55 protein-coding genes are annotated in these 55,528 nt (G+C 61.8%); 28 read left to right on the top strand and 27 right to left on the bottom strand.

Annotation, left to right across the window (positions count from 1 at the left end):
- Nucleotides 1-57: 57 nt before the first annotated feature.
- The 7 genes from AC1DYR_RS05340 to AC1DYR_RS05310 form a co-directional block, all read right to left on the bottom strand.
- Complete coding sequence (locus AC1DYR_RS05340; RefSeq protein WP_477704180.1) at nt 58-831, bottom strand: ferredoxin--NADP reductase; 774 nt, start codon at nt 829-831, stop codon at nt 58-60.
- A 428-nt stretch (nt 832-1,259) separates the two neighbouring features.
- Nucleotides 1,260-1,469: a hypothetical protein gene (locus AC1DYR_RS05335; protein WP_477704179.1), complete on the bottom strand. Its 210-nt coding sequence runs from the start codon at nt 1,467-1,469 to the stop codon at nt 1,260-1,262.
- Nucleotides 1,466-2,638 (bottom strand): PepSY-associated TM helix domain-containing protein, encoded by a 1,173-nt coding sequence (locus AC1DYR_RS05330; protein WP_477704773.1) that lies wholly within the window; start codon nt 2,636-2,638, stop codon nt 1,466-1,468. The genes AC1DYR_RS05335 and AC1DYR_RS05330 overlap by 4 nt, the downstream gene beginning before the upstream one ends.
- 57 nt (nt 2,639-2,695) lie before the next feature.
- Nucleotides 2,696-4,750, bottom strand: coding sequence for a TonB-dependent siderophore receptor (locus AC1DYR_RS05325; protein ID WP_477704772.1), 2,055 nt, complete (start codon nt 4,748-4,750; stop codon nt 2,696-2,698).
- Between the two features lie 343 nt (nt 4,751-5,093).
- Nucleotides 5,094-6,665: an alkyl hydroperoxide reductase subunit F gene (gene ahpF, locus AC1DYR_RS05320; protein WP_477704178.1), complete on the bottom strand. Its 1,572-nt coding sequence runs from the start codon at nt 6,663-6,665 to the stop codon at nt 5,094-5,096.
- A gap of 111 nt (nt 6,666-6,776) precedes the next feature.
- Nucleotides 6,777-7,340, bottom strand: a complete 564-nt coding sequence (gene ahpC / locus AC1DYR_RS05315) for an alkyl hydroperoxide reductase subunit C (protein ID WP_007874200.1) — start codon at nt 7,338-7,340, stop codon at nt 6,777-6,779.
- A gap of 138 nt (nt 7,341-7,478) precedes the next feature.
- Entirely contained in the window at nt 7,479-8,270 is a 792-nt protein-coding gene (locus AC1DYR_RS05310; RefSeq protein ID WP_477704177.1) for a TOBE domain-containing protein, read from the bottom strand.
- Nucleotides 8,271-8,382: 112 nt separating this feature from the next.
- Here AC1DYR_RS05310 and modA point away from each other — a divergent pair, with 112 nt between their 5' ends.
- From modA to modC, 3 genes are read left to right on the top strand one after another with little or no spacing between them, the layout of a single operon-like run.
- Entirely contained in the window at nt 8,383-9,138 is a 756-nt protein-coding gene (gene modA, locus AC1DYR_RS05305; RefSeq protein ID WP_477704176.1) for a molybdate ABC transporter substrate-binding protein, read from the top strand.
- A gap of 13 nt (nt 9,139-9,151) precedes the next feature.
- Nucleotides 9,152-9,844, top strand: coding sequence for a molybdate ABC transporter permease subunit (gene modB / locus AC1DYR_RS05300; RefSeq protein ID WP_477704175.1), 693 nt, complete (start codon nt 9,152-9,154; stop codon nt 9,842-9,844).
- Complete coding sequence (modC, locus tag AC1DYR_RS05295; RefSeq protein WP_477704174.1) at nt 9,841-10,938, top strand: molybdenum ABC transporter ATP-binding protein; 1,098 nt, start codon at nt 9,841-9,843, stop codon at nt 10,936-10,938. Before modB ends, modC begins: the two co-directional genes overlap by 4 nt.
- A 295-nt stretch (nt 10,939-11,233) precedes the next feature.
- Here the strand turns inward: modC and ppsR are convergent, their stop codons facing one another.
- Nucleotides 11,234-12,055: a posphoenolpyruvate synthetase regulatory kinase/phosphorylase PpsR gene (gene ppsR / locus AC1DYR_RS05290; RefSeq protein WP_477704173.1), complete on the bottom strand. Its 822-nt coding sequence runs from the start codon at nt 12,053-12,055 to the stop codon at nt 11,234-11,236.
- A 218-nt stretch (nt 12,056-12,273) separates the two neighbouring features.
- On the opposite strand from ppsR, the gene ppsA reads away from it, so the two are divergent.
- From ppsA to AC1DYR_RS05230, 12 genes are all read left to right on the top strand, one after another.
- Nucleotides 12,274-14,673, top strand: coding sequence for a phosphoenolpyruvate synthase (gene ppsA, locus AC1DYR_RS05285; RefSeq protein ID WP_477704172.1), 2,400 nt, complete (start codon nt 12,274-12,276; stop codon nt 14,671-14,673).
- 209 nt (nt 14,674-14,882) lie between these two features.
- Nucleotides 14,883-15,179 (top strand): hypothetical protein, encoded by a 297-nt coding sequence (locus AC1DYR_RS05280; RefSeq protein WP_477704171.1) that lies wholly within the window; start codon nt 14,883-14,885, stop codon nt 15,177-15,179.
- Nucleotides 15,170-15,775 carry a tetratricopeptide repeat protein gene (locus AC1DYR_RS05275; RefSeq protein ID WP_477704170.1) on the top strand — a complete coding sequence of 202 codons (606 nt, stop codon included), beginning with the start codon at nt 15,170-15,172 and terminating at the stop codon, nt 15,773-15,775. The genes AC1DYR_RS05280 and AC1DYR_RS05275 overlap by 10 nt, the downstream gene beginning before the upstream one ends.
- Entirely contained in the window at nt 15,762-16,019 is a 258-nt protein-coding gene (locus tag AC1DYR_RS05270; RefSeq protein WP_477704169.1) for a DUF4212 domain-containing protein, read from the top strand. Before AC1DYR_RS05275 ends, AC1DYR_RS05270 begins: the two co-directional genes overlap by 14 nt.
- Complete coding sequence (locus AC1DYR_RS05265) at nt 16,020-18,131, top strand: sodium:solute symporter family protein (RefSeq protein ID WP_477704168.1); 2,112 nt, start codon at nt 16,020-16,022, stop codon at nt 18,129-18,131.
- A 251-nt stretch (nt 18,132-18,382) separates the two neighbouring features.
- A complete protein-coding gene (gene rpsF / locus AC1DYR_RS05260; RefSeq protein ID WP_007871089.1) occupies nt 18,383-18,748 on the top strand; it encodes a 30S ribosomal protein S6 in 366 nt (121 codons plus the stop codon).
- A 60-nt stretch (nt 18,749-18,808) separates the two neighbouring features.
- A complete protein-coding gene (priB, locus tag AC1DYR_RS05255) occupies nt 18,809-19,117 on the top strand; it encodes a primosomal replication protein N (protein ID WP_477704167.1) in 309 nt (102 codons plus the stop codon).
- 10 nt (nt 19,118-19,127) lie between these two features.
- Complete coding sequence (gene rpsR, locus AC1DYR_RS05250; RefSeq protein WP_077592883.1) at nt 19,128-19,412, top strand: 30S ribosomal protein S18; 285 nt, start codon at nt 19,128-19,130, stop codon at nt 19,410-19,412.
- 11 nt (nt 19,413-19,423) lie between these two features.
- Nucleotides 19,424-19,876, top strand: coding sequence for a 50S ribosomal protein L9 (gene rplI, locus AC1DYR_RS05245; RefSeq protein ID WP_457278783.1), 453 nt, complete (start codon nt 19,424-19,426; stop codon nt 19,874-19,876).
- A gap of 181 nt (nt 19,877-20,057) precedes the next feature.
- Complete coding sequence (dnaB, locus tag AC1DYR_RS05240) at nt 20,058-21,470, top strand: replicative DNA helicase (RefSeq protein WP_457278782.1); 1,413 nt, start codon at nt 20,058-20,060, stop codon at nt 21,468-21,470.
- A gap of 232 nt (nt 21,471-21,702) precedes the next feature.
- Complete coding sequence (locus tag AC1DYR_RS05235; RefSeq protein ID WP_477704166.1) at nt 21,703-23,577, top strand: SLC13 family permease; 1,875 nt, start codon at nt 21,703-21,705, stop codon at nt 23,575-23,577.
- Complete coding sequence (locus AC1DYR_RS05230) at nt 23,574-24,599, top strand: ABC transporter substrate-binding protein (protein WP_477704165.1); 1,026 nt, start codon at nt 23,574-23,576, stop codon at nt 24,597-24,599. The genes AC1DYR_RS05235 and AC1DYR_RS05230 overlap by 4 nt, the downstream gene beginning before the upstream one ends.
- An 18-nt stretch (nt 24,600-24,617) precedes the next feature.
- Here AC1DYR_RS05230 and AC1DYR_RS05225 read toward each other — a convergent pair whose 3' ends face one another.
- The 3 genes from AC1DYR_RS05225 to AC1DYR_RS05215 form a co-directional block, all read right to left on the bottom strand.
- Nucleotides 24,618-24,821 carry a hypothetical protein gene (locus AC1DYR_RS05225; RefSeq protein WP_477704164.1) on the bottom strand — a complete coding sequence of 68 codons (204 nt, stop codon included), beginning with the start codon at nt 24,819-24,821 and terminating at the stop codon, nt 24,618-24,620.
- Between the two features lie 88 nt (nt 24,822-24,909).
- Entirely contained in the window at nt 24,910-25,128 is a 219-nt protein-coding gene (locus AC1DYR_RS05220) for a hypothetical protein (RefSeq protein WP_477704163.1), read from the bottom strand.
- A gap of 121 nt (nt 25,129-25,249) precedes the next feature.
- Entirely contained in the window at nt 25,250-25,846 is a 597-nt protein-coding gene (locus AC1DYR_RS05215) for a 3'-5' exonuclease (RefSeq protein WP_477704162.1), read from the bottom strand.
- Between the two features lie 123 nt (nt 25,847-25,969).
- On the opposite strand from AC1DYR_RS05215, the gene AC1DYR_RS05210 reads away from it, so the two are divergent.
- The gene (locus tag AC1DYR_RS05210; protein WP_477649545.1) at nt 25,970-26,227 is read left to right on the top strand and encodes a hypothetical protein; all 258 of its coding nucleotides are present in this window, start codon (nt 25,970-25,972) and stop codon (nt 26,225-26,227) included.
- A gap of 22 nt (nt 26,228-26,249) precedes the next feature.
- Here the strand turns inward: AC1DYR_RS05210 and AC1DYR_RS05205 are convergent, their stop codons facing one another.
- Both AC1DYR_RS05205 and AC1DYR_RS05200 read right to left on the bottom strand, forming a co-directional pair.
- The gene (locus AC1DYR_RS05205; RefSeq protein ID WP_477686891.1) at nt 26,250-26,975 is read right to left on the bottom strand and encodes a site-2 protease family protein; all 726 of its coding nucleotides are present in this window, start codon (nt 26,973-26,975) and stop codon (nt 26,250-26,252) included.
- A gap of 13 nt (nt 26,976-26,988) precedes the next feature.
- Nucleotides 26,989-27,981, bottom strand: coding sequence for a DUF2167 domain-containing protein (locus tag AC1DYR_RS05200; RefSeq protein ID WP_477704161.1), 993 nt, complete (start codon nt 27,979-27,981; stop codon nt 26,989-26,991).
- Nucleotides 27,982-28,180: 199 nt separating this feature from the next.
- Here AC1DYR_RS05200 and AC1DYR_RS05195 point away from each other — a divergent pair, with 199 nt between their 5' ends.
- The gene (locus AC1DYR_RS05195) at nt 28,181-28,768 is read left to right on the top strand and encodes a hemerythrin domain-containing protein (RefSeq protein ID WP_477704160.1); all 588 of its coding nucleotides are present in this window, start codon (nt 28,181-28,183) and stop codon (nt 28,766-28,768) included.
- 149 nt (nt 28,769-28,917) lie between these two features.
- On the opposite strand, the gene AC1DYR_RS05190 is transcribed toward AC1DYR_RS05195, so the two are convergent.
- Nucleotides 28,918-32,022 (bottom strand): FAD-binding and (Fe-S)-binding domain-containing protein, encoded by a 3,105-nt coding sequence (locus AC1DYR_RS05190; protein ID WP_477704159.1) that lies wholly within the window; start codon nt 32,020-32,022, stop codon nt 28,918-28,920.
- A gap of 70 nt (nt 32,023-32,092) precedes the next feature.
- Nucleotides 32,093-32,788 carry a GntR family transcriptional regulator gene (locus AC1DYR_RS05185; RefSeq protein WP_477649549.1) on the bottom strand — a complete coding sequence of 232 codons (696 nt, stop codon included), beginning with the start codon at nt 32,786-32,788 and terminating at the stop codon, nt 32,093-32,095.
- Nucleotides 32,789-32,903: 115 nt separating this feature from the next.
- On the opposite strand from AC1DYR_RS05185, the gene AC1DYR_RS05180 reads away from it, so the two are divergent.
- From AC1DYR_RS05180 to AC1DYR_RS05170, 3 genes are all read left to right on the top strand, one after another.
- Nucleotides 32,904-34,124, top strand: a complete 1,221-nt coding sequence (locus AC1DYR_RS05180) for a pyridoxal-phosphate-dependent aminotransferase family protein (protein ID WP_477649550.1) — start codon at nt 32,904-32,906, stop codon at nt 34,122-34,124.
- An 81-nt stretch (nt 34,125-34,205) separates the two neighbouring features.
- On the top strand, nt 34,206-35,183 hold the full coding sequence (locus tag AC1DYR_RS05175; protein ID WP_477704158.1) for a Bug family tripartite tricarboxylate transporter substrate binding protein: 978 nt from the start codon (nt 34,206-34,208) through the stop codon (nt 35,181-35,183).
- 89 nt (nt 35,184-35,272) lie between these two features.
- Entirely contained in the window at nt 35,273-36,397 is a 1,125-nt protein-coding gene (locus AC1DYR_RS05170) for an ABC transporter substrate-binding protein (RefSeq protein WP_477704157.1), read from the top strand.
- A 28-nt stretch (nt 36,398-36,425) separates the two neighbouring features.
- Here the strand turns inward: AC1DYR_RS05170 and nth are convergent, their stop codons facing one another.
- The gene (gene nth / locus AC1DYR_RS05165; protein ID WP_477704156.1) at nt 36,426-37,070 is read right to left on the bottom strand and encodes an endonuclease III; all 645 of its coding nucleotides are present in this window, start codon (nt 37,068-37,070) and stop codon (nt 36,426-36,428) included.
- A 101-nt stretch (nt 37,071-37,171) separates the two neighbouring features.
- Nucleotides 37,172-38,218 (bottom strand): BLUF domain-containing protein, encoded by a 1,047-nt coding sequence (locus AC1DYR_RS05160; protein WP_477704155.1) that lies wholly within the window; start codon nt 38,216-38,218, stop codon nt 37,172-37,174.
- A gap of 242 nt (nt 38,219-38,460) precedes the next feature.
- On the opposite strand from AC1DYR_RS05160, the gene AC1DYR_RS05155 reads away from it, so the two are divergent.
- The gene (locus tag AC1DYR_RS05155; protein ID WP_477704154.1) at nt 38,461-40,125 is read left to right on the top strand and encodes an alkaline phosphatase family protein; all 1,665 of its coding nucleotides are present in this window, start codon (nt 38,461-38,463) and stop codon (nt 40,123-40,125) included.
- Between the two features lie 22 nt (nt 40,126-40,147).
- Here AC1DYR_RS05155 and AC1DYR_RS05150 read toward each other — a convergent pair whose 3' ends face one another.
- On the bottom strand, nt 40,148-40,363 hold the full coding sequence (locus AC1DYR_RS05150) for a hypothetical protein (protein WP_477704153.1): 216 nt from the start codon (nt 40,361-40,363) through the stop codon (nt 40,148-40,150).
- 238 nt (nt 40,364-40,601) lie between these two features.
- Here AC1DYR_RS05150 and AC1DYR_RS05145 point away from each other — a divergent pair, with 238 nt between their 5' ends.
- The gene (locus AC1DYR_RS05145; protein WP_477704152.1) at nt 40,602-41,729 is read left to right on the top strand and encodes an ABC transporter substrate-binding protein; all 1,128 of its coding nucleotides are present in this window, start codon (nt 40,602-40,604) and stop codon (nt 41,727-41,729) included.
- A 321-nt stretch (nt 41,730-42,050) separates the two neighbouring features.
- On the opposite strand, the gene AC1DYR_RS05140 is transcribed toward AC1DYR_RS05145, so the two are convergent.
- The 6 genes from AC1DYR_RS05140 to AC1DYR_RS05115 all read right to left on the bottom strand — a co-directional run bounded on the left by AC1DYR_RS05140 (nt 42,051) and on the right by AC1DYR_RS05115 (nt 46,389).
- Nucleotides 42,051-43,028: an AraC family transcriptional regulator gene (locus AC1DYR_RS05140; RefSeq protein ID WP_477704151.1), complete on the bottom strand. Its 978-nt coding sequence runs from the start codon at nt 43,026-43,028 to the stop codon at nt 42,051-42,053.
- Nucleotides 43,025-44,344, bottom strand: a complete 1,320-nt coding sequence (locus AC1DYR_RS05135) for a type II toxin-antitoxin system HipA family toxin (RefSeq protein ID WP_477704150.1) — start codon at nt 44,342-44,344, stop codon at nt 43,025-43,027. Before AC1DYR_RS05135 ends, AC1DYR_RS05140 begins: the two co-directional genes overlap by 4 nt.
- Nucleotides 44,345-44,396: 52 nt before the next feature.
- Nucleotides 44,397-44,687 carry a helix-turn-helix domain-containing protein gene (locus AC1DYR_RS05130; protein WP_477704149.1) on the bottom strand — a complete coding sequence of 97 codons (291 nt, stop codon included), beginning with the start codon at nt 44,685-44,687 and terminating at the stop codon, nt 44,397-44,399.
- Nucleotides 44,688-44,830: 143 nt separating this feature from the next.
- Complete coding sequence (locus AC1DYR_RS05125; protein ID WP_477704148.1) at nt 44,831-45,241, bottom strand: PaaI family thioesterase; 411 nt, start codon at nt 45,239-45,241, stop codon at nt 44,831-44,833.
- Entirely contained in the window at nt 45,231-45,758 is a 528-nt protein-coding gene (locus AC1DYR_RS05120; protein ID WP_477704147.1) for an SRPBCC family protein, read from the bottom strand. Before AC1DYR_RS05120 ends, AC1DYR_RS05125 begins: the two co-directional genes overlap by 11 nt.
- Before the next feature lie 31 nt (nt 45,759-45,789).
- Complete coding sequence (locus AC1DYR_RS05115; protein ID WP_477704146.1) at nt 45,790-46,389, bottom strand: TetR/AcrR family transcriptional regulator; 600 nt, start codon at nt 46,387-46,389, stop codon at nt 45,790-45,792.
- A 132-nt stretch (nt 46,390-46,521) separates the two neighbouring features.
- Between AC1DYR_RS05115 and AC1DYR_RS05110 the strand changes: the two genes are divergently transcribed.
- The 4 genes from AC1DYR_RS05110 to AC1DYR_RS05095 all read left to right on the top strand — a co-directional run bounded on the left by AC1DYR_RS05110 (nt 46,522) and on the right by AC1DYR_RS05095 (nt 50,291).
- Nucleotides 46,522-47,712 (top strand): aminotransferase-like domain-containing protein, encoded by a 1,191-nt coding sequence (locus AC1DYR_RS05110; RefSeq protein WP_477704771.1) that lies wholly within the window; start codon nt 46,522-46,524, stop codon nt 47,710-47,712.
- Nucleotides 47,709-49,046, top strand: coding sequence for a S41 family peptidase (locus tag AC1DYR_RS05105; RefSeq protein ID WP_477704145.1), 1,338 nt, complete (start codon nt 47,709-47,711; stop codon nt 49,044-49,046). The genes AC1DYR_RS05110 and AC1DYR_RS05105 overlap by 4 nt, the downstream gene beginning before the upstream one ends.
- 104 nt (nt 49,047-49,150) lie before the next feature.
- Complete coding sequence (locus tag AC1DYR_RS05100) at nt 49,151-49,738, top strand: hypothetical protein (RefSeq protein ID WP_477704144.1); 588 nt, start codon at nt 49,151-49,153, stop codon at nt 49,736-49,738.
- 64 nt (nt 49,739-49,802) lie between these two features.
- Entirely contained in the window at nt 49,803-50,291 is a 489-nt protein-coding gene (locus AC1DYR_RS05095; protein ID WP_477704143.1) for a hypothetical protein, read from the top strand.
- Nucleotides 50,292-50,511: 220 nt separating this feature from the next.
- Here the strand turns inward: AC1DYR_RS05095 and AC1DYR_RS05090 are convergent, their stop codons facing one another.
- The 3 genes from AC1DYR_RS05090 to AC1DYR_RS05080 are packed head-to-tail and all read right to left on the bottom strand — an operon-like array spanning nt 50,512 to nt 51,958.
- Nucleotides 50,512-50,958, bottom strand: a complete 447-nt coding sequence (locus AC1DYR_RS05090; protein WP_477704142.1) for an SRPBCC family protein — start codon at nt 50,956-50,958, stop codon at nt 50,512-50,514.
- A gap of 53 nt (nt 50,959-51,011) precedes the next feature.
- Nucleotides 51,012-51,599 carry a GNAT family N-acetyltransferase gene (locus AC1DYR_RS05085; RefSeq protein WP_477704141.1) on the bottom strand — a complete coding sequence of 196 codons (588 nt, stop codon included), beginning with the start codon at nt 51,597-51,599 and terminating at the stop codon, nt 51,012-51,014.
- Nucleotides 51,596-51,958 (bottom strand): VOC family protein, encoded by a 363-nt coding sequence (locus AC1DYR_RS05080; protein ID WP_477704140.1) that lies wholly within the window; start codon nt 51,956-51,958, stop codon nt 51,596-51,598. The genes AC1DYR_RS05085 and AC1DYR_RS05080 overlap by 4 nt, the downstream gene beginning before the upstream one ends.
- A 232-nt stretch (nt 51,959-52,190) precedes the next feature.
- On the opposite strand from AC1DYR_RS05080, the gene AC1DYR_RS05075 reads away from it, so the two are divergent.
- Nucleotides 52,191-53,501, top strand: a complete 1,311-nt coding sequence (locus AC1DYR_RS05075) for an MFS transporter (protein ID WP_477704139.1) — start codon at nt 52,191-52,193, stop codon at nt 53,499-53,501.
- Nucleotides 53,502-53,667: 166 nt separating this feature from the next.
- Nucleotides 53,668-55,434, top strand: coding sequence for a serine/threonine protein kinase (locus AC1DYR_RS05070; protein WP_477704138.1), 1,767 nt, complete (start codon nt 53,668-53,670; stop codon nt 55,432-55,434).
- Nucleotides 55,435-55,528: the final 94 nt, after the last annotated feature.

Genomic DNA, 55,528 nt, shown 5'->3' with positions numbered 1-55,528 from the left:
GTCTGGTTGCGTTTGATTGTGAGAAACGTTCGCATTGCAAACGTTTCCCGTTGTCAGTCAGCGCTCGGCAAATGCGCGTTCCACCACGAAGTGGCCGGCTCGCTGCATGTTGCCTTCCTCAAAGCCGCGCTCTTCCAGCATGGCCTTGATGTCGCGCAGCATGTCGGGGCTGCCGCACAGCATCAGGCGGTCGTTCCCGGTAGAGATCGCGGGCAAGCCCAGGTCGTTGTACAGCTTGCCCGACTGCATGAGCTCGGTGATGCGGCCTTCGTTGCGAAAGCGCTCGCGCGTCACGGTGGGGTAATACATCAGGCGTCCGCGCACCAGCTCGCCGAGGAACTCATGCTCGTGCAGCTCGTGCTCGATCAGCTCGCGGTAGGCGAGCTCGGCGCTGGTACGGCAACCGTGCACCACCACCACGCGCTCAAACCGCTCGTAAGTGTCTGGGTCCTTGATCAGAGAGAGAAAGGGCGCCAGACCGGTACCGGTGGCCAGCAGCCACAGCGTGCCGCCGGGCAGCAGGTTTTGCAGCAACAGCGTGCCGGTGGGCTTGCGGCCGACCAGGATGTCGTCGCCCGGCTTGAGGTGTTGCAGCCGCGAAGTCAGTGGGCCGTCGGGCACCTTGATGCTGAAAAACTCCAACTGGTCTTCATGGTTGGCGCTGGCCACACTGTAGGCGCGCAGCAATGGTTTACCGTCCACAGGCAGGCCGATCATGGTGAACTGGCCGTTGACAAAGCGAAAGCCCGAATCGCGCGTGGCGGTGAAGCTAAAAAGCGTGTCGGTCCAGTGGTGGACGGAAATAATGCGTTCTGTGTTGAAGGCGCTCATGAGAGAAAAAAAGAAGAGGGGAAAGAAATGGGGGGACGAGAAAGGGCTTGGGTGATGCAAGGGGCTCACCGCGCATCCCTTCAGGTCGTGCCCTCTGATCGTGCGTGAGCAAGCCTGAATTTTATAGCCTGAGCGGGCCTGCCGCCGCTGATGGCTATAGACGCCACATCGGCGCCAAGGTCAGGCACATCACCATCGCACTTCGCGCGGCGACAGAACTTAAGCGCCTGGCAGCCGCACCTGGGCAAGTGTGGCCCGTGAAGGTTTTATTGGAGTTGCTATTAAATCAGGAGCTGCTTGCGCTCGTTTCATAAGGGTTTCAGGCACTTTTCCCACGAGGTTTTGGTGTTTTTGTGCATCGCTTCAAAGTGCCGCCAGGTTAACTTTACCTATCGCACCAGAACAAAAAAAAGCAGTCACCCGCCCGTTCAGCGTTTGTGCGGCCCGCCGGGCACCCACGAGAACCAGGCCATCACAGCCACGGGTACGCCCAACCCCAGCCAGCACCACCAGTCGCCCCAGCCATCAGACACCAGCGCAGTCAGCAGGCCGGTGGTGCTGAGCGTGCCCAGCACGAGGGGCCAGCGCCACAGGCGCCAGAAAGCGGAGTCCTTCGCGGAATCGGCTTTTGCGCTCACGCGGCACCGCCGGTCGTTTCATGGCGCGCGGCATGCGGCGCTGGTATTTGCCCTGCTGTTTTTTCCGGCTTCGCCGCTTTGGCCGGATTACGCCGTCCAAGCCACAGGTAAAGGCCACTGCCCAGCACGATGATGGTCGCGATGTCCAGCAGGGCCCAGAGGATTTGCATCGGCATGCCGCCGTAGTCGCCGAAGTGCAGCGGCTGCGACACCAGCAGCGCTGTGAGGTACCAGGGCAGCGGCGGGCTGGCCGTGAGCGCATTGGTGCCGGCGTCCACCAGCACCGGCTTGAGCAGGCGCGAGTTGAAGGGCTCGTTGCCGCGCAGGAACACCGTGTAGTGGTGCGGGCTTGAAAACGACGTACCCGGAAAAGCGATAAAAGCCATCTTCATTTCAGGCGCCAGTGCGGTCGCTGATGAAGCTGCCTGCTGCACCGAGGCCAGGCGTGCCGGCGGTTTTTGCCCCTGGTAAGGCGCCAGCAGCGAACTCAGCTGGTCGTACTGCCAGTACTTGATCAACAGGTCGGCCCAGGTGTTGATCATGCCCGTGGCGCCCACGGTGAAGGCCCACACCAGCGTCACGATGCCCAGCAGGTTGTGCAAGTCCAGCCAGCGGGCGCGTGGGCGGGTTTGCCGCACTGTGCCGAAGTCCAGCTTGCGCATGAAGGGCGCATACAGCACCACACCCGAGACAATCGCTACCAGCAGCAAGAGCCCCATAAAGCCCAGAAAGAGTTTGCCCGCGTGCCCGGCAAAGAGGTCAACGTGCAGCTTGAACATCACATACATAAAGCCTTCGTCGAACCTGGGCTGGGCCAGCACAGCTGCGGTGCGTGCATCGACGGCGACCGTCTTGTTACCCACCTCGGACAGCGGCGTGTCGCCCAGCGTGACGTACCAGAAGCGGTCGTCGTCGATCTCGTGCGAGGCGAACATCGGCACCTTGCCCGGGTGCAGTGCCTGCGCGACTTCCATGACCTTGTCCAGGCTGGCGCGCGGCGTCTCTTTCGGTAAATCGGGCGCCTCAACTTCGGTGCCCAGCAGGTGGCCGATCTCATGGTGAAAAATCAGCGGCAGCCCGGTGAGGCACAGCAGCAGCATGAAGACCGTGCAAACCAGGCTGCTCCATTTGTGCACCCAGGTCCAGGCCTTGATGCGCCGGCTGTCCATCGCCGTCTTCTTGCCCGTGGGGCTGATCGTGGTCATCCTGGCTCTCCTTCTTGTCGTCTAGAAGCGGTAGGTGGCGCTGGCCACCACCGTGCGCCGCGCGCCATACCAGCAGTCGCCGCGGGCCAGGCAGGTGCTGAAGTAGGTCTTGTCGGTCGCGTTGTTGATGTTGACGGCGTAGCGCCAGTTCGCGGTGTCGTAGGCGAACATCAAATCCAGCAGCGCGGCTGCGGGGATTTCCGGGCCGTTGCCGCCGCCTTGCTGGTCCCGGAAAGCGCCCATCCAGCGCACACCGGCGCCCGCCGAAAAGCCGTTCACGCCGGCGATGGAGAAGCGGTACCTGGCCCAGGCGCTGGCCTGGTGCTTGGGCAGGCCTTCGAGCTGCTTGTCCAGCTCGGTGTAGTTGTAGTGCGCGACCAGCTCCAGATTGGACGTGACGGAGCCCTTGACTTCCAGCTCCAGCCCCTTGGTGCGCGTGGCGCCCACCTGGGTGTAGACATTGGGCAGCGGCGAGGCAATCTGGTTTTTCTCGCGCAGGTCATAGAGCGCGGCACTATAAGCCAGTGCGCGGCCCGCCGGCTCGTATTTCAGGCCCAGCTCCCACTGCTCACCGCGCAGCGGCGTGAAGAGTTGTCCCTTGATGGCGGCCTGCGGCGTGAAGGACTCGCTGTAGCTCACATAGGGCGACCAACCCGAGGGGTGGGCATACATCAGGCCCAGGCGCTTTGTGGTGGCCGAGGTCTCTTCATCAGAGCGGCCTTCGGCGCCCGACACGGACTTGTCGTGGCGCAGGCCCGCCGTCACGATCCAGTTGTCCAGCTTCATCTGGTCCTGCAGATACAGGCCTGACTGCCGCTGTGTGGTGCCCGGCAAGGCTGCGCGTGCGGGGATGAGCAGGTTGCCGTAGACGGGCGCGTAAGCGTCGATATCGCTGACCGTGGCGCCCGCCCAGGTGTTTTCGCTGTGGCGCGCAAAGTCCGCGCCCACCAGCAGCGTGTGCTTGAGCGTGCCGGTGCTGAAGTGGCCCTCGGCGTGGTTGTCCAGGGCGGTGATGCGGTTGCGCGTGAGCGAGCTGTCGTTGATGCGGCCCAGGCGCCGCTTGGCCACCGGGTCGGACCCCCAACTGCCCGGGCTGGTGAAGAAGTCGCCGTAGTGGTAGCGGTTGTCGTTCACGTTGCTCGAAGTGCGGAAGTTCTGGCGCACCGTCCAGGTGTCGTTGAACTTGTGCTCAAAGAGCCAACCGATGGACTTGCGTTCGGAGTCGTAGTAGTCGCCCGGCTCGCCGATAAAGCGGCTGGTGGGCAACTGGCCGTTCGGGTTGGGCAGCAGCGTCCCCTCCCATGGGAAGAACTGCGACGTCGAGCCGCTCTTGTCTTTTTGCCACAGCGCCTGCAGCGTGAGGGAAGTAGCCGCATTGGGCCGCCAGGTGAGCGACGGCGCGATCAGGCTGCGGTCGTCGGGTACGAAGTCAACCTGCGTGTTGGAGCTGCGTTTGAGTGCGACCAGCCGGTACAGCCATTCACCATCTTCCGTCAGCGGGCCGGTCAGGTCGAGCTGGAGCTGCTTGCGGCCGTTGCTGCCATATTGCACGCCCACTTCGCGCTGGGTTTCGGTTTGCGGCCTTTTGCTGACCATGTTGATGACGCCGGCCGCCGTGCCCGCGCCGAACAGCATGCCCGAGGGGCCGCGCAGTACCTCCAGGCGCTCCAGCGTGTAAGGGTCTGCGCGTGTGCGGCTGGTGTAGTAGCCGTAGGCTTCACGCAGGCCGTCCAGGTAGTTGTCCGGGTTGGCGCCGCGCACACGCACCGAGTCGGTTCGTGAATCCAGTCCATAGGCATCGGAGCGCACGCCGGCGGCGTAGCCCAGGGCGTCCTGCAGGTTGTTGGCGCCCTGGTCGGTAATCTGCTGGCTGGTGATGACGGTCACGGCCTGCGGCGTTTCGGACAGCAGCGTGTCGGTCTTGGTCGCGGTAGAAGCCCTTTTGGCGCGGTAGCCGATCACCGGGCCGGTGGCGGTTTCTTTCTCCTGGTCGGAGCGTACCTGCACTTCCCGAAGGGTTGTCTCGGCCGCTGTCTGGGCATATGCGCCTTGGAGCGCGGCGATCAGCGAAAGGATGGCGAACGGTACAACGTGGCGCGCGGCGTACGGAAGATGCGTGGTGAGCAAGTCAAAACTCCTGGGGAGGATCGCCAGGGAACTGGCGTGCGCACAGCAGCCCCTATCGCCACGGTAGGTGACGAAAATTCAGGGGGCCTGTGGGCGGGTTGTTGGCTTGCTACGCCTGGCAGCACGAGAAGGCTGCCGGGTTGTTTGGCTAGCGAGTAGGGCGCTGCGAACTATATCATTAGATGAGAGTAATTCTCATTTGGTCCCTGCAGGCCTTAGGGGATTCCGGTGAAAAACCGCGAAAAAAAGGCCGCCCGGGGAGGGCGGCCTTTTCGGGTATCCCATCACTGCATCACTGCACAGTGATGGGGCTGCGGATCAGGTAGTCAAACGCGCTGAGCGCCGCCTTCGCGCCTTCACCGGCCGCGATGATGATCTGCTTGAAGGGTACGGTCGTCACGTCACCCGCAGCAAACACGCCGGGTACCGAGGTCTGGCCCTTGGCGTCGACGATGATCTCGCCGTGTTTGGACAGGTCCACCACGCCCTTGAGCCAGTCGGTGTTGGGCACCAGGCCGATCTGGATGAACACACCTTCAAGCTCGACGGTTTTCAGCTCGCCGCTGGCGCGGTCCTTGTAGACCAGGCCATTGACTTTCTGGTCGCCGGTGATTTCGGTTGTCTGCGCGTTGGTGAACACCGTCACGTTCTGCAGGCTGTTCAGCTTGCGCTGCAGCACGGCGTCGGCGCGCAGTGCCGTGTCGAATTCGATCAGCGTGACATGGCCGACAATGCCGGCCAGGTCGATCGCCGCCTCGACGCCCGAGTTGCCGCCGCCGATCACCGCCACGCGTTTGCCCTTGAAGAGCGGGCCGTCGCAGTGCGGGCAGTAGGCCACGCCCTTGTTCTTGAACTCGTGTTCGCCGGGCACGTTGATGTTGCGCCAGCGCGCGCCGGTCGAGATCACGATGGACTTGCTCCTGAGCGAGGCGCCGCTTTCAAGCTGCACTTCAATCAGGTTTTTGTCCGGCCCGCTGTTCGGCACCAGCGCCTTGGCGCGCTGCAGGTTCATGATGTCCACGTCGTAGTTGCGCACGTGCTCTTCCAGCGCGTGGGCAAATTTGGGGCCTTCGGTTTCCTTGATGGAAATGAAGTTCTCGATGCCCATGGTGTCCAGTACCTGGCCGCCGAAGCGCTCTGACGCCACGCCGGTGCGGATGCCCTTGCGCGCGGCATACACGGCCGCTGCCGCGCCGGCCGGGCCGCCGCCGACGATCAGCACGTCGAAGGCTTCCTTTTTGTCGATGATCTTGGCTTCACGTTCGACGCCGCTGGTGTCGATCTTGGCGAGGATTTCCTCCAGGCTCATGCGGCCGTTGCCGAACATGGTGCCGTTCAGGAAAACCGTGGGCACGCCCATGATCTCGCGCTCCTTCACTTCGTCCTGGAAGGTGCCGCCCTCGATCATGGTTGTCTTGATGCGCGGGTTCTGCACCGCCATCAGGTTCAGCGCCTGGACCACATCCGGGCAGTTGTGGCAGGTCAGCGAGACATAGACCTCGAAGTCGAAATCGCCGTCCAGCGCGCGGATCTGCTCGAGCACGGGTTGCTCGACTTTGGGCGGGTAGCCGCCGATCTGCAGCAGCGCCAGGATCAGCGAGGTGAATTCATGACCCATGGGCAGGCCGGCAAAACGCGGGCCGTGGTTTTCACCGGGGCGGTTGATCGAAAACGAGGGCTTGCGGTGCGGGTCGTCGCGGCTTTCGGTCAGTTTGACCAGGGGCGAAGACTCGGCCACATCTTTCAGCAGCGACAGTACTTCACCCGAAGCCTCGCTGCCGTCGAGCGAAGCGACGATTTCGATGGGCGCAGTGGCGCGTTCGAGATAGCTTTTCAGTTGGGCTTTGGTGGCGTCGTCGAGCATGGCAGTGTCACTTTCAATTTCAATGAGGAACAAAAAAGCCCGGGACGGCACACACGCGTGTGCCGGGGCCCGGGCCTTCGTCAGGAAGGCAGCAGGGCGTTAGGCCCGTTCTTAGATCTTGCCGACGAGGTCGATGGACGGGGCGATCGTCTTGGCGCCTTCGTTCCACTTGGCAGGGCAGACCTGGCCGGGGTGAGCGGCGGTGTACTGGGCTGCCTTCAGCTTGCGCAGGGTTTCCTTGACGTCACGTGCGATCTCGTTGGAGTGCACTTCAGCGGTCTTGATGACGCCTTCGGGGTTGATCACGAAGGTACCGCGCAGTGCCAGGCCTTCTTCAGGGATGAACACGTCAAAAGCTTTGGTCAGCGTGTGGGTTGGGTCGCCCACCAGCGGGAACTTGGCCTTGCCGACTGCGGGGGAGGTTTCGTGCCACACCTTGTGCGAGAAATGGGTGTCGGTGGTCACGATGTAGACCTCAGCACCGGCCTTCTGGAATTCGGCGTAGTTGTCAGCAGCATCTTCAACTTCGGTAGGGCAGTTGAAAGTGAACGCAGCCGGCATGAAGATCAGGACCGACCATTTGCCCTTCAGCGATTCGTCTGAAACATCGATGAACTTGCCATTGAGGAAAGCTTGGGTTTTGAAAGGCTGGACTTGGGTATTGATCAGGGACATCTGGATGGCTTCCTATGCTGGGTTAAAGAACGGGTAAAAATGCTTTTGAGACGATAGTATAACTCTTTTAAATATAGTGTATCGATAGATATTGACTATTTGTCGAATAGGCGCGATGCGGCGTTTTTTGCCTGGCCATCAAGCCGAAAGGGCAATCACGAGCGCTGATTCGTCGACCAGGGCCTGAACCGGGGTACGGACTTTCAGGCTGCTGCCGGCAGGCGCAAAGCCGACCAGCTGCAGACCCCCGTCAAGTTGCATCGACACTTCGTCGCCCGTGGCACCGCGGCTGATCCGAAGCGCACGGCCGCTCAATACGCAAACCTCTGGCCGTGCGGGAACCACGGGCTGACGCACGGCCACCGCGGTAGCCTTGCACAGGGCCAGTACCGTTTGCCCTTTCTGCAAGCCCAGCAGTTCCGCGCTGGCTTTGGTGATGCGCGAAACCAGCAGTGCCTCACCGGCCAGCCTCAGGTGCACACGCGCCATCTGGCCGCGCACCTCGATCTTCTCAACCTCGCAAGGCAACTGGTTGCGCATGCTGGTGCGTACGCTCATGTTGGACAGTACCGGCAGCGCGCGGGGCAGCAGCAGTTCATCGGACTTGAAGGCGGACAGCACCTGGCTGCGGGATTCGTTCAAAAGCCCCGCCATTGCCAGCAGCTTCTGGCCCGCCGGCGTCAGGGTGGCGCCGCCGCCGCCCGAGCCGCCTACGGCGCGCTCCACCAGTGCCACGCCGGCCAGGTTGGTCAAGGTGTCAATGGCCTGCCAGGCGGCCTTGTAGCTGACCCTGGCTTGCCGCGCTGCCTGGGAGATCGAGCCGCTTTCACCGACCAGGCGCAGGATCTCGATGCGCTTGTCGGCCGGTTCATGGCTGAAGGCGCTTGCGAAGGAGGGTGCGGCGGGCGAGGAATTGGCGGCTTTTTTCATGGGAGCCTCAGGGCAGGAATCGCTATTCTAAAATAGAATAGCGAATCGACGGGGCCGCGTTTCAAACGCATCGTCACCTCCTTCACTTTCATCTTCCATCACCGGAGTCAACATGTTCAAAACTGTGTCGCGCTGGCTGCCCGCTCTATGTCTCGCGCTGTCATCGTTCTCCGCGTTAGCCGAGGAAGTCCAGGTCGCGGTCGCAGCCAATTTCACCGCGCCCATGAAGCTGATCGCTGCGGACTTTGAAAAAGAAACGGGCCACAAAGCGGTGCTGACCTTCGGCGCCACCGGCAAGTTTTATGCGCAAATCACCAATGGCGCGCCCTTCGAAGTCTTCCTTGCGGCCGACGATGAAACCCCCGCCAGGCTGGAGAAGGAAGGCGCGGCCGTGAACGGCAGCCGCTTTACCTATGCCACGGGCAAGCTGGTGCTCTGGTCGGCCCAGCCCGGCGTGGTCGATACGCAGGGCGAAGTCCTGAAAAAGGGCGACTTCAAAAAGATCGCCATTGCAGCGCCCAAGCTCGCACCCTACGGCGCTGCCGCGGTTGAGACGATGAGCAAGCTGGGCCTGCAAGCCGTCCTGGAGCCCAAACTGGTGCAAGGCGAAAGCATCGGCCAGACCTTCAGCTTTGTCTCGACCGGCAATGCGGAGCTCGGTTTTATCGCGCTCTCGCAGGTCTATGACGGCGGCAAGATCAAGTCGGGCTCGGCCTGGATTGTTCCCGAGAGCCTGCACAGCCCGATCCGCCAGGATGCGGTACTGCTGGCCAAGGCCAAAGACAATAAGGCCGCGGTGCAGCTGATGGCCTTTCTGAAAACCGAGAAGGCCAGGGCGGTGATCCGCTCCTTCGGCTACGAACCCTGAAGCGCGGCTGACCATGCTGGATACCGCAAGCCTCCAGGCACTGGCGCTGACCCTGCGGCTGGCGGCCACCACAACCGTGGTGTTGCTGCTGGCTGGCACGCCGCTGGCCTGGTGGCTGGCGCGTACGCGTTCATGGCTCAAAGGGCCGGTGGGTGCGCTTGTAGCGTTGCCGCTGGTCTTGCCGCCGGTGGTACTGGGCTTTTACCTGCTGGTACTGTTGGGGCCGAACGGACCGGTGGGCCAGCTCACGCAATCGCTAGGTTGGGGCGTGCTGCCGTTTACCTTTGCCGGGCTCGTGGTGGGTTCGGTGCTGTATTCCATGCCTTTCGTGGTGCAGCCGTTGCAAAACGCCTTTGAGGCGATTGGCGAGCGCCCGCTGGAAGCCGCTGCCACCTTGCGAGCCTCGCCGCTGGATACCTTTTTCAGCGTGGTGCTGCCGCTGGCCCGGCCCGCCTACCTGACCGCCACCGTCATGGGCTTTGCGCACACAGTGGGCGAGTTCGGCATTGTGCTCATGATGGGGGGCAACATTCCCGGCAAGACGCGCGTGATGTCGGTGCAGATCTACGACCATGTGGAAGCGCTCGAATACAGCCAAGCGCACTGGCTGGCCGGCGGCCTGTTGGTGTTTTCCTTTCTGGTGCTGCTGGCGCTTTATACCTTCAATACCCTGCAGCCGGGCCGGCGCAAAGGGCAGGGCGCATGATGCCGGCCAGCCTTGTCGAAGGCGGCATCTCCGCCTCGTTTCATCGTGTCTTCACCGATTTCTCGCTCGACGTGTCGCTGGACTTGCCGGGACGCGGCGTCATGGCTGTCTTTGGTCCTTCGGGTTCGGGCAAAACCAGCCTGCTGCGCTGCATTGCCGGTCTGGAGCGTGCAGCGGCCGGTCATCTCTCGGTCAATGGCGAGGTCTGGCAAGACGACGAGACAGGTGTCTTCTTGCCGGTGCATCAGCGGCCGCTGGGCTATGTGTTCCAGGAAGCGAGCCTGTTTGCCCATCTGGATGTACACCGCAACCTCGATTTCGGCCAGCGCCGCGTGCCGGCTGCCCAGCGCCGCATCTCGCTGGAACACGCCATTGAATTGCTGGGCTTGCAAAGACTGATGCGGCGCATGCCCGGCACGCTCTCGGGTGGCGAGCGTCAGCGCGTGGCCATCGCGCGGGCGCTGGCCACCAGTCCGCGGCTTTTGTTGATGGACGAGCCCCTGGCCTCGCTGGACATCGCCCGCAAGGCCGAAATCCTGCCTTACCTGGAGCGCCTGCATGACGAACTCGACATGCCCGTGCTCTACGTCAGCCACGCGCCGGATGAGGTCGCCCGGCTGGCCGACCACCTGGTGCTGCTGGACGCCGGCCGCGTTACGGCCTCAGGCCCCACGCGCGAGCTGATGACGCGGCTCGATCTGCCGCTGGCGCATGGCGATGCCGCAGCCGCGGTGATAGATGCCGTCATCAGCGCCGTTGAGCCCGAATGGCACATGAGCCATGCCGAGTTTTCCGGCGGACGCATCAGCCTGCTCAACCCTTCGCTGCAGATCGGCCAGCGCGTGCGCGTGCGCATTCAGGCGCGGGACGTGAGCCTCACGCTGGAGCGCCAGGAAGGCACCAGTGTGCAGAACATCTTTGCGGTTACCGTCACCGGCCTTTCCGCCGACAGCCCGGGGCAGGTGATGGTCGGCCTGGACGCCGGCGGCAGCGCGCTGCTGGCACGGCTCACCCAAAAATCAGCGGAATCCTTGCAATTGCAGCCCGGCAACCGCGTGTACGCACAAGTCAAGGGGGTGGCGGTGCTGGGTTGACCCGGCGCCGCTATAAAAAAGATAGCTACTCGCGCAGGCCGGGACTGGGTCAAAGGCTGATTTCATGCGAAATTTTTGACCAGGCCCAAGGCTCTGTTTTCGCTAAAAAATGCTTTCTGGCCAATAGGGGCGGGCGCAAGCAGCTATCAAATCAGTAGCAACTCACCCGATCCCTGGGGAAAAACCGGCTTCAGCTGCGATGCAGCGGGAAACGTGTATCGATGCTGACCCCTGCTTCGATGAATGCTCACCTCGTGCACCCCGTGCAGAGGCATGGCATGTACCAGGCCCTGCCTCAATACTCCAGCCGCTCCGGCCGGATCTCCTGAAGGATGGTGGTGGCGATCTCTTCGATCGATTTGGTGGTGGTTGACAGCCAGCGTATACCCTCGCGCCGCATCATGGCTTCAGCCTCATGGATTTCCTCGCGGCAGTTGACCAGGCTGGCGTATTTGGAGTTGGGCCGGCGCTCATTGCGGATCTGCGCCAGACGCTCGGGCGCGATGGTCAGCCCAAAGATCTTCTTGCGGTGCGGCACCAGCGCCGGCGGTAGCTGGCGGCGCTCGAAATCTTCAGGAATCAGCGGGTAGTTGGAGGCCTTCAGGCCGTATTGCATGGCCAGGTAGAGCGAGGTCGGCGTCTTGCCGCTGCGGCTCACGCCCACCAGGATCACGTCCGAACCGGCCAGGTCGCGGTTGCTCTGGCCGTCGTCATGCGCCAGCGAGAAATTGATCGCCTCGATGCGGTCGTCGTATTCCTTGCTTTTGGACGCATCTGAAAACCGGCCCACCCGGTGGTTGGACTTGATGCCCAGTTCACCCTCCAGCGGCGCCACAAACATGCCGAACATGTCCAGCAGCATGCCGTTGCAGTGGGCCTTGATGACAGCGAGGATATCCATGTTCACCAGCGTCGTGAAGACGATGGGGCGTTTGCCCTCCACTTCGGCCGTGTGGTTGATCTGCCGGATCGCCTGGTGGGCCTTGTCCACGCTGTCGATAAAAGGCAGGCGGACGTGGCGCGGCTTGAACTCAAACTGCGCCAGGATGGCGTTACCAAAGGTTTCTGCGGTAATGCCAGTGCCGTCAGAGATGAAAAATACGGTGCGTTGGGACATGGGAGGGGATAAATGAGGGACAGGGTAGGAAAATAAGGGTTTCGCTGGTTGAAAGCCGGGTGAAAGCCTGACACGGCACGCCGGGCGCCTGGCCCCTACAATCGTGGCAATTATCCAGTTTGTCACATCATGCCCCGCCACAACCCCTTCCAACAACAACAAGGTTGCTTGCCGCGCATGGTGAATTCCACGGTTTTTAAACCTCCCGGAGTATTTTCATGTCCAAGCTGTTTGAGGCGACCGCCCTGGTCGTACCGTTTGAAAACCTGAGGATGACAGACGTCGAGTCTGTCGGCGGCAAGAACGCCAGCCTCGGCGAAATGATTTCGCAACTGCCGACCGGCCCCAACGGGGTTCGTGTTCCCACCGGATTTGCCACTACGGCCCACGCTTTTCGCGTGTTCCTGGCGCATGACGGCCTCGACAAAAAAATCAACGGCGTGCTGGACACGCTCAACACCGATGACGTGCGCGCGCTGGCCGAAGCCGGCGCCAAAATCCGCAAGCTGGTTGAAGCCCAGCCTTTCCCGGCCGATCTGGAAAAAGCCGTTCGCGACAGTTTTGCCGCCCTCAGCGCCGGCAATGCCCAGGCCAGCTTTGCGGTGCGCTCATCTGCCACGGCAGAGGACTTGCCGGACGCGTCGTTTGCCGGCCAGCAGGAGACCTTCCTGAACGTCGTCGGCATCGACGACGTGCTGCACAAGATGAAAGAGGTGTTCGCCTCGCTCTATAACGACCGGGCGATCAGCTATCGGGTTCATCAGGGCTTTGCCCATTCCGACGTGGCGCTTTCCGCCGGCATCCAGCGCATGGTGCGCAGCGACAAAGGTGCTGCCGGCGTGATGTTCACCATCGACACCGAAAGCGGCTTTGAAGACGTGGTGTTCATCACCTCCAGCTACGGCCTCGGTGAAACGGTGGTGCAGGGCGCCGTCAACCCCGACGAGTTTTACGTGCACAAGCCCATGCTCAAAGCGGGCAAGCGCGCCGTCATTCGCCGCAACCTGGGCTCCAAGCTGCTTCAGATGGAGTTCACCAGCGCAGACGAGAAAAAAGCCGGCGGCAAGCTGGTCAAGACCACTGATGTGCCGACCGAGTTGCGTAACCGCTATTCGCTGACCGACACAGACGTCGAGCAGCTCGCCCGCTATGCATTGATCATCGAAGCGCATTACGGCCGCCCGATGGACATCGAGTGGGGCAAAGACGGCATCGACGGCGAGCTCTACATCCTGCAGGCGCGCCCCGAGACCGTGAAGAGCCAGTCCAAGGGCAAGGCCGAGCAGCGCTACAAGCTCAAGGGCACCGGTACCGTGCTGGCAGAAGGCCGGGCGATCGGCCAGAAGATCGGTACGGGCGCAGTCCGCATCGTCCATGACATCAAGGACATGGACCAGGTGCAGGCCGGCGACATCCTGGTGACCGACATGACCGATCCGAACTGGGAACCGGTGATGAAGCGCGCCAGTGCCATCGTGACCAACCGCGGCGGGCGCACCTGCCACGCCGCCATCATCGCGCGCGAGCTGGGTATCCCGGCCGTGGTCGGCTGCGGCAACGCCACCGAAACGCTGAAGGACGGCATGCTCGTCACCGTGAGCTGCGCCGAGGGCGATACCGGCAACATTTATGACGGCCTGCTGGAAACCGAAGTGACGGAAGTGCAGCGCGGCGAGATGCCGCCGATCGACCTGAAGATCACGATGAACGTCGGCAATCCGCAACTGGCGTTTGACTTCTGCCAGATCCCCAATCACGGCGTTGGCCTGGCACGGCTGGAATTTGTCATCAACAACAACATCGGCGTGCACCCCAAGGCGATTCTTGATTACCCCAATGTGGATGCCGACCTGAAAAAAGCAGTGGAAAGCGTGGCACGCGGCCATGCCTCGCCGCGTGCCTTCTATGTCGACAAGGTGACCGAAGGTGTGGCCACGATCGCGGCAGCCTTCTGGCCCAAGCCGGTGATCGTGCGTTTGTCGGACTTCAAGTCCAACGAATACCGCAAGCTGATCGGCGGTTCACGCTACGAGCCAGAAGAAGAAAATCCGATGCTCGGTTTTCGCGGCGCGTCGCGCTACCTCAGCCCTGATTTCGGCGAAGCTTTTGCGATGGAGTGCGAAGCGCTCAGGCGCGTGCGCGACGACATGGGCCTGGTCAACGTCGAGGTCATGGTGCCGTTTGTCCGCACCCTGGGCCAGGCGAAGAAGGTCACGGACCTGCTGGCGCAACACGGCCTCAAGCGCGGAGAAAAAGACCTTCGCGTGATCATGATGTGTGAGGTGCCGAGCAACGCCATCCTGGCCGACGAGTTCCTCGAATTCTTCGATGGTTTCTCGATTGGCTCGAACGACCTGACCCAGCTCACGCTGGGCCTGGACCGCGACTCGGGCCTGGACATCCTGGCCCAGGACTTCGATGAACGTGACCCGGCCGTCAAGGCCATGCTGAGCCGGGCCATCCAGGCGTGCCGGCGCGCGGGGAAATACGTCGGTATCTGCGGCCAGGGCCCCAGCGACCACCCGGACTTTGCGCAATGGCTCAAGGACGAGGGCATCGGCTCCATCTCGCTGAATCCCGACACGGTGATCGCCACCTGGAAGCAACTGGCCAACTGAAGACGGGTGACATGAATTGAAACGGTGCGCTGCGGAGAGATTCGCAGTGCATTTTTTTTTGCGTCGGAACCGCGCGACCGAGGGAAAACCCGCTGAGGCAGGAGGTTTCCCGGTAAACAATTGGCAATGCCTCCGATGACAATCGGAATCGTTGCCTTCATCCCTTCATCCCTTCATCCCTTCATCCCTTCATCTGTTTGTCATGAGCCATGCTTGCCGCCGCCACTACCATCAAACTGCTCACTGAAATCGCTCTGCTTGCGTTGGCCGGCCAATGGGCGGTAGGCCTGCTGGCAGGCGCAGGGAAGGGCAGCAATCCGTTTTATCGCGTGCTTCAGCTGGTGGGCCTGCCTTGGGTCAAGGCAGCACGCTGGGTATCTCCGCAGGTGGTGATGGACCGTCACTTGCCGCTGGTGGCTTTTTTGGTGCTGCTGCTGGTGTGGGTCGTTGCGGCCATTGCCAAAATCCGCATCTGTCTGGAGATCGGGGTGGCGCTGTGCAAATAGGCGCTGCCCTTCAATACGGTTTTCTGAAAATACGCGCACTGCTTTTGCTCGCCTGCGCCAAACGACCTGCCGCGCTGGCCGTCTTTGACCAGATGCTGCAATTGCGCCCAGCAGACCCTTATGCGCTGGCCAGCCGCGGCCACGTGGCGGCGCAGCTCCAGCTCACACAAGAGTCCGTTGCCAGCCTGCAGCAATTGATCACTGTCAGGCCCGGGCATGCCGCGGGCTGGTTCAACCTGGGTTACGTGCTGCAGCAGGCGGGACGCCACGACGAGGCCGGGCCCGCCTTTGAGCGTGCGGTGGCACTGGACGCGCGCCTGGACCAGGCCTGGTATGGCCTGGCGCTGGTGCACATTCACGCGCACCGGTTTGAGGAAGCCGCCGAGGCCTTGCAAAAGAACACAGCCCTGCAGCCCCTGGGCCCTTACGGCTGGTACCGGCTCGCGCAGGTGTGGCTGGCGCTGGGCCAGCCCGCCAAGGCACGCAAGGTGATTGCGCATCTTGGTCGCTTTGAGCCGCGTGTGGCGGCCCAGTTCGAGCGCGAGAATGAGGCTGTTTTTGCGGCCACCTGCGAGGCAGTCCATGCAGCCCACTGAGAGCCACCGCCGTTACTGGCGCAAGAACCTCGCCGTAACGGCGGCGCTGCTCCTGATCTGGTTCAGCGTTACGTTTGGCGTGAGTTACTTTGCGCGCGCGCTGAGCTTCACTTTTTTTGGCTGGCCTTTCAGCTTCTGGATGGGTGCGCAGGGCGCCCTGGTGGTGTATTGCCTCATCGTCGGCTTTTATGCCTGGTACATGAACCGGCTAGACATCGAGCATGACGTGGCGGACGAGGACTGAATGGGTGGCTTCTTTGGTTCGCGCGACGGCGTCCTGCTCTCGAGCCAGCAATTTAAAAAGCAGCTGGACCGCGTCTACCGCTGGTACACGCTGGGCCTGGTGGTGTTTGTAGTCATCCTGGCGCTCCTGGAGCGCGCGGGCTTGCCGCGCCTCTGGATAGGCACGGCCTTCCTGCTGGCCACCATCGGCCTTTATGCGGGCATAGGCGTCATGAGCCGCACCACCGACGCCTCTGAATACTACGTCGCGGGGCGGCGCGTGCCGGCGGTCTACAACGGCATGGCCACCGGCGCCGACTGGATGTCGGCGGCCTCCTTCATTGGACTGGCGGGAACGCTTTACCTCACGGGCTACAGCGGCCTGGCGTTCATCATGGGCTGGACAGGCGGCTACTGCCTGGTCGCTCTGGTGCTGGCGCCTTACCTGCGCAAGTTCGGTCAGTTCACCATTCCGGATTTTCTGGGAGAGCGTTACGGCGGGCGACTGCCGCGGCTCATCGGCGTGGCGGCGGCCATTTTGTGCTCGTTCACCTATCTGGTGGCGCAGATTTACGGCGTGGGCCTGATCACCTCTTACCTGACCGGCATCGCGTTCGAGCTGGGCATCTTCCTGGGGCTGGGTGGCATCCTGGTGTGTTCTTTCCTGGGTGGCATGCGCGCGGTGACCTGGACGCAGGTGGCCCAATACATCATCCTGGTGGTGGCTTATCTCATTCCGGTGATCTGGCTGTCGGTCAAGCAGACGGGGATTCCGGTGCCGCAGGTGGTTTATGGCTTTCAGCTTGAAAAAGTCACCGCCAAGGAAAAAGAGCTGACGGCCGACCCCAAAGAGCTGCAGGTGCGTGAGCTATTTCGGCAGCGCTCGGAAGCGCTGTCGGGCAAGCTGGAGCACCCCATCGAGTCGCTGGCCGCCGACAAGCTGGCGGCCGCCAGGCGGATGGAGCAGCTCAAAAGCGGTAATGCCTCCGTCGCTGAAATCTCATTGGCGGCCAAAGCCCTGGCCGTTATGCCCAGGGACGAAGCCGCCGCGGTGAAGGCCTGGACGGCTGCCAGGGCCGCTGCGGACATCAAAACCCAGCCGCTCAACGGCATGCCCGCCCATGCGACCCAATTCTCGGGCAATCCTGACGGAACGCCGAAAGAGCAGGAGACGTACGACACCTCGCGCCGCAATTTTCTGGCACTGGTTTTTTGCCTCATGGTGGGTACAGCGGCCTTGCCGCATATCCTGATGCGCTACTACACCGTGCCTAGTGTGCGGGAAGCGCGGCAGTCGGTCACCTGGTCGCTGGCATGCATCTTTTTGCTGTATTTCACCGCGCCGGCGCTGGCCGTGCTGGTGAAATACGAGGTATTCACCGTGCTCGTCGGCACGCCGTTTGACCAATTGCCCGCCTGGGTGCATTCCTGGACGCGGGTGGACCCTTCGCTGCTGTCGGTCACAGACATCAACAAGGACAACATCCTGCAGCTCAACGAGATGAACATCGGCGGCGACATCATCGTGCTGCTGACGCCCGAGCTGGCAGGCTTGCCCTACGTGATTTCAGGCCTGGTGGCGGCGGGCGGGCTGGCTGCCGCGCTCTCCACCGCCGACGGCCTGCTGCTGACGATTGCCAATGCGCTGGGCCACGACCTTTATTACAAGATGATCGACCCCAATGCCTCAACGGTGAGCCGGGTGACTGTATCCAAGATATTGCTGCTGATCGTCGCCTTGCTGGCAGCCTATGTGGCGGCGCAAAAGCCGGCAGACATCCTGTTTCTGGTGTCGGCTGCGTTTTCGTTTGCAGCCGCCTCGTTCTTTCCGGCCCTCAGCCTGGGCATCTTCTGGAAGCGCGCCAACGGCATCGGGGCGGTACTGGGCATGGTGTCGGGCCTGGGGGTGACCTCGTACTACATGTTCACCAACCAGGCCTGGCTGCGCGCCACTTTCGGCATCACTTCGCCGGTGCAGCTGTGGTGGGGCATAGACCCGATCTCGGCCGGGCTTTTCGGGGTGCCGGTCGGTTTTGCCGTCATTGTGCTGGTGAGCCTGGTCACCCGGCCCCCGAGCCAGAAGGTTCAGGACTTGGTCGAATACATCCGTTATCCAGACCTGAAACGGCTCTAGAACCCGACTGGAGTGGTCAATCTGGGTCGTTTTCGGCGCTTTTGGCCTTAAATGAGGGCGAGAATCTGTCCCCGTGTCATACCAGCATGAGCCGCGGGACTGGCTTTGCCAGACCGCAGGCGGGCGGCCCCCTCGGGGGGCAGGGAGCTACACGCAGTGAGCGACCGTGGGGGCATGCTATACTCTTGGGCTTCGCCTTGCTGCACCCTTAACGACGCTGGGGCAGCTTCAATCAACCACAAGGAGAGTTTATGCGTCACTATGAGATCGTCTTGCTGATCCACCCGGATCAAAGCGAGCAAGTCCCAGCCATGCTGGAACGTTACAAGGGCATGATCACCGCCGGCGGTGGCAAAGTGCACCGTGTCGAAGATTGGGGCCGCCGCCAGCTGGTGTACCTGATCCAGAAACTGGCCAAAGCCCACTACCTCTGCATCAACATCGAAGCCAGCCAGGCCGTGATGGAAGAAATTGAACACGCGTTCAAGTTCAACGATGCCGTGCTGCGCCACCTGACCGTGGTGAAGAAGAAGGCCGAAACCGGCCCGTCCCTCATGATGCGCAATGTCGAGAGGGAAGAAGCCCGTAAGGCCCAACAGCAGGAGTATGCGGCTTAATAGCCACCATGCTGTTGAACGCCTCGCTGCTGCGCATCTGCTTTTGAGCAAGAGCCCGCAGTGAACCACATTGAACTGACCGCCTGTATCGCCGAGGCAAGTCCTCTTCGCTACACGCCCGCTGGAATCCCCGCCGCCAATTTCGTTCTCGAACACGAGTCCGAAATCGTCGAAGCCGGAGTCACCAGACAGGTCAAGTTGACGGTAAGGGCGTTGGCCTTAGGAGCTTTGGCTGAGCAATCAGCGAAATCCCCGCTAGGCAAACCCTTCAGGTTCACCGGTTTTCTCATCAATGCGCGCACCAGCAAAGGTGTTGTTTTTCATATCCAGGCTCTGCACAAGGTAGAGCAAGTACCGAACCCCATTTAAGGAGTCCATCATGCCCGGACCAAAACGTTTCAACAAAGACAAGCGCCCCAAGCGCAATACCCAATCCCTGCTGTTCAAGCGCAAGCGTTTTTGCCGCTTCACAGCCGCCGGCGTTGAAGAAATCGACTACAAAGACATCGACACCCTGCGCGATTTCGTAGCCGAAAACGGAAAAATCATCCCCGCACGCCTGACCGGCACGCGCGCGATTTTCCAGCGCCAGATCAACACCGCCGTCAAGCGCGCTCGCTTCCTCGCGATGCTGCCTTACAGCGACCAGCACCGTAGCCTGTAAGGAGCACGACCATGCAAATTATTCTGCTCGACAAAGTCGTGAACCTCGGTAACCTCGGCGAAATCGTCAAGGTCAAAGACGGCTATGCACGCAACTTCCTGATCCCTTCGGGCCGCGCACGCCGCGCCACGGAAGCCAACAAGGCCGAATTCGAAGCCAAGCGCGCCGAACTCGAAAAAGCTGCGGCAGCCAAGCTGGCCGAAATGCAGGCCCAGGGCGCAAAGCTCGGCGGCACCACCGTCAAGCTGACGCAAAAAGCCGGTGTTGACGGTCGCCTGTTCGGCTCCGTCACCAACCATGACATCTCGGCCGAGCTGACCAAGCAGGGCTTCCCTGTGTTGAAGTCGCAAATCCGCATGCCTAACGGTCCGCTGAAGATTGTTGGCGACCACGCCGTGACCGTTGCCCTGCACACCGACGTGGCAGTGGACATCACCGTCACGGTGTACGGCGAAACCGCTTAAGCGTTTTCTCCCTTCCCGCAAAAAAGCCGCTCGCCGAGCGGCTTTTTTCATGGCTGTTCATACCGATTGGCTGTACACAAGCTCCGGGTGTATTTACACCGAATTTCCAACGCTTATTCACAACTTTGTCCACAGCGGTTTTTCGTAGCGGGCTTAGTATTTCAGTCTCCCAAGGAAACCCATGTCCGCCGTACTTTCCACCTATGACGATCCCGGCTACAGCCCCGACCGCCAGATCGCCCAGCTGCGCATTCCGCCGCACTCCATCGAGGGAGAATCCAGCGTGCTGGGCGGCCTGTTGCTCGACAACGGCGCGTGGGACCGTGTGGGCGACCTGCTGACCGACCAGGACTTCTACCGCTCCGAACACAAGCTGATCTATGCCGCCGTGGGCGCGCTCATCAACGCATCCAAGCCGGCAGACATCATCACGGTCTACGAGCACCTGCAAAACCAGGGCAAGGCCGACGAAGTAGGGGGCCTGAGCTACCTCAATTCCCTCGCGCAATACGTTCCCAGCGCGTCCAACATTCGCCGCTACGCAGAAATCGTGCGCGAGCGCTCCATCCTGCGCAAACTGGTGTCCGCCTCGGACGAAATCTCCACCAACGCCTTCAACCCGCAGGGGAAAGACGTCGCCACCATCCTCGACGAGGCCGAACAGAAGATCTTCAAGATCGGCGAGCAGGGCTCGCGCATGAAAGAAGGCTTCCAGAGCATGGACACGCTGGTTGTGAGCCTGCTTGACCGCGTCACCGAGATGGCCGAGAACCCGCAGGACGTCACCGGCGTTCCCACGGGCTTCTACGACCTGGACCGCATGACGTCCGGCTTCCAGGCTGGTGACCTGGTGATTCTGGCGGCGCGCCCCTCCATGGGCAAAACTGCACTGGCCATCAACATCGCCGAAAACGTTGCCTTGCTCGAAGGTCTGCCCGTTGCCGTGTTCTCCATGGAAATGGGCGCCTCGCAGCTTGCCGTGCGTATTGTCGGCTCCATCGGCCGCATCGACCAGACCCATTTGCGCACCGGTGCCCTCACGGACGAAGAATGGCCGCGCCTGACCGAAGCCATTGAAAAGCTGCGCACGGTTTCGTTGCACATCGACGAAACCCCCGGCCTCACGGTGAGCGAGCTGCGCGCCAACGCCCGCCGCCTGGCCCGCCAGTGCGGCAAGCTGGGCCTGATCGTGGTTGACTATTTGCAGCTCATGAGCGTATCCGGCGGCATGGCCGATGAGAACCGCGCCACGGCCGTCGGCGAAATCTCACGCGGCCTGAAAATGCTGGCCAAAGAGCTGCAGTGCCCCGTGATCGCGCTGTCGCAGCTCAGCCGCGGCGTGGAGTCCCGCACCGACAAACGCCCCATGATGAGCGACCTGCGCGAGTCCGGCGCCATCGAGCAGGACGCCGACATCATCATGTTCATCTACCGCGACGAGTACTACACCAAAGAGGCCTGCAAGGAGCCGGGCGTCGCCGAAGTCATCATCAGCAAGCAGCGTAACGGCCCGACCGGCACGGTCAAGCTGGCCTTCCTGAACCGCATCACCAAGTTCGAAAGCCTGGCCAGTGGCGGCAGCGGGGACTTTTAAGGCCTGAAGAAGCTCGCAAGCCTTCCTGTCGTATCGAGTGGCCACGGCGCAGTGGCCTTCCTAGGGTTTTCCGGCGGCCGTTTTCGGAAAAACAGTGTTTTAATGGCAAAAAACAGCTGCAGGCCAATCAAACCGGGCGCAAGCAGCTATCAATACAATAGCTAAAGGAGGAGGCCCCATGCCGATGCCCCTGCGGATTCTTACCGTCACCTCACTGTAGGTCCGGGAATCCATGCCTGTTTCCTCCGTCATTTCCGCTGCCATCCCCGACGCCGACATCCTGGCGCTTTTGCGTGGTGACGCGCTTTTTGCCGACCTTTCCGGTAGCCAGCTTGCACGCCTGCTCGGCAGCCTGCACACGCTCGAATTCGCCGCCGGGGACACGCTGTATGAGAAAGGCGCGCCAGCCGAATTTCTGTATGTGATCGAAGCCGGTGAGCTGCAGCTGACCACGCCAGGCGGCCGTACCGTCGTGCTGCCCGGCATGCGCTGCGGTGAAGAAGCCGCCTGCGACACGGCCAGTTACCTGTGCAGCGTCACGGCCGCCACGCCGGTCAGGGCGGTGCAGGTTCCCCGCGAAGCCCTGGCCGAGCTGGCTGCAAAATCGCCCGCCTTGCGCAACAAGGCCTGGCTGACGCTGATGGGTTATGTGGGCGGCGAATCCTTTCTTGCGCCGGCCCCCGGCAAGCCCGCCGCCAAAAAGCCGGCCAAACCCATTTCCCGGCGCGAGCTTGTCGGCTGGCTGGGCGTGGTGCTGGTGCCGCCCGCGATTTATTTCCTCTCCGGCTCGGCTGGGCTGGTGGTGGAGGCCTCGTTGTTCCTGGCCATCCTGTCGGCCACGGTGCTGATGTGGCTGTTCAACCTGGCCGATGAGTTCGTGCCGCCGCTGGTGGCCATCACCGCGGTGCTGATCGTCGGCCTTGTGCCCTACGAAGTCGCGCTGGCCGGGTTTTCGTCGCGAACGCTCACCACGCTGGTCGGCGTGTATGCGCTGGCCGCGGTGATTTCCGCCTCGGGCCTGAGCTACCGCTTCATGCTGTGGCTGCTGATACGCCTGCCCGACACGCCGTTCTGGCACCAGGCGGCGCTGCTGCTGTCGGGTTACCTGCTGTCGCCCATCATGCCCTCAGGCAATGCGCGGCTGTCGCTGGTGCTGCCGTTTTATCGCGACATGATCGAAGGCCTCAACCTGCCGGCGCAGAGCAAGTCCGCCACGGCCCTGATGGCGGCCACGTTTTCCGGTGCCATGCTGTTTTCGCCGATGCTGCTGACCAGCAAATCGTCCAACCTGACGGCTTTCGGCATGCTGCCCGTGCAACTGCAGGACCAGTTCCAGGGCCTGTTCTGGTTTGCCGCTGCCGGCGTGGCTGCGCTCGCCGTCACGGCCATGCACCTGGTGGTGGTGCGCCTGTGTTTTGGGCGCACAGCCCAGGCCGCCTTGCCCAAGGAAAGGCTCAAGCGCCAGCTGGCTTTGCTGGGCGACGTCACCCGGCCTGAAAAAGCCGCACTCACCGGTTTCCTGTTCTTCCTGATAGGGGCGGGCACCTCCGGCTGGCACCAGATTTCTCCCGCCTGGCTGGCGGCCTTTTTGCTGGTGGGCCTGCTGCTCATGGGCTTGCTGAGCAAGAAAGACTTCCAGCAGAAAATCGACTGGCCGATGATTTTCTTTCTGCTCAGCCTCGACGGCCTGAGCCGCGCCATCAGCTACCTGGGGCTGGACACCGCACTGGCCCATTCGGCGGGCAACATGTTTGATTTCGTCGGCGGCAAAATGGTCTGGTTCATCCCGGTCGCGCTGGTGGTCACGCTGCTGCTGCGCCTGGTGCTGCCCATCACCGCCGGCATGATCGTGGCTGCGGTCATTCTTCTGCCGATCGGGCAGGCGCAGTTCATCAACCCCTGGGTCGTGGTCTTCCTGACTGCGATGTTCAGCGACATCTGGTTCATGCCCTACCAAAGCTCGCAGTACCTGCAGGTCATGGGCAGCGGGCTGGACCGCTACTACAAACACACCGATTTCCTGCGCTATAACCACTGGATGAACCTGGCGCGCCTGCTGGCGGCCTATCTCTCGATCCCTTACTGGGAATGGCTGGGCCTGGTATGAAAAATGGAACCCTCGCCGTCCTGACGGGCGCGGCCCTTCTTGTCGCGTTGCTGCTGCTGGGCATGTTCAACCTGTCCAAGCCGCGGGTGCTGGTGCTGCACAGCTCGGACCGAAGCTCCACCACCGTCGGCAAGATGGACGAAGGCATACGCCATGTCCTGGACAAAAACAGGCAGCCCTTGACTGTTCGCTGGCATTACCTCGGCATAGACCGCCTTCCCGATGAAGACCATCGCCAGGACGCCGCAAAAGAAGGCCTGCGCGCCGTTGAGCAGTTCAACCCCGACCTGGTGATTGCCGTAGACGACGAAGCCCAGCAATACGTGATGCGCCGCTTCGCCGGGCAGGGCCGTCCCAGGGTGGTGTTCGCCGCCATAGACCATGAGCCCGCAGAGTACGGCTACGTGGGCGCAGCCAACGTCACCGGTGTCGCCGAGCGCCTGCCGCTGGCCGCCGTGCGCGACTTGCTGCAGCACGTCAAAAAGGGCCAGCCCGTACGTGTGGCGGTGCTGGGCGACTCCGGCCCCACCAGCAAGGGTCAGCTCAGGCAGGTCGAGGCTTTCACCTGGGCGCCGCACAGCGTGGTGGTTACCCACACACTGGGCGATTTCCCCGCCTGGCAGGCCGCCATCAAGGCAATGAACGGCAAGGCCGATGTGGTGTTGGTGCTCTCGCACGGCAGTTTGCGTGCCGGGCCCGCGCCGGCCGGCGCGGTGCCCGATGCCGAGGTGATCAAGTGGATCGAAGCCAATGCCGCGCCCTTGCCGCTGGGCGTCGACATTGAATACGTTCAGCAGGGTGGGGGGCTCAGTGTGGCGCCGTCTGCCAAGTCGATGGGGGAAATCGCTGCCGCCGACGCCCTGACCTGGCTGAAGGCAAAACCCGCCAGTGCGCCGCCGCTTCCTGGCCAGGACGCGCGCTACAGCGTGGGTTTGCGCGCTGCCGCCCTGGGTGCCCGCAACATCACGCTGCCGTCGATCTACACCGAAGCCGCGCGGCTGGAGCAACTCTACTACCCATGATGCCCGCAGTGCCCGCCATCATGGGGCGGCGACGGGTTCCAGCCCGGTTTTCCGGATGACGGGCGCGGCCGCCGCAGTGGTAAAGAACCGGATCAGTGCGCGCGCGGCGTCCTGCTCGGCAGCAAAGGCCGGCACCAGCTCGTTGCAGGCGGCGGTAAAGCCGCCCGAAGTCATCACATGAATGTCGGTCGCCCACGCGGCTACGCCGGGCCATGCAAGCACGGGCTGCAGCAGCGAAAAATCCTGAAGGGCTTCAGAAGCTGCCGCATGGCATGTCCTCCTCTTGTTGATCGGTTGGGCGTGGGTTAACTCAGCGCACGCACTCAAACCCGTACTGCTCGGGGGTAGGCTTGGTCACCAGCCGGGCGTGCAGGCCACGCTTCTGGCATTCGGCTTCAGCAATGTCAGTGGCTTCGCCCAACCTTGAAGGGCGGGCTTTAACGATGATCTGTTTTTCATTGACGCTGACAAGTTCCGCTGCGCAGCCGGACATCAGGATGCAGGCAAGAAGGGGAAGCAATGTTTTCATGGGAGGTTTCCTTGGAGGGTAAATACAGTTTCAGTCATCAAAATATTTGGTTAAAACCGGCTGCAGCCCTTTAATGGCAAGCGCAACCAGCTATCAATTTGGTAGCGTATTGCGGCCGCGCCTACCCCAGCCCCAGCGCTTTGTACACCCGCAGCGCCCCATACGCATCGTTGGCGGCATACACAATCTGCGCTTCCGTCAGCCGTTCATTGGCCCAGTTGGAGGTGGCCGCCTTCTTGGATTTGAGGAAGCGCTTGTTGAACATCACGGCCACAGCGCCGCGCACGCCCATGTCCTTGCGGTAGCCGCGCTCGCGGAACACCACGTTCAGGTCCAGCACGCCCTGCAGGTCTGTGCCCAGCTTGCGGATGATGCGGCGCTGGTCATCGCCCAGGCCGAAACCTGCCTTGATGATCGCAGGCGAGCTCAGCAGCAACCCGACCACACGGCGGCATTCGGCATCTTCGAGCTGGAAGATCCAGGCCTTGTCGAGCGCCGAAAGCTGCACGATATGCGGCCCTTCAGACGCCTCGTTTTTGGCAAAGGTCGGTTTCGACTCGGTGTCAAAGCCCAGCACCGCGGCGCCGGCCAGGGCCTGCAGCGCTGCGGCGGCCTGAGCCGGTGTCGCCACCACCTCGATCTGCCCCAGGCTCAACCGGTCGAATGGCTCCAGCAGGGCAATTTCTTCTTTTCCGGGAGTCGGGTGGCGCTCTGTCATGGGTATTGGGGCATAAGTAGGCAAAAAACGGGGCTGCGGCAAGGTCTGTGCAAGGCTAGAGCTTACAGTCAGGGTTAACGCATTACACCGGACCGCCCCCGACCGCCCTCATTTACCTACATCATGGCAGCAGCACAAAGCATCACCACCGAGCATTACAAGCTCTTTCCGTCGCCGCGCAACCGGCACCGCACGATTTTTTTGCACCAGGTGTTTGTGCCGCACTCCTTCATGCTGATCGACATGGAAAGCTACGGGCTCAAGGGCAAATACAGCCTGTTCGGCGCCTGCCGCCTGGCCGACATGCGCATGGGGCAACTGGTGACGCTTGAGCTGCCCGAAGACGAAGCAACCTTCAACGCGAAGTTTGTGCCGGACTGACACGAGCCGCGCTCAACCCGATTTACCGGATGGCGCTGACGCCGCGCAGCATTTCATGCACGTCATGCGTCATCACCGCCAGAAACGCCGCCAGGGCCAGGTAATAAAAGCCGTACTCGAACCGCGTGGCGGCACTGGTGGCGTAATAGGTTTTGGCCTCTTCGCTGTCTGATTTGTAGCGTATGGCCTTCAGCAGCTGCGGTCCGGCCAGCAGCGCCATCAGGATCAGCATGGGGCTGGGCCGCCAGAAGAACAGGCCCACCAGCACCGGCACCCCCAGAAACCAGATCCGTGGCGACAGCACCGCGGTGATGCGGCCTCCGTCAAATGGCGATAGCGGAATCAGGTTGAAGAGGTTCAGGAAAAAGCCGGAATACGCAATCGCGAGCAGCAGGTTGCTGTCCTGGTCGCGCGCCAGAAAATAGCAGGCCAGCGCGCCTATCGTTCCCAGCAGCGGGCCGCCCAGGCCCACATAGGCTTCGGTTTCGGCGTCGTGCGGCATGTCCTTGAGCTCCACCCACGCGCCCACAAACGGGATGAAGGTGGGCGCGCCCACATTGAGGCCGCGCTGCCGCGCGGCAATGTAATGGCCCATTTCATGCACAAACAGCAGCGCCACAAAACCCACTGCGTAGCGCCAGCCGAACAGCAGCGCGTAGGCAAACACCGAAATCAGCATGCTGCCGCCCGTGAGCAGCAGCTTGCCGAATTTGGCGCCGGTGAAAAGCAGCAGCAGGAGTTTCGTCACGCGAAGGTACTTTTCAGGCGATGGGCGGTGCCGGAGGTTTTTGCGGGGTGGTTGACGCGTTTGCCGTACTGCCGAATGCGGCAGGAACCGTCTCCTGCTCGGCTGCCGCGACCGGCATGGGCGCTGCAGCCGGTTTGCGCTTGAAGTATTTCAGGAACACTGTGCCAAACCCCGCCACGGCCAGAAAGATCACTTTGGCAAACTTGGCAAAAAAGAGCGCGGCGACGGCGAAGAATCCGAGTTTTTTTGCGGCCACACCCAGCACCAGCGCGGCCAGGCCGTATTCGGCCACCTTGTCGGTCTTGGAGTTGAAATCGGCATAACGTTTGCCGTCGTTGTACTGCAGGGCCGACAGCAACTCCGCGGCGACGGGTTTGTCTTTCGGCAAATCATTCAGCGCCGTCACCAGGTTCAGGCTGAAGTAACCTTCACGCCCCAGCGCGTAGGTGTTGTAGTTCACGCCCTGCGCGGCATCGGGCGCTGCGCCGCGGTCCTTGCTGGACATGGCCCACACCAGCCGGTGTGTGGCGGCGTTGTAGGCCGGTTTTTCGGCCCAGCCGACAATTTCCATTTCAGGAAAACCCATCTTCTTGCGTTCGCTGTTCGAGGCCTCTGTGCCTTCGCGGTAGCTTTTGAGAAGGTCGTCGGCGTTCCAGTCCTTGGCTTCGTCGTCTTTCACGTAGCCTGCGGACTCAAAGCGCACCGTGACAAACCAGGAGTCGTTGGCCGCCGGAAACACCAGGCCCTGCAGCCGCGAGTCCTTGCCGGGATTGCCCATGGCATTGAGAAGCCTGGCGGCCTGCGGCTGCGGTACAAAAATGCGGCCGGCCGGCAGCTTCAGCACGGCCTGGTCTGCCAGGGGAATGTCCTGCGGGCCTTCCTTGGCTGCGGCTCGGGCTTCTGCCCAGATTTTTTCGGCTTCGTCTTTTGATATCGGCTGCGCCAGGGCAGCACCGCAATACAGCACAACCGCCAGCGCACAGATGCGCGTCCACAAATGGCTCATCAAGTCCTCCCTGTTGGAATAAATTTCCGGATATTCTGACACGGCCCCGGCGAAACCGCCGGCTTGTTTGATATGGATCAACAGCGCCGTTGATCGCGTCCCTATAGTCAAAGTGGCGGCGCGGTTTCCGGTTGGAACTCCTGGCAATTGCCGGGTTGGTTGGCCGGGCAGGGTGCCGCCTTTAAACAGGGGCAGATCCATGACTATCCATCACCTCAGTCACCAGAGCGGGAAAGCATCCGCGTCTCCCAGCGGCTCGGACTCGGTCGACCTCGCCATGCCGCTGGCCGGCTTTTCGCAATGTCACTTCGGGATTGCTTCTCAGCTGCAGGCTTTCACCGAGCTGCCAGCCCTGCTGGCAGCGGCCGTGCAGGCGCGCAACGTCGCCTCGCACACGCTCAGCCTCTTCAAGTACGCGGTGGCAAGCCACCATGCTGACGAAGAAAATGAGTTGTTTCCGGCGGTGTTGCGCAGTGCTGCCAAAGGGGAAGAGGCCGAGAAGGTCAGGGTGATGATCAAGCGCCTGGTGGCCGAGCACCGCAAGATCGAATCCATCTGGAAAGACCTCGAACCGGCAGTGAAGGCGGTAGCGAAGAACCAGCCGGCAGACTTGGACCTGCAAGCGGTGGAGGCGCTGGTGCAGACCTACCTGAAACACGCGCGCTTTGAAGAGGAAGAATTCCTTCCGCTGGCTGAAGCCATCCTCGGGCGCAACGGCAACCACATGGCGGCCCTGGGCCTGTCGCTTCACCTCAAGCATGCGCCCATGGTGGTGGGGCATGTCTAGCGGTCAATACGCCAGGGTGATTCATGCGAATTGCATCGAAATATTAAGAAAACAGGCTGTAGCCCAATAGAAACATGCACGAGATGCTATCAAAAAAGTAGCATTTTCAGAGCGGAGATTTCTGAAAATCTGCCGCCCGGCGGCCACCTTCAGCCCTGCAGTTGCTGCGCCAGCAGCACCGCCACGTGGATTGCCTCGCGCTGCGCGCCGTCCCTGATCTGGTGGCGGCAGCTGGTGCCGTCGGCCACCACAATGGCGTCGGGCTGCTTGCGCACCGCCGGCAGCAGGCTGAGTTCGGCCATCTGCATCGACACCTCGTAGTGACTGGCCTCATAGCCAAAGCTGCCTGCCATGCCGCAGCAGCTTGACTCGATCAGCTCAGGTTTTGCGCCGGGAATCAGCTTGAGCACCTCCAGGATGGGGCTGACCGCGCCAAAAGCTTTCTGGTGGCAGTGGCCGTGCAGCAGGATGGGTTGGGCTGTCGCTTTCAGCCGGCCCTTGAGCTTGTCGAGTCTGCCGTCGGCCGCTTCACGCGCCAGAAATTCTTCGAGCAGCAGTGCATGGCGGCTGATGGTGTGCGCCGCTTCGCCCAGGCCCATCACCAGCATCTCGTCGCGCAGCGTCAGCAGGCAGGAGGGCTCCAGGCCGACGATGGCGATGCCCTTTTCGGCAAAGGGCAGCAGGGCTTCCACCACCTCGCGTGCCTTGGCCCTGGCCCTGGATACCATGCCGCTGGCCAGGTAAGTGCGGCCGCAGCACAGGCTCTTGCCGTCGGCCTCGGTTTTCGCCGCCACATGTACCGTATAGCCGGCCGCCTGCAGCACCTTCAGTGCAGCCAGTGCGTTTTCGGATTCAAAGTAGCCGTTGAAAGTGTCCACAAACAGCACGACCGGCCGTGCGGCGGCCAGTACTTCTTCGCGGCTGGCAGTCGTGACGCCTCCTTTCGATGCCGCGCCGGGCTTGTTCAGGCGCTTCCAGAAGGTCTGGCGCGTCCATTGCGGCAGTGTGCGGCGGGCCGACAGGCCCGCCAGTTTTTCGCTCCAGGCCGCCAGCACCGGCACCTTGTCGCGCAGGTTCAGCAGCGGCGCCAGGCGGCTGGCCCAGTGGGCATAGTCGGGCAGGTACGCGACCATCTTGTCTTTGAGCGTGTAGCCGTGCTTGTGCTTGTAGTGGTGCAAAAACTCCACCTTCATTTTGGCCATGTCCACACCGGTGGGGCAGTCGCGCTTGCAACCCTTGCAGCCCACGCACAGGTCCATGGCTTCCTTTACAGCCTCGCTGGTGAAGGCGTCTTCGGCCTTCATGCCGTCCAGTTGCCCGCTCAATGCCAGGCGCAGTGTGTTGGCGCGTCCGCGCGTCAGGTGCTGCTCATCCCGTGTCACGCGGTAGCTCGGGCACATGGTGCCGGCATCAAACTTGCGGCAGTGGCCGTTGTTGTTGCACATCTCCACGGCCTTGGCAAAGCCGCGGGCCGGGTCACCGCCGCTGCCGGGTGCGCTGGTCCTTTCGGTGGCCGGGTCGTTCTGCACGTCCCAGGCGCGCCAGTCCAGCGCAGTCTTCAGGGGAATGACACGGTAGCCCGGCGGAAACCGCATCAGCCGCGTGTCGTCCATCTTGGGCGGGTTGATCATGCGTCCGGGGCTCAGCAAGCCCGCCGGGTCCATGTATTGCTTGATGTCGGCGAAGGCCTGGCTGATCTCCGGGCCAAACTGCCACTTGATCCATTCCCCGCGGCACAGGCCGTCGCCGTGTTCGCCGCTGTAGGCACCCTTGAACTTGCGCACCAGCACCGAGGCTTCTTCGGCAATCGCGCGCATCTTGGGCGCGCCTTCGCGCCGCATGTCCAGGATGGGCCGCACATGCAGCGTGCCGACGGAGGCATGGGCATACCAGGTGCCCTTGCTGCCGTATTTCCTGAAGATCTCGGTCAAGGCGTCGGTGTAGGCGGCCAGATGCTGCAGCGGCACGGCGCAGTCTTCGATAAAACTCACCGGCTTGCCGTCGCCCTTGAGGCTCATCATGATGTTGAGACCGGCCTTGCGCACCTCCCACAGGTTTTTTTGCGGTGCGTCCTCGGTCATCTCCACCACCGAATCGGGCAGCAGCAGGTCGCCCATCAACTCGCCCAGGCGCTTGAGCTTGGGCAACAGTTCGGCCTTGCTGGCACCCGAAAACTCCACCAGCAAAATGGCCGCCGGATCACCGATCAGCGCGCTGCGGATCGTCGGCGCAAAGGCCGGGTTTTGCAGCGACAGGTCGATCATCGTGCGGTCGACCAGCTCTACTGCCGTGAGCGCGCCTTCGCCGATCTTGACGATGAATTGCGCCGCATCCATGGCGCGGTAAAAGGTCGGGAAATTCACCACACCCAGCACCTTGGCCCGGGGCAGCTCGCTCAGTTGCAGCGTCAGCGACCGGGTCAGCGCCAGCGTGCCTTCACTGCCTATCAGCAGATGCGCCAGGTTGACCGAGCCGTCGCTGGTGTAGGGCCGCTCGCTCTGCGGGTCAAAGATGTCCAGGTTGTAGCCGCCCACGCGCCGCATGACTTTCGGCCAGCGCCGCTTGATGAGGGGGTGCAGCTCCTCGGCCAGCGCACGCACGTGGCTGCCCAGCTCGCGTGCCTTGCCGCTGCTGCCGGCGTAAGCGCCCAGCTGCAGCAGGCTGCCGTCGGATGTCCAGGCTTTGGCACCCAGCACGTTGTGCACCATGTTGCCATAGGCAATGCTGCGGCTGCCGCAAGAGTTGTTGCCCGCCATGCCGCCCAGCGTGGCCTGCGCGCTGGTTGAAACATCCACCGGGTACCACAGGCCGTGTTTTTTCAGGGCCGCATTCAGGTGGTCCAGCACAATGCCGGGTTCTACCTCGGCGGTGCGCTCTTGCGGGTTCACCGCCAGGATGTTGCGCACATGCTTGGCGTAGTCGATGACCAGGCCGGTGCCTACCGTTTGCCCGCACTGGCTCGTGCCGCCGCCGCGCGGCACGATGGGCACCTGCATGTCGCGGCAGATGTCCAGCGCGGCCTTCACGTCGTCTGCCGTGCGCGGCACAAACACGCCCACAGGCATGACCTGGTAGATGGAGGCGTCGGTGGCGTAGCGGCCCCGGTCGGCCGGCGAAAACAGCACTTCGCCCTGTGTTTCGATGGCCAGCCGCGCCGCCAGCCGGCCGGCAACTTCATTGCTGATGCGGGCCACGTTGTCGTAGGCGTGGGCCGCGGCCTGCCGGGAGATCTTGAGTGGAAGGGGTGCGTTCATCGCGGGCGATCCGGGTTTTGTGTGGGTGTTGAGGCCCGGCCCTGAAGCCAGGCAAAGGTCACGTTGCAGGTCACGCCCTGGAAGGCGTGCTGGCGGGCGCCGCTGCGGCGCGCAGTTGCTGGACCACGACTTCGCGCTTGCTGGCCAGGTGGCCCAGCAGCACCTTGCGCATGGCGGCGGTGTCGCGCGCAGCCAGTGCGTCAATCATCAGCTCGTGTTCATTCACGGCTGACTTCCATTTTTCTTCGTCCTGGTTGGAGCGAAAGCGCAGCGCCTGCAGGCGCGCGTTGACCTGCCGGTAGGTGGTGGTGAGCACCGGGTTCTTCGCGGCTGCGTTGATGGCGCTGTGAATGGCCGAGTTGAGCCGGTAGTAGTTGGGCAGGTCGCGGCGTGTGTAGGCGGCCATCATTTCAAAGTGCATGGCCTTGATTTCGGCCAGCTCGTCGTCGGTGATGCGCTGGGCGGCGAGCTCGCCCGATTGCGCCTCCAGCCCGGCCATGACCTCAAAGGTATTCAGCACGTCGGCTTCGGTGAGCTCCACGGCGATGGCACCGCGGTTGGGCAAAAGCTCGACCAGGCCCTCTGCGGCCAGCATCTTGATGGCCTCGCGCAGCGGCGTGCGCGAGACGTTCAGGACCTCGCTGAGTTCGCGTTCATTGAGCTTGGCGCCCGGCTGGATGCGGTTTTCAACCAGCATCTGGCGCAGGCGGTGCGCCACCTGTTCGTGAAGGGCAGCGCGGGGGATGGGAATGATTTCGGCAGCCATGAGCAAATTTTGTATGCAAAAAACAGGGGTGTCAAATCAATTTGTAACCCTTTGCTCTATTGACAAATGAATTTTGTATGCAAAAAATAGCGTCCTACTTCTGGAGTTTTCCGCCATGTTGACGCTTGACTTTCACCCCACCGGACGTCATTTCCTGCAAATTCCCGGCCCTTCGCCGGTGCCTGACCGCGTCCTGCGCGCCATGAGCCTGCCCACCATCGACCACCGCGGCCCCGAATTCGCGGCGCTGGGCCTCAAGGTGCTGGCCGACATCAAAAAGATCTTCCAGACCCAACAACCCGTCATCATTTACCCGGCCTCCGGTACCGGCGCCTGGGAAGCCGCGCTTTCCAACACGCTGAACGCGGGTGACCATGTGCTGATGTACGAAACCGGCCATTTTGCTGCGCTGTGGCAAAAACTGGCCGCGCGCCTGGGCCTCAAAACCGAAGTCATCGGCTACCCCGGCGCCGACGTCTGGCGCCATGGGGTCCAGGCCCACCTGATTGAAGAGCGCCTGAAGGCCGACACCCAGCACAGCATCAAGGCCGTCTGCGTGGTGCACAACGAAACTTCCACCGGCGTGACCAGCAACATTGCCGCCGTGCGCAAGGCGATCGACGCCGCCAAACATCCGGCCCTGCTGCTGGTCGACACCATTTCGGGCCTCGCCTCGGCCGACTACCGCCACGACGAGTGGGGCGTCGACGTCAGCATCAGTGGATCGCAAAAAGGCCTGATGCTGCCGCCCGGCATCAGCTTCAATGCCGTGTCGGCCAAAGCCATCGAAGCCAGCAAAAAAGCCACGTTGCCCAAAGCCTTCTGGGCCTGGGACGAAATCATCGAGATGAACAAGACCGGCTATTGGCCGTCCACCCCCAACACCAACCTGCTGTACGCCCTCAGCGAAGCCTGCGACATGCTGCTGGAGCACGGCCTGGAAACCGTGTTTGCGCGCCACCAGCGCTGGGCTGTCGGCGTGCGCGCTGCGGTCAAGGCCTGGGGCCTGCAGATCCAGTGCGCCGACGCGGCCGTGTATTCACCGGTGCTCACCGGCGTCATGACACCGGAGGGCATCGATGCCGACGCGGTGCGCAAGATCATTTACGAGCGTTTTGACTGCTCACTGGGCACCGGCCTGGGCAAGGTCAAAGGCAAGATGTTCCGCATCGGCCACCTGGGCGACTGCAACGACCTCACGTTGATGGCGGCGCTGAGCGGCTGTGAAATGGGCCTCAAACTTGCGGGCGTCAAACTCGCGGGATCGGGTGTGCAAGCCGCCATGGACCACTTTTCCAGCCATGCGGCTGTGGTGCCGCAGCGCAAGGCAGCCTGATCACCCGCTGCGCACGACCGCAGGGTGTTACGTCAAACGGTCATCAAAATTCCATAAATTACTGAATCAAAAAGGGAAACCATGCAACGCAGAACCTTTATCAGCGCGACGGCGGCCACAGCCGCCATGGTGGCGTCACCCATGCTCCGGGCGCAAACGCTGCCCAGCGGGCCGGTGCGCATTGTGGTGGGTTTCCCGCCTGGCGGCGGCACCGACGCGCTGGCGCGCGTGGTGGGCCAGAAGCTGTCCACCATGTGGAACACCTCGGTCATCATTGAAAACAAGGGTGGCGCGGCCGGCGTGATTGCGGCCGATTACGTGGCCAAGCAGGCCGGTGACGGCAACACCTTGCTGATGGCCCACATCAACAGCCACGCGCTGGCGCCGGCACTCGGCATCAAGCTCGGCTACGACGCAGACCGCGACTTCGTGCCCATCAGCATGGTCGGCGTCACGCCCAACATGCTCATCTGCAATGCCGACCAGCCCGCCAAAACCGTGAAGGACCTGGTGGCCTTGTGCAAGGCCAAACCCGGCCAGATCAGCTTTGCTTCTGCGGGCGGTGGTTCGGCCCAGCACTTTGCACTGGAAATGTTCAAGCTTCAGGCAAAGATTTTTGCGCTGCACATTCCTTATCGCGGCTCCGGCCCGGCGCTGGTCGATCTGATCGGCGGGCAGGTCAACTACTGCTTTGAAACCATGACCTCGGCCACGCCGCATGTCAAAAGCGGCAAGGCCATCGCGCTGGCGCAAACGCGCCTCAAGCGCGCCAAAGGCCATCCCAATGTGCCCACCATGGCCGAGTCCGGTTTCCCCGGTTTCGAAGCCACCGTGTGGTACGGCCTCATGGGCCCTTCAAAGATGCCGCCGGCCATGGTCCAACGCATGAACGAAGACGTCAACAAGGTACTGGCCATGTCTGACGTGCAGGAAAAGATGGACCAGTATGGCGCCGAAGACGGCGGCGGCAGCACCGAAAAATTTGCGGCCTTCATCAAGATGGAGCAAAAGAAGTGGGCGCAGGTGGCCCAGCAGGCCAAGGTCAGGGTCGACGCCTGACATACACCGCGCACCGCAAGCACAAGCCGGCCTTGGGCCGGCTTTTTTATTGACACCAATTTTTTCACAAGAGGGTAGGGATTCGTTTCATGAAAGTTGTTAATTTTTCAAAGGGCGGCCGTTTTCTGGCCGCTTTTTTTCTGGGTCTGGCCGCCTCGGCCGCTTCGGCCGACATCGTGCTCGGCCATTCGGGTGACCTCTCTGGCAATAGCGCCGCACTGACGACCGACTATGTGCGCGGCATGAACGCGTACTTTGATGACATCAACAAAAAAGGCGGCGTTCGCGGCGAGAAGATCAAACTCGTCAGCCTGGACGACGGCTTTAACCCCGACAAGACGGCAGAAAACACCAAGGCCCTGATCGAAACCCAGAACGCCGTGGCGTTGGTCGGCTATCGCGGCACGGCCAACATGCTGAAGATCGTGCCTCTGGTGCAGGCCGCCGGTATTGCGGAGATCGGCAACACCAGCGGCGCCAAGTCGCTACGCGACCCCTATGTGTCCAACCTGTTCCATGTGCGCGCCAGCACCACCGACGAGATCGAAGCGGCGGTCAACCACGCGTGGACCATCGGCATCAAGAAAATCGCCGTGATGTACCAGGACGACGCTTTCGGCAAGGAAGGCCTGGAAGCCCTGAACGCCGCCATGCAAAAGCGTGGTGCAACGGCAGCTGCCGTGGCCCCGGTGCCGCGCGGCACGGTAGACGTGGCCAAAGCCGCCGAGGTGATTGCCGCGGTGCAGCCGCAGGCCGTGATCCTGATCGGGCAGGCCAAGCCCAATGCGGCGTTCATCCAGGCTTTTCGTGCCAAGGGCGTGACCGCCCAGTTCATGGTGCTCAGTGTGTCGTCCGGCCTGCATGCCGAGCTCAAGGATGCGGCAGCCGGCGTGATTGCCTCGCAGGTTGTGCCTTACCCGTTTACCGAGCTGGGTAACGCCGTCGTGCGTGAATACCAGACCATCATCTCGGCCAACGGCGACAAGAAGTTCAGCTACAACAGCATGGAAGGTTTCCTGAACGCCAAGCTGGTGGTGCGCGCGCTGCAAAAGACGCCGGCGCCGGTTACGCGCGCCAAACTTATCAGCACGCTCGAAACGTTCACCAATGAAGACCTGGGCGGCTTTGCGCTGACTTACAGCAAGCAAAGCAATCTGGGTTCGCGCTTTGTGAATCTGACGATGATTCGCGCCGACGGCACCTTCGCCCGTTAAGCGCCGACTTGGTTTCGGATAATTTCGCTCAAGCCGCCGGCGGCGGTGTCTTGGGGCGAAAGTCGCACCACGGTGCCACCGCGCACTGCCAGCACAGGGGCTTGCGCGCGATGCACACATAGCGCCCGTGCAGTATCAGCCAGTGGTGCGCGTCCACCAGGTATTCGGCGGGCACGCGCTTGAGCAGGCCCAGCTCAACTTCCAGCGGGTTTTTGCCAGGCGCCAGGCCCGTGCGGTTGCTCACGCGAAAGATGTGCGTGTCGACCGCCATCACGGCCTCACCGAAAGCCGAGTTCAGCACCACATTGGCTGTCTTGCGGCCCACGCCGGGCAGGGCTTCCAGCGCTTCACGCGTGCGCGGCACCTGGCCGCCGTGCTGCTTCACCAGGATTTCGCAGGTGGCCAGCAGGTTTTTGGCCTTGGTAAGGTACAGCCCGATCGTGCGGATGTACGACTCCAGGCCTTCCAGCCCCAGGTCAAGGATCGCTTGCGGCGTGTTGGCCACGGGGTAGAGCCTGCGCGTAGCCTTGTTCACACTGACATCAGTGGCCTGCGCGCTCAGCAGCACCGCTGCCAGGAGTTCAAACACGCTGGTGTATTCAAGCTCGGTCACCGGCATCGGGTTGGCGGCTTTCAGCGTGGCAAAGAACGGGGCGATGTCTTCTTTTTTCATGCCCGCAGTGTATCGGCGTGCAAAGCCGGCGCGCACCGGACCTGCTTACGCAGCGAGCTTGCGGTCGTTGAAGGCGCAAGGAGGAGAGCAGGGCAGTGCGCTCAGGCCGCCATGCGCGGCACATCCCACACCGAACTCGATGGCGCACCGGCCCGGTCCAACTGGTCGCGCATCGTCTGCCATATGGCGCTGCAGTTGTCGGGCGTGGCAACGCCTCCGACGACATACTCCAGCTGCGCTGCCTGTGCCATGGCCTGCATGCGCTGGTGGGTCGCGGTGTCGCGGGCGACCCCCACCAGCACCGGCTTCGCAGGCAGGCCGTCGCAAGCGGCGATCATGCGGGCCATCAGTGCGTCGTCAAATTTCGCCGAGCCGCAAAAAAGCATCACAAAATTCGGCCAGTCCGGAAGGAAGGCGCGGCGCAGCCCGTGCGTCAGGCCGTTGCGCGCCACGGCAATCAGCCGGCACGGGTAGCCGCCTTCCATGAAGTCGACGTATTCGCTGCTGCCGTCAAAGTCTGTCTCACCGGCAAAGCGCCGTTTGGCGACCGTCCCGCCGGTCTTTTGGGCCAGCCAGCCCACCATGTCGAAAGCCTCGGTACCGCTGGCCGAGCAGATGCCCATGCGGTGAAAGGCTTCGGGGTCTGCCAGTGCCTGCGCCTGGGCAAGCTGCATGGGCGCCGACAGACGGCGAAGCACCGAGGAGGGCGAATACTGTTTGCCCTTTTCAAGTTGCTCCCGCAGGGCCATGACCCGGCGGCCGAAATAAACCGCCGACTCGGTGGCCTGCGACATCGCCATCGACCACGGTGTCGGCAACAGCCGCCGCCCTTTGCTGGTGTGCAGGGTATGGGGTGAATGGTGGCGCGGGTCGTGTTGCACAACATGCTGCAGCAAGTCCTGTACAGCGGCCGAAGGCCCTTCGACCCAATGCACAAACCAGCCGCTTTGGTAGTGCAGCACGACGTGCAGACCGAAGGGCGTGTTGTGGCGCAACGACTCCGTGCGGATGTTTTCCATCTGCGCGAAGATGCCTTCCCGCATGTTGCACATGCTCGCCGTCACCACGCGGTCAACCTCCGTCTCCCCTGGAGCGGCGACATAAGGCGCTACGTTGGGCGCCGTGTCCGGCGCTGCGTTGTTGGTCATGAATACATCCTGCCCCACAACCGAAACGCACGTCAATCCTTTGGCATTGAAACCAAATGTGAACGCGACAGAAGTAGCAGTCCGGAGAGCCATGGTCCTACACGGGGAACACCAATGCGTACGTGGTGACGCAGTTACCATGCAAGCTTTCCCGGCAACAGGCCGTGACAGCCATGCCTGCTATGGGTGACTACTGTTGCCTGCAAACCATGAACTCGCCTAGCATCACCCGCATGATCCCCATGAAACTTCACACACCTTTGCGTATTGTGGTTGCCGCGTTCACGGCAGCGTTGCTGGCCAGTTGTGCCGCTGCACCCGGCGCTACCGCGCTATCGCAGGCCGCTGCACCGCGTCCCAAACTCGTTGTCTTCCTGGTGGTGGACGGGCTGCCGCAGCGCCAGGTGCTGGACTACCGCGACCAGCTCGCACCCGATGGCCTGGCACGCTTCCTTGACCGCGGCGCCTGGTTCGCCAACGCGTATTACGGCCATGCTTTCACCGTCACCGCGGCCGGCCACGCCACCATGCTCACAGGCGCTTATCCGCATCGCACCGGCATCATCGGCAACGACTGGCGCGACCCCATCACCGCAGAGCCGGTGTATTGCACGGGCGACACCACGGCCACTTACATCGGCCACCAGACCAACGCACTGGACGGCACCAGCCCGAAGAACCTCAAGGTGGAAACCGTGGGCGACGTGCTGCGGCGGGTAGACAGCCGCTCAAAAGTGATCGGCATCTCCGGCAAAGACCGCGGCGCCATCCTGCCCGCCGGCAAAACCGGCACGGCCTATATGTACATGGGCGCCACAGGGCAGTTTGCGTCCAGCACGCACTACATGGCCGTGCACCCGGGCTGGGTCAATGCCTTTAACGGCCAGAAGCTGGCCGACCGTTACTTCAAGACCGAATGGAAAGCCGTGCTGCCCGAGGCCGCCTATGCGCGCTCGGTGCCCGACCAGCAGAAATGGTTTGGCCCCGCCGGTGGCGGTTTGCCCGCCATGTATGGCGCGCCTGACGACACGGCGCCCGGCCCGCGTTTCTACAGCTCGCTGCTGCGCGGGCCTTTTGTCGATGCCATGTCGCTGGAGTTTGCCCGCGCGGCCATTGCCGGCGAGCAGCTGGGGCAAGACGACATTCCCGACATCCTGTCGGTCAGCCTCTCGGGCCACGACTACGTGAACCACGCTTTCAGCGCCGAGTCGCGCCTGTCGCACGACCACCTGCTGCAACTTGACCGCATGCTGCAGGCCTTCTTCCAGGACCTGGACGCCCGCGTCGGCAAGGACAACTACCTCGTCATGCTGACGGCCGACCACGGTTTCATGCCGTCACCCGACCGCCTCGCCAGCCAGGGCCGTGAAGCCGGGCGCGTCAACAGCAGCCAGGTGCTGGGGCGCGTCAACACCGGCCTGGAAAAACGCTTTGGCGAAGGCAAATGGGCAGCAGGCTTCTCGGGCTCCAGCGTGCTGTTCGACAAAAAACTCATTGCGCAAAAGCAGGCAGACCCAAATGCCCTGGCAGAAGAAGCCCGCACGCTGTTGTTGGCCGAGCCCGGCTTTGCCGCAGCCTATACCCGCCGCGAACTGCAAAACGGCAGCCGGGTGGGCGCGCCGTTCTTCGACCAGCTGCGCAAGTCCTGGCACGCCGACGTGTCGGGCGACGTGCAGTATTCACTCAAGCCCGGCTGGATGTTCGGCAACACGGTCGCCACCCATGGTTCCCCGCATCCGTATGACACGCAAGTGCCCATCCTCATGTATGGCCCCGCCTGGATAAAGCCCGGCCGCGTCGATGCGCGGGTGGAAGTGGTGGACATCGCGCCCACGCTGTCGCGCCTGCTGCGAATTGCGCCGCCTTCCGCAGCCGAAGGCAAGCTGCTGCCGCTGCAGGGGCTGTAAGCACAGCAGACGCAGGCAGGGCTCAAAGGCTTTTTTCGCCGTACGCCTGCGGGCCGGTGAAGTCCAGCACCAGCGGCGCCAGCGTTTGCCCCTGCAGAGACAACACTTGCAGCACACGCTGGTTGAGCTGCGGCTCCGCAAAAGGCACGGCGACCAGCAAGCCCTGGCGTATCAGGTGCGCCGCTGTGAAATGGGCCTGAAACTTGCGCGCGTCAAGCTCGCGGGATCGGGTGTGCAAGCCACGCCTCGTGAACCCAAGGCGCCAGTCCCTTGCAGTCCCGCCCGAAGAGGGGTGAGTACTTGCGGCTTACGGTGGTTACCCTGTGTTGCGAACGGTCAACGCTGCAGTACCGCCCCGTCGCGCATGGTGGGTATCCATCTCGCGAAGCGTGCGAACTTGGGGGATTTTTCCTCCCGGACGATCTATCATTGAAAGCTCCCGCTGGCTCAGCCAGATTTTTTTTGATGGATGAGTCATGTTTACCATTTCCACTTCACGTAGCGTTCTGCGCGCCCTGAGTCTGTCTCTCGTATTTTTTGCGAATGCCGGCCACGCGCAAAAAGCCTGGGTCATCGGCCAATCCGCTCCTCTGAGTGGCAGCAACGCCAGTTTCGGACGCGACATCCAGGACGGCGCCCAGGCCTACTTCAAGTCGGTCAACGCCAAAGGCGGAGTGGCCGGCCTGCCGATCCAGCTGGTGACACTCGACGATAAAAACGACCGCAAGCTGGCCGGCGCCAACACCACGAAACTGCTGGCCGAAAATGACGCGGTGGCCCTGTTTGGTTATGCGTCGGCCACGCTGAGCCTGGACGCCATGCCCCAGGCGGAAAAAGCCGGCGTGCTGTTTTTTGCACCGTTTTCCGGTGCCAACCCGGTGCGCAAGCCGAGCCCGGTGGTGTACACGCTGCGCGCGTCCTACGGCGACGAGCTTGAAAAAATGTTGTCCTTCTGGACGGGCCTGGGCCTCAAGCAGGTGGTGGTGGTGCATTACGACGACGAGGTCGGCAAGCAGAATCTGGCCGTGGTGGTGGCCTACCTGGCCAAACAGGGCAAGAAACCCGAGGCTTTCTCCCTGCAGCGCAATGCCAAGGTGAGTGAGGCCCAGGTCGCGCAGCTGCTCGCGCTCAAGCCCGACGTCCTCATCAACACCGTGCTGTCCGGCGCCGCGGCTGACATCAGCAAGCAGGTGGTAGCACAGGGCAAATTCATCCCGATGTCCAGCCTGTCTTTTGTGGGCGCGCAGCAATACATCGACGCGGCTGGCGAAGCCGGCGCCGGAGTGTCCATCTCTCAGGTCGTGCCCAATGCCGCATCCCCGTTGCCGGTGGTCAAGGAATGCGCCAAGGCGCTGCAGGATGCAGGCGTCAAGCAGGCCATGAACAGCGCCCATCTGGAAGCTTGTATTGGCGCAAAGGTGCTGACCGAAGCCATGCGCCGCAGCAAAAAGCCAGGCGATGCCAAAGCCCTGCTGGCCGCGATGGGTGCCATGGGCAGTTATGACACCGGCGGCTTCGTCGTGTCCTATTCACCAGTCCAGAACCACGGCAGCAAGTATGTGGAACTGGGCATGGTGACTCGCGACGGCAAGCTGCGCAATTGAGGCGCGCCGTTGCTGCGGCCTCTGCAGTCTCGAAAATCCTGCAAGAAAATGGCCTTCAGCCCTTGCTGCTTAAGCGCCAGCAGCTACTGATTTAATAGCGACGGGGTTAATAGCGACGGGGTTAAACGCAAGCGCGGCTGCCTGTGGCCTGCGCAGGCACCGGCGTCTTCGGCGTGAAGTCGCAATACGGCGCCACCGCGCACTGCCAGCACTGGGCTTGCGTGCAATGCACACCTGGCGCCCGTGCAGGATTTGCCAGTGGTGCGCGTCCGGGGGGCTTTAGGGGTCCAGGCCTGGGCTTTTAACAACCAGTCGCCGGCGCTACAGCGCCCGCACGGGCACGCAGAGCCAGCAACTGAAGGTGCCGGTCTTCGGGTCCATCACAAAGTCTTCTTCATACAGCTCCAGCGCTGGCTTGTTCTCTGGCTGGTAGCCGCTTTGCGGCAGCCATTCGGCAAACATGTGCGTCCAGGCTTCGTGCACTTCATTGCCCGGCTTGCCGGTAAAACGGCCGCAGGCGTAGCGTCCGCCGCCAAAGTTTTGCACGCCTGTCTCGCCTTGCGGTTTGAAGGCCTCGTTCACCTCAATGCAGGCGTCGTAGCGGCATTTGTCGGCGGGCGTGATCTCGGGGTTGTCCTGGCTGATGCCGTACATCCTGGGGCGCGGGTTCATGTGGCCGTGCTGGCCGCACCAGGCGACAAAGCGTTGCCACAGCTGCGCCACGCCGTCGCCGTAAGGGCCGGTGTTGCGCATGTAAGCCAGGCGCATGGCAGGAATGGTCTTCAGTTCAATGTGCATGTTCAAGCCTCTTTCAGATAAAACCGGCCCCACGGGCCAGAGGGTTCTATCTTTAAACAGCGCCATGATGGAGTCTTGATTCGGCTTGTGATGGCCTTGATGATTCTTGCCATGTTCAAGCACGTGGCGCTCTGCCCACTCACGCCAGTCGCCGCGCCGCCAGGCCGTGGGCGTTGTGCCGAAGTGGGCGCGAAAGGCCCGGCTGAAGACCTCGGCCGAGGCAAAACCCGTGTCAAGCGCCACCTGCAGTGCGGTCTGCTGCGTAAATATCAGGCGCTGCGCCGCCGACTCCAGCCGCAGGCGGCGCACGCAGTCAGCCAGGGTTTCGCCCGTGACCGCCTGGAACACACGGTGAAAGTGCCAGGGTGAAAAGTGCGCCACATCGGCCAGCGTTTGCAGGTCCAGCGTGCCGTCCAGGTTGGCGCTGACGTGGTCTACCACCCGGTTGATGCGGGCGACATAAGTGCGGCGGGCCGCGGGGTCAAGGCCGGGCTCCATCATGGAAGTTCAGCCACGAATTTTTCAGCCTGCGCCAGCATGCCGCGGCGAATGGCGTTGAATACCGGTTCGGGAAAGTCCGGTGGCAGCTGCGCGGCCACGCGCTCCAGCGCGTAAGGCACCTGCAGTACCAATGCCACCATCTGGTCGAAGGCGCCTGGCACGCCGCTTTGCCGCGCCAGCGCTTCCCAGTGGCGGGTGCGGATTTCGTGCAAATGGTAGTGCGCGTTTTTTCCGCGCAAGGCCATGGCCAGTTTGGCGCGGCGTGGGCTGACCTGGTTGGGCCCGTTGCCGATGATGGGCCAGGCCGACAGCACGTCATACAGCGGCGTCATGCGAAAGCTGCCGCCGCGCTCCAGGAAGATCGAAAAATTCTTGGCATGGCCGTCAGTGGCCGCCATGATCCAGAAGGCGAGCTGGACTCGCGCGAAATGCAGAAGATCGGCGCGGGCATTGCTGCTTCCGCTCAGCAAGTCCAGCCCCGCGCGAATGCCTGGGCCGCCGTCGCTTTCATACTTGAGGTCACCGGGCGTGCCGGTGGCCTGGCAGAAATCCTCTTGCGGCAGGCGGGCGATCCATTGGCCGCCGTCCATCCAGCGCCTGTCAAAGCGCTCCACGATCAGCACCTTGCGCCGGCCGAAGCGGCCCATTTGTGTGGGCGCGACCTCAAACCCCAGTTCACCCAGCAGGGCGGCGCAGAGCCATTCGTTTTCCACCGAGTCCGACATGTCGGCGCGCATATTGCCCACCAGGCCCAGCGGCAGTTTGAAGATGTGCGTGGTGGGCGTAGAGCCCGACGGCAGGTGCCAGCGCTGACCAATGCGCAGCAGCGCTGTTTTTTCCTGAGCACCGGCAATGGATATCCGGAAATCGTCCGCCAGCGAGGCGCCTTCCACGCTATCCCCAGTTACGTCACCCAGCAGCGTCTCCACCTGGCTGTCGGTCAGTGCCGTGCTGTCGATGCGGTCGTGCGGCGGTGGCTGCTGGCCCTGTGGCAGCAGCTGCAGCGCACCCACGCAATCCCGGCCGATGGCGGCCAGCAGGTCGGCCGCGCGGGTTGAAGAAGTGCCAAAGCGTCGGCGCAGCCGTTCGCGGATGCGGCTGCTGTCGGGCAACAGGTTGTCAAAGTAGTGCTCTACCGTGGGTCCCATCACATCGCCACCTCCGGCTGGCATGGGCAGCGACACCGACAGCGGTCGCGCATGGGGCGACTGCGGCCAGCTTTCGTCATAACGAAAACCCGGCGTGCCGGTTCGTGTCCAGAACCACAGGCCCACATGCTGGCCGTTCATCCACACATCAAGATCGGCGAATGCCATGGGCCACCTTTTGAAACTGTCTCATCATGATTCGCGCAAGCGCTTTGCCCGTCTACCAATCGGCCGTGGGGCTGTTCGCGGTGGGGGCGGGTGGGGCGTCGGTCACGGCATACCGCCGCAAGTCTGCCAGTAGCAGTCGCGCATCCAGCGCATGCAGCACCTGAAGCAGCTGGTCGAGGCTCACCGCGCCGGGGTTTTTTTCAATATCGGCCATGCGGACCTGCTTGACGCCTATGCGCTCACCCAACGCGGTCTGCGTCAGCCCGCGTGCTTTTCGCAGCGATTTCAAATGCACTGACAGCTGTGCTGATGTCTGAACGGGAAAGGTTTGAAGCGTGCTCATAAATACCACCTTTGAGTGATATTTGCACAATATCGTTTTTATACAATATTGTCAATATATCGCTCAAGAGCGATATATTGGTCGAGCTTGTACCGTCCTGCCGACATCCGTGTTTTGCGAGGCCTGGAGCCCGTTAACGGTCCCTAGGCGGCCTTGCGTATCGTGCCCTGCGCTGCCGCGCACAAAATGCGCTCTTCCCCGCGCAGCACAAAAATATCGCATCGGCACACCGCCTGCGTCTTGCCGCTGCCTACCACCGTGGCCACGGCCAGCAGGCGCTCAGCATCTTTGGCCGGCCGCAGGTAATTGATCTTGAACTCTGACGTGACAGAGTCGCCCAGCACCGAACCCCCGGCGAATGTGAGCGCGTTGTCTGCCAAATAGGACAGCACACCGCCATGCACAAAGCCGTGCTGCTGCAAGAGGCCAGGCACCACAGGCACCGACAGCTCCGCGCCGCCGGGCGCAAAGGCATCAAGCTGCGCGTTCAGCAGCGCGCTGAACGGCTGCTGCCCCAGCACCTGGCGGCCCCAGGCCAGCAAGTCAGCGGGCATGCTGGCTGCGCGAAAACGGCGGGGTCAATCGCCTGCCGCCCGACACCAGCCAGCGCAGCAGGCGTATGTAGGCCGGCCAGGGCACTGGCCGGGGCTCATTGCCCAGCGAGAGCTGCGCCTGCGACAGCACGTCTTCCACGCAGACGTCGTGCAGGGGGCCAATCACCAGCGGCCACAAGAGCAGGCCGGTGCCGCGCGCTTTCATCTCGATGCGGTGCTCCAGCACGCAATGCGCAGGCGTGGCCTCCAGCACCTCAAAGCCGTGCCAGCCGTCAAAGCCCGCCGGTGCGGTAAGGCGAAAGCGCACAGACTGGCCCGACGCATAAGCTTCCACCACATAGCGTATAGGCCCGTGCCCACCGATGGCACCCACCGCGAGCGGCCTGTCGAACTTCATGCGTGGCCATACCTTGCCGGGCCACAGCGCATCGGCCGGCGAACCCAGCGCATCGATCAGCGCGCCTACCTGCTGCGGGCTGGCGTGCAGCAAACGTTGATGAACATTGACGACTTTCATGCAAGTACTCCTGTTGAATCGGGAACGTGTTTCAGGGTGCCACGGCCATCCAGGCCGCATGTTCCAGCGCGGCCCGCACCTTGGGCGCAACGGCCGGGGTGGGCTGGCTCACCCAGCGCTGTGTGAGCGACATGGCCGGTGAAAACATCAGCGCCATCCACAGGTGAAAAGGCATGGCCCGCATCTCGCCGGCCTCCACTTGCTGCGCTACCCAGGCCCTCAGCGTGGCAAAGGCCTGCTCATTGGCCGCGTCGATCTCGGCGCCGCCTGCCATGTCGCCGCCGCGCCGCAGCGTGTGCAGCAGCCGTGCCTGGTCGGGGTGTTGCAGCACCCACTGGATGTACGCGCGCATCAGGCCCTTGACGCCGGCCTGGGCCGAGGCCTTGCCGCTGATGGGCTGCATCAGCGCCGCATGGAAATCGCGCAGCGTGTGGGCATACAGCGCGTCGGCCAGCTGTGCCTTGGTGGGGAAGTGGTGGTACAGGCTGCCGTTGCTCACGCCCGCCTCCTGGCGCACCATGTCCATCGAGGCGGCCGTGAAGCCGTGCGCCAGGAACACTTTGGTGGCGGCGTCCAGCAGGCGCTCCCGGGTGGAGAGGGCGGCAGCGGCAGGGGGTGTGGCAGAACTCATGACTAGAGTATTACTCTAGATTGTTACTCTGTCAACTTCCCTGCGGCTGCAGGGCAACCGGCGGCCTGGGCCGCAGGAAACCTGCGCGCAAATTGGCGACAATACAAAACAGAAAGCGAGACTCCCATGCCATTGCAATTTGCCGACCGCCTCAACAACGTTGAAACCTCCGCCATCCGCGAACTCTTCAAACTGCTGGGCAAGCCCGGCATCGTCAGCTTTGCCGGCGGCTTTCCAGACCCCGCCATGTTCGACGTGGCGGGCATCCAGGAGGCCAGCAACAAGGCCCTGAATGAAGAACCCGGCGGCACGCTGCAATACGGCGCCACCGAAGGCTACGGCCCGCTGCGCGAACAGCTCAGCGCCTTCATGGCCACCAAGGGCGCCAAAGACGTCGCACCCGAAAACCTCATCGTCACCACCGGCAGCCAGCAGGCGCTTGATTTGCTCGGTAAAACCATGATCTCCCCCGGCGACAAGGTTATCGTCGAAGGCCCCACCTTCCTCGCCACCATCCAGTGCTTTCGCCTGTACGGCGCAGAACTCATCAGCGCGCCGATTGACGCCCATGGCGTCAAGACCGACGAGCTCGAAAAACTCATCGCCCAGCACAAGCCCAAGTTTGTTTACCTGATTCCCACCTTCGGCAACCCCAGCGGTGCCTTGCTCAGCCTGGAGCGCCGCAAGAAGGTGCTCGAGATGGCCGTCAAATACCAGACCCTGATCGTCGAAGACGACCCGTATGGCGACCTCTACTTCGGCGAGGCGCCACCGCCCTCACTGCTGGCCCTGAGCGCCGGCGTGCCCGGCAGCCGCGAGCTGCTGGCGCACTGCGGCTCACTCAGCAAGGTGCTGAGCCCAGGCCTGCGCGTAGGCTGGATGATCGCCCCCGCCGAGTTGCTGGCCAAAGCCACCATGTGCAAACAGTTCAGTGACGCCCACACCAGCACCTTCGCCCAGGCCACCGCCGCCCAGTACCTCAAGGCCGGCCGCATGCCCGCCACGCTGACCCATGTGCGCAAGGTGTACGGCGAACGCGCCAACGCCATGGGCGCCGCGCTCAAGCGCGAGCTCGGCGACGCCATTGAATTCACCCAGCCGCAGGGCGGCTTGTTCTTCTGGGCGCGCCTGACGGGTGCGGGCGGCAAAAGCAAAGACGCCGGCGAGTTCGCCAAAAAAGCGATTGAGCAGCTCGTGGCCTTTGTGCCCGGCGCACCCTTTTACGCCAGCAACCCGGACCTGGCCACGCTGCGGCTGAGCTTTGCCACGGCGGATGTGGCGAAGATTGAAGAGGGTGTGGCGCGGCTGGGCAAGGCGTTGTGACCCACCGGCGAAAAATCGCCGGCCTGCTGGCTGCCTTGGCGCTGCTGGCGGCCGCGCCTTTGAGCGCGCAGCCGGCCAAACGCAATGCGCTGGAGGTGGCTGAGCTGATACTGGCCATGCATCGTGAGCCGCTGGCGGTGTACAGCTATGCGCAGCTGTACGAAGCGTGCACCCAAAAAAAACCATCACCAGAATTCAACGTCGTACCCAATGACCCGGGCCAGCTCCATCGCGTCATTCTGGAGTTGGCCACCGAGTGGCAGCTGGTGTCCGAGGCCGAGGCTAACGAGCTGGCCTTGCAATGCAAACGCCGCATGATGAAGCTTATGGGGCCGCGTGGCCGCTATTACACCCCGGTGGAAGCCAAAGAATGGAACACGGGAAGCGCTTTCGATCCTGGGCTGATCCTGGCCCGCCTTGATGGCCAGTGGGTGGTGCGAGAGGCGATGGTGAGCAGCCCTGCAGCAGCGGCGGGCTTGCAGGCCGGCGACGTGCTTGTCAGCCTCGACGGCCTGCCTCTTGCGGGCATGGGCGCCAGCGAGCTTTTTGGGTTGCTGCGCCACCCTGCAGCGATGCCGGTGCAACTGGTTTCGCAGCGCCCGGGTGAATCATCTCAAAGCCGCAGCATCGCCCGCGCGCCAACAGTTCAGGACCAGACCGTTGTGGTGGGGCAGGCCTCTGGTCACTTCTACATTCGCCTGGCGGGGTTTTTTGAAGACACGCCGGTCCGTCTCATGAAAGGCTTGCGCGGGCAGCCCACTGACAGCAGCGGGGTTCGCGTTCTGGATTTGCGGGGCAACCCTGGCGGCAGGCTGGTGAATGTTCAGTGGGTGCTTGCCTTGTTGGGCAAGCACAGCAAGGCGGGCGCCTGGCATGCCGTGCAGCACCGCCCCGGCGGCGATCTTGCCCGGCCTTTTTCGGCCACTGAAAGCATGAATGCGGTCAAGGGCCTGGATTCCACCGGCGTGATTGAGTTACGTGAGTGGCTGGTCTCCGGAAAGTGGGTGGTGCTGGTCGATGGAGAAACCGGCAGCGGCGGCGCCTGGTTGGCCAGTGCCTTGCGCGAACTCAATGGCGCGGTGCTGGTAGGGCAGCCACCCGACGCGTCCGACTTTGGTATCGACGTGCTGGAGCGCGTGAAAGAGGGCCGTGGCACGGCAGGCATCCGCTATGAGATCGGCTTGCTGGGTTTGCCATCGGGCAAGGCGCTTGCGCCTGACAATGCCCAGCCTGACACGGTGTTGCCACGCACCGCCATTAAACCGTTTCCCAAAAGCGTCGCCGAGTGGCTGCAAGACCCGGTGTATCTTCAGATTCAGGCGCAGATGAAATAGCCTGCCCGGGCAAGCTCACACAAACACATGACCACCGTTCGCTGAAACTTCGCTGCTACGCAAACTCATTCATTTCAAACCCGTTCTTTTTTTCGAAAGCTTTTATGCACCTTGTCCGCCTTGTCCTGCCCGTTTGCGTGGCCCTTTTTCTCGCCGCTTGCGGCGCCACTTCCGCTGTAAAACTTTCACCCAAACTGGCGGTGCAGGCGCCTGAGACCACCGGTTTCCGGTTTGTCGATGACCGTGCCGCTGAAACGCGTATCTCCCGGGCTGTAGACAACAATGGCGGCTTCAACAACTATTTTGGTGACGACAACCTCTCGCCGGACGCACCCGCACTCATGAAGGCCTGGCTGCACAACAACCTGGCAGCCGAACTCCAGGGAAGGAAGGTCACCTTGAGCGAGTTTGTCGTCAATGTGTACGCGCCCCCCGTCACGTTGAACCAGGCCGGCCTTGCGGCGGCTGGCGGCGGCATATTCACGGCTTTGTTGATCAAGGGCATTGAAAGCTCAAGAAGCGAGAAAGTCGTGCACATCAGCATCCAGGGCATGGTCGATACCGAGCCATTCTTCGTCATCGGGTCCGAGCGATTCCAGGGCCGGGTCTCAGATGACAACGTGCAAACCACACTGGTCGCCACGCTGGACAAGGTGGTTACCGACGTTCGCCGCGCAGCCGCCGTCAAATAGCACTTGGCCCATGGCTTGAGCGAAGTGGCCTGACTAGATTAGAAAAAAAGAAAAGAGGGAGCTTATGAACGAAGACCAGCAGGATTCTTTCGCAAACCCCGTGCCGCCAAGAGGCGGTACGAACGCAGACGCTTACCCAGCACCACCCCAGATGCACTGGGCCCTGGTGCTGCTGTTTACGATCCTCACGCTGGGGATTTTCATGATCGCGTGGATATTTGTGCAGTCCACCTGGGCGCGAAAGATCAATCCGGCGTCGAATGCGACAACCCAATTCGTCATTTATGTCCCGCTGGCCATCGTTGCCCAGATACTGGTGGAAGGCTCCGACAACCTCAAGGGAGTTGGCTATCTTTTGATGCTTGTCTCGTATGTGGTCTTCTATTTCGGGGCTTATTCCATCCGCAGGTCGATGCTGAACCACTACAACAGCGTTGAACCCATGCAGCTTGAGCTTTCAGCGGCCATGCTGTTTCTCTTCAGCACCTTCTATCTGCAATACCACATGACCCGTATTGCGCGGTGGAAAGCCGCTTCAAAACTGGCCATATAGCAGCCATTGCCCGGACTGGGCAATTCGGGCAACGCCGGTGGGACGATGCCGAAAAAACCTCTTTGCGGTGCCTGGAACCAAACAAGAACGGCAGGCGTGCCCCGGATGAACGCAGATTTTGTTCACTCCAATCGGCCTGCACGGCCTGCGCCCACCGCCGCCACGCCCTGAAACCGGCCTGTGGCCAGATCAGGGCGCGCACGTATTTGAGGGGCGCTCTTTATTCCCCCACCTCGGCTTCCACCAGCTTGCCCAGCAGCACCAGCGACTGTTGCCAGCCCACGTAGCACTGGTCTGCAGGGATCACCGCGGGAATCCCTTCCTGCACCACATGCATCTCTACGCCGGCCGAGACCTTCGTCAATGTGATGGTGGTGGTCATTTCGCCGGGCAGGTTGGGATCTTCGAACGTGGCGGTGTAGCGGATGCGTTCGTTGGGCTTCAACTCCAGATAGGTGCCGCCGAACGAGTGGCTGTGGCCGTTGCTGTGGTTGGTGAATGACATCCTGTAGTTGCCGCCCACCTTGGCGTCCATTTCATGCACGGTGCCGGTAAAACCGTTGGGCGGCAGCCATTTGCTCCAGGCAGCGGGGCTGAGGAAGGCGCGGTACACCCGGTCAGGGGTAGATTGCAGAACCCGGTGAAGCTTGACGGTATTGGTGGTCATGGTGTTTCCTTTGTTGATGCAGAGGACGGCCCTCTACCTGTACGACGAACGGTTCATGGCGTAATCGACATGATTTTTGGGAAATTTTTTAGTTTTTCTATGTCGGGGCGCTCGCACACCATCAACAACGCCGTGCCATCCGGCGTCTGCACCTCGCCCACCGCGCGAAACCCGGCCTTTTCATAGCAACGAATCGCACGCGCATTGCGCGGGTCGGGGTCGGTCTGGATGCGGGTGACTTGCGGGTCGGCAAACAGCTTTGCCACCCAGGCCTTCACCATCGCCGTGCCCAGGCCGCGGCCCAGTTGTGCGGCGTCTGCGATGGACTGGTCAATGCCGCGCACGCCGGGGTCAGTTTCTTCTTCCCACCAGCCGCCGCCTGAGCCCATGGCCACATAAGACTGGATGTAGCCAAAGGGCTGGCCGTCCAGCAGCGCGATGTGCGGCTGCACCTTGGCTGGGTTGCTGATCCAGGCGCTGTAGTCAGCTTCTACCTCTGCCATTGTGGGCGCTTCGCCCCACCACTCAGTCCAGTGCGGGCGCTGCAGCCAGCCCTGCAGCATCGGCAGGTCGGCCGTTTGCAGGGGGCGAAAGCTGAAGCGTTGCGCCAGTTCTGCCTGCAGGGTATCCGCTCCGCTCATGCCTGGCCCTCAGACCAGACCGCCAGCTCATACCCGTCGGCATCATTGAAATGAAAGCGCCGCCCGCCGGGGAAGGCAAAGATATCGCGTGTGATCTTTCCGCCGGCTGCCCGCACGCTGTCACGCGCGGCTTCCAGCTTGTCGGCATACAGGATGACCAGCGGGCCGCCGGCGGGCGAGGGCGGCGCCTGCGTGGTAAAGCCGCCTTTCATCGCGCCGTCTGAAAACTCGGTGTATTCCGGGCCGTAGTCGGTAAAAGTCCAGCCAAAAGCCCTGCCGTAAAAGGCCTTGGCTTTGGCGATATCGCGAACATTCAGCTCCACGTAATTGATGCGGCAGTTTTCGGGGGCGGTGGCCATGGGTGTCTCCTGTGTCTGCAGAAATGGTCGGTCTGCCATTTTGCACAGGCGGCACCGCGGCGCCATGCATTCCTGCAAGCTTTGCAGGGCCTTCCCCACCTTTCGTTTTCCTGGGAGGAATTCATGAAAAAGGCACAGCGGGGCCTCGCACACGTTTTGCCTCTACTCCCTACAATCCTGCAGAGCACGGGCCTGTTGCCTGCGGCATTTCGTTTCGGGCCTGTTTACTTTCATGACTCCTGCCGCCGCGCACAGCGCTACCCACGCCAGCATTTCCCCCGCCGTCCGGCGTTCCATCCTTCTTCTTTCGTTTGGCACCTTTGCCAGCATGGCCGCGCAGCGCATTTGCGACGCCATGCTGCCCGAGCTGTCGCGCGTGTTTGCCGTCAGCATTGCCCAGGCCGCGCAGGTGGTGTCGGTGTTTGCCATGACGTATGGCGCGTCGCAGCTTTTCTACGGCCCGCTGGGCGACAGGCTGGGCAAGTTTCGCGTCGTCACCTTTGCCACGCTGGGCTGCAGCGTCGGCAGCCTGCTGGCCGTGTTTGCGCACAGCCTGGACGCACTGGTGTTTGCCCGCCTGCTGATGGCGCTGGGCGCAGCGGCGCTGATTCCGCTGGCCATGGCCTGGGTGGGCGACAACGTGCCCGCCGACCAGCTACAGGAAATGCTCACACGCACCGGCCTGGGCAGCACGCTGGGCATTGTGGGCGGCCAGCTGATTGGCGGCCTGCTGACCGATGCCCTGGGCTGGCGCTGGGCCTTTGTTTTCATGACTGTGCTGTTTGCCGTGGTGGGCACGCTGCTGGTGGTTGACTTGCGCCGCCAGAAGGCCGCGCAGCGCGCCCAGGCCCAAGACCCGGCCACAGCACCCAGCCAGCCCGTGCAGCACGCCCACTTCGTCACGCAGGCGCTGGAGATCATTACCGGCCGCTGGTCACGCGTCGTGTTGATCCTGGCGGTGATCGAGGGAGCCGCCGGCTTTGGTGTGCTGGCCATCTGGGCTTCGCACCTGCACCGCTCGCTGGGTTTGTCGCTCTCGCTGTCGGGTGCCATCGTCGCGCTGTTCGGCTTGGGCGGCATGGGCTACATGGCCATAGGCCCGCGTTTGATTCGCCGTTTCGGCCAGCAAGGCCTGGTCATCATGGGTGGTGCCCTGGTGGGCGTCAGTGCATTGGTGCTGGCCTACACCCCGCACTGGGGCCCGGCCATACCCGCCAGCCTGTTGGCAGGCTTTGGCTTCTTCGCCTTTCACAACACCATGCAGGCCAACGCCACGCAGATGACACCGCATGCGCGCGGCACGGCCGTGTCGCTGTTCTCGTCGTTTCTGTTTTTGGGCCAGTCCATTGGTGTGGTGCTGGCTGCAGGTTTGATCGACCGCATTGGGAGCAGCGCGGTGGTGGCACTGGGCGGGGCGGTGATGGCGGTGGAGGGGGTTTACTTTGCTTGGGTGTTGAGGCGGCGGGATGCCGCCCGTACAGCAGAAAAGGGGCTAATGTCTTCAGAAGCCAGCCGGAAAGCGGCGATTGAGCGGCCTGACTAAGAGATTGTTAGCTAGGAGTGATGTAGGTTGGACGGCTTTTGAGTCTCCAAAGTCTATCTCTGCAGTGGAAGTTTTTAGTTCGATGGAAAACCTGTCCCCTGTTCGGGGGAGGCGATATTTTCCGACTAAGGCTATATTGAATTGGAGTTGAGCCCTAGGAACAACATTGAATATCTCGCCTGAAAGGAATAATGTGCAAGAAGTTTGCCCGACTGAGGTAGGTGATCTTCTGGCAGAACGATTCGAGATTCTTGACAAAGGTCGAGCGGGCGGTATGTCTTGGGTGGTGAAGGCGAAAGATGTACGAACGGGACGGTTCTGCGCTGTCAAGTTGCCAAAGCAATCTGGGGATTCAGAACTCAATTCGCTAGCGTTTAATAGGGAATGCGATGCGCTGAATAGCCTAAGTCACGAGAATATTGTTGGATTTCTTGATGCGGGCCGAGACAATGACGGTAGGCAGTATTTAGCCATTGAATGGCTTCAGCAAAGCCTCAGCGACAAAATTCTGAAGAATCCTCCTTGGGACTGGGAGAGTTTCTATATGGACATAGGGCGACCCTTGCTTATTGGTTTAGCTCATGCCCATCTAAGAGGTGTCGCTCATAGAGATTTAAAGCCCGACAATCTCTTATTTGATTCATTCAACACGATAAAGATCTGCGACTTTGGCATCGCAACTGCTGTGTCGAGAATGAATTACGGTAGAACTCTTAGGCATGCCGGTTCGATCCCATATACCCCCCCTGAGGCCGACAATGGAGTAAAAAGCGAATCACGCGATGCGTACTCTTGGGCGGTGGTCGCAACTTCCTGTCTTGCCGGAAAATTGTTTACCGACTTGGGAAGTTTTCAAGCAAGTCTGCAAAAACTAGATCGTCTGCGGAATCCGCTGCAACTGCTCGAAAAAGCAGCCTCTATGGACCCGAGTAGAAGGTTCTACAGCGCAATAGATTTACTTGTCGAAACTGACGCGTTTCATAAATCGCTTACGGATCAGCAGCAAATTACAGTTGCGCTTGAGTTAAGTGGCAAGGCGCTAAAGCTCGTTTCCGCGCATTGGCTTGGTACAGAGTCGATAGATCTTGGACTGTTAGTTCAAAAAGACCTCAACGCCACTCGTTCCGCTCAATTTATGAACAGTGATGAAGTTCATATTCGCTTGGTTGGTGCGACATTGGAAGTTATTTGCAGGAAGATCTCGCTGGAAAGTCCATGTCTAAGAGTAGAAGAAGTGAACATACTCGGTGTTGATCGAGCAGAGATGATGCGGCGTGACATTCCAAATGTCTCCGGCGTGTCATTTTTTGTATGTGATTACCAAGCCGCCCTCCCTTATTCGAAGCAACTACGCATGTTCAATATGAGATTGCGCGTAGCAGAAAGTGAGCTTGAACGAGATATAGAAAGAAAAACAAGAGAGAGATGGCTTGACTGTTGGAGCGCATTTCTTCGTGAGAAAGAACGGTATGGCCGCGAGAGAAAGGAAAAATATAACTACAGCCGAATGCGACGATCGGGACAAATTTACTATGCAACTTGCGATGGTGAGATGAATCCTGATGATGTCGCGGAATCATTAATCATATTGAATGAAGGCGGTCCTTTACTGCTGTTCAAGGTTGTTGATGTATTGGTAGATCATTTAGTTCTGGAGCTTCAAGGGAATTACCACGACCTAGTGCCCTTGGATGGCGGAACACTTGAGTCCAATCACGTCGCTAGTAGGCGCGCCATATTGCGACAAAGGGGTGCGTTAGAAATGGTCAAGAGGGACGGAGCAGTTTCCCCGGATTTGAAGAAAATTTTGTGCGATGCGTCGCTTGCACAACCACCAGAAATGTCCGGCCATTCTGTCGTTGCTACAGACCTCAGTCCTGACAAGCATGAACTTGTTGAATTCCGTCGAAATCTGATCCACTTATCGCAGTAATTTCCATCCAAAACTGACCCACGTAGGCACTACCCTGCTTGTTTTAAAAGCAGGGGGAATTTAGGAGTGATAGACGTGGCGACATTGAATGTCA

The organism is Polaromonas sp. P1_F9, from assembly GCF_056405615.1.
This window is presented reverse-complemented; position numbering and strand designations above follow the sequence as displayed.

Bases quoted from the DNA above. Each gene is read 5' to 3' on its own strand.
- ppsA (WP_477704172.1), top strand. From the start codon at position 12,274: ATGTCCAAGCTGTTTGAGGCGACCGCCCTGGTCGTACCGTTTGAAAAC.
- AC1DYR_RS05235 (WP_477704166.1), top strand. From the start codon at position 21,703: ATGCCTGTTTCCTCCGTCATTTCCGCTGCCATCCCCGACGCCGACATC.
- AC1DYR_RS05085 (WP_477704141.1), bottom strand. From the start codon at position 51,599: ATGAGCGGAGCGGATACCCTGCAGGCAGAACTGGCGCAACGCTTCAGC.
- AC1DYR_RS05175 (WP_477704158.1), top strand. From the start codon at position 34,206: ATGCAACGCAGAACCTTTATCAGCGCGACGGCGGCCACAGCCGCCATG.
- rpsF (WP_007871089.1), top strand. From the start codon at position 18,383: ATGCGTCACTATGAGATCGTCTTGCTGATCCACCCGGATCAAAGCGAG.
- modB (WP_477704175.1), top strand. From the start codon at position 9,152: ATGCTGGATACCGCAAGCCTCCAGGCACTGGCGCTGACCCTGCGGCTG.
- AC1DYR_RS05270 (WP_477704169.1), top strand. From the start codon at position 15,762: ATGCAGCCCACTGAGAGCCACCGCCGTTACTGGCGCAAGAACCTCGCC.
- AC1DYR_RS05075 (WP_477704139.1), top strand. From the start codon at position 52,191: ATGACTCCTGCCGCCGCGCACAGCGCTACCCACGCCAGCATTTCCCCC.
- AC1DYR_RS05195 (WP_477704160.1), top strand. From the start codon at position 28,181: ATGACTATCCATCACCTCAGTCACCAGAGCGGGAAAGCATCCGCGTCT.
- dnaB (WP_457278782.1), top strand. From the start codon at position 20,058: ATGTCCGCCGTACTTTCCACCTATGACGATCCCGGCTACAGCCCCGAC.
- modA (WP_477704176.1), top strand. From the start codon at position 8,383: ATGTTCAAAACTGTGTCGCGCTGGCTGCCCGCTCTATGTCTCGCGCTG.
- AC1DYR_RS05265 (WP_477704168.1), top strand. From the start codon at position 16,020: ATGGGTGGCTTCTTTGGTTCGCGCGACGGCGTCCTGCTCTCGAGCCAG.
- AC1DYR_RS05185 (WP_477649549.1), bottom strand. From the start codon at position 32,788: ATGGCTGCCGAAATCATTCCCATCCCCCGCGCTGCCCTTCACGAACAG.
- ahpC (WP_007874200.1), bottom strand. From the start codon at position 7,340: ATGTCCCTGATCAATACCCAAGTCCAGCCTTTCAAAACCCAAGCTTTC.
- AC1DYR_RS05100 (WP_477704144.1), top strand. From the start codon at position 49,151: ATGCACCTTGTCCGCCTTGTCCTGCCCGTTTGCGTGGCCCTTTTTCTC.
- AC1DYR_RS05230 (WP_477704165.1), top strand. From the start codon at position 23,574: ATGAAAAATGGAACCCTCGCCGTCCTGACGGGCGCGGCCCTTCTTGTC.
- AC1DYR_RS05130 (WP_477704149.1), bottom strand. From the start codon at position 44,687: ATGAGCACGCTTCAAACCTTTCCCGTTCAGACATCAGCACAGCTGTCA.
- AC1DYR_RS05215 (WP_477704162.1), bottom strand. From the start codon at position 25,846: ATGACAGAGCGCCACCCGACTCCCGGAAAAGAAGAAATTGCCCTGCTG.
- AC1DYR_RS05095 (WP_477704143.1), top strand. From the start codon at position 49,803: ATGAACGAAGACCAGCAGGATTCTTTCGCAAACCCCGTGCCGCCAAGA.
- AC1DYR_RS05135 (WP_477704150.1), bottom strand. From the start codon at position 44,344: ATGGCATTCGCCGATCTTGATGTGTGGATGAACGGCCAGCATGTGGGC.
- ppsR (WP_477704173.1), bottom strand. From the start codon at position 12,055: ATGTCCCAACGCACCGTATTTTTCATCTCTGACGGCACTGGCATTACC.
- AC1DYR_RS05210 (WP_477649545.1), top strand. From the start codon at position 25,970: ATGGCAGCAGCACAAAGCATCACCACCGAGCATTACAAGCTCTTTCCG.
- modC (WP_477704174.1), top strand. From the start codon at position 9,841: ATGATGCCGGCCAGCCTTGTCGAAGGCGGCATCTCCGCCTCGTTTCAT.
- AC1DYR_RS05125 (WP_477704148.1), bottom strand. From the start codon at position 45,241: ATGCCCGCTGACTTGCTGGCCTGGGGCCGCCAGGTGCTGGGGCAGCAG.
- rpsR (WP_077592883.1), top strand. From the start codon at position 19,128: ATGCCCGGACCAAAACGTTTCAACAAAGACAAGCGCCCCAAGCGCAAT.
- AC1DYR_RS05310 (WP_477704177.1), bottom strand. From the start codon at position 8,270: ATGAAAAAAGCCGCCAATTCCTCGCCCGCCGCACCCTCCTTCGCAAGC.
- AC1DYR_RS05280 (WP_477704171.1), top strand. From the start codon at position 14,883: ATGCTTGCCGCCGCCACTACCATCAAACTGCTCACTGAAATCGCTCTG.
- AC1DYR_RS05140 (WP_477704151.1), bottom strand. From the start codon at position 43,028: ATGATGGAGCCCGGCCTTGACCCCGCGGCCCGCCGCACTTATGTCGCC.
- nth (WP_477704156.1), bottom strand. From the start codon at position 37,070: ATGAAAAAAGAAGACATCGCCCCGTTCTTTGCCACGCTGAAAGCCGCC.
- AC1DYR_RS05115 (WP_477704146.1), bottom strand. From the start codon at position 46,389: ATGAGTTCTGCCACACCCCCTGCCGCTGCCGCCCTCTCCACCCGGGAG.
- AC1DYR_RS05190 (WP_477704159.1), bottom strand. From the start codon at position 32,022: ATGAACGCACCCCTTCCACTCAAGATCTCCCGGCAGGCCGCGGCCCAC.
- AC1DYR_RS05120 (WP_477704147.1), bottom strand. From the start codon at position 45,758: ATGAAAGTCGTCAATGTTCATCAACGTTTGCTGCACGCCAGCCCGCAG.
- ahpF (WP_477704178.1), bottom strand. From the start codon at position 6,665: ATGCTCGACGACGCCACCAAAGCCCAACTGAAAAGCTATCTCGAACGC.
- AC1DYR_RS05220 (WP_477704163.1), bottom strand. From the start codon at position 25,128: ATGAAAACATTGCTTCCCCTTCTTGCCTGCATCCTGATGTCCGGCTGC.
- AC1DYR_RS05180 (WP_477649550.1), top strand. From the start codon at position 32,904: ATGTTGACGCTTGACTTTCACCCCACCGGACGTCATTTCCTGCAAATT.
- AC1DYR_RS05145 (WP_477704152.1), top strand. From the start codon at position 40,602: ATGTTTACCATTTCCACTTCACGTAGCGTTCTGCGCGCCCTGAGTCTG.
- AC1DYR_RS05080 (WP_477704140.1), bottom strand. From the start codon at position 51,958: ATGGCCACCGCCCCCGAAAACTGCCGCATCAATTACGTGGAGCTGAAT.
- AC1DYR_RS05155 (WP_477704154.1), top strand. From the start codon at position 38,461: ATGAAACTTCACACACCTTTGCGTATTGTGGTTGCCGCGTTCACGGCA.
- AC1DYR_RS05340 (WP_477704180.1), bottom strand. From the start codon at position 831: ATGAGCGCCTTCAACACAGAACGCATTATTTCCGTCCACCACTGGACC.
- AC1DYR_RS05160 (WP_477704155.1), bottom strand. From the start codon at position 38,218: ATGACCAACAACGCAGCGCCGGACACGGCGCCCAACGTAGCGCCTTAT.
- AC1DYR_RS05090 (WP_477704142.1), bottom strand. From the start codon at position 50,958: ATGACCACCAATACCGTCAAGCTTCACCGGGTTCTGCAATCTACCCCT.
- AC1DYR_RS05330 (WP_477704773.1), bottom strand. From the start codon at position 2,638: ATGGACAGCCGGCGCATCAAGGCCTGGACCTGGGTGCACAAATGGAGC.
- rplI (WP_457278783.1), top strand. From the start codon at position 19,424: ATGCAAATTATTCTGCTCGACAAAGTCGTGAACCTCGGTAACCTCGGC.
- AC1DYR_RS05200 (WP_477704161.1), bottom strand. From the start codon at position 27,981: ATGAGCCATTTGTGGACGCGCATCTGTGCGCTGGCGGTTGTGCTGTAT.
- AC1DYR_RS05170 (WP_477704157.1), top strand. From the start codon at position 35,273: ATGAAAGTTGTTAATTTTTCAAAGGGCGGCCGTTTTCTGGCCGCTTTT.